General features: G+C 52.7%; 45 protein-coding genes and 2 pseudogenes (2 of these 47 running past the window's edge). 16 read left to right on the forward strand and 31 right to left on the reverse strand.

What is annotated here, in order from left to right:
• Together PQG83_RS07740 and PQG83_RS07745 are read left to right on the forward strand one after the other, a co-directional pair.
• Window positions 1–1,219, forward strand: the 3' portion of a protein-coding gene (locus PQG83_RS07740) for a copper resistance system multicopper oxidase (protein ID WP_312748326.1). Its footprint begins 662 nt before the window's first position; the window shows 1,219 of its 1,881 coding nt (coding positions 663–1,881); the start codon falls outside the window, past its left edge; it ends in the stop codon at window positions 1,217–1,219.
• Window positions 1,216–2,124 carry a copper resistance protein B gene (locus PQG83_RS07745; protein WP_312748327.1) on the forward strand — a complete coding sequence of 303 codons (909 nt, stop codon included), beginning with the start codon at window positions 1,216–1,218 and terminating at the stop codon, window positions 2,122–2,124. Before PQG83_RS07740 ends, PQG83_RS07745 begins: the two co-directional genes overlap by 4 nt.
• Window positions 2,125–2,437: 313 nt before the next feature.
• Here PQG83_RS07745 and PQG83_RS20910 read toward each other — a convergent pair.
• The 6 genes and pseudogenes from PQG83_RS20910 to PQG83_RS07770 form a co-directional block, all read right to left on the reverse strand.
• A pseudogene (locus PQG83_RS20910) lies at window positions 2,438–2,656 on the reverse strand (hypothetical protein); the annotation flags it as partial.
• A gap of 226 nt (window positions 2,657–2,882) precedes the next feature.
• Window positions 2,883–3,248, reverse strand: coding sequence for a YbaY family lipoprotein (locus PQG83_RS07750; protein ID WP_312748328.1), 366 nt, complete (start codon window positions 3,246–3,248; stop codon window positions 2,883–2,885).
• Between the two features lie 20 nt (window positions 3,249–3,268).
• Window positions 3,269–3,514, reverse strand: coding sequence for a hypothetical protein (locus tag PQG83_RS07755; RefSeq protein ID WP_312748329.1), 246 nt, complete (start codon window positions 3,512–3,514; stop codon window positions 3,269–3,271).
• 133 nt (window positions 3,515–3,647) lie between these two features.
• Window positions 3,648–3,869: a hypothetical protein gene (locus tag PQG83_RS07760; protein WP_312748330.1), complete on the reverse strand. Its 222-nt coding sequence runs from the start codon at window positions 3,867–3,869 to the stop codon at window positions 3,648–3,650.
• A gap of 46 nt (window positions 3,870–3,915) precedes the next feature.
• Window positions 3,916–4,935, reverse strand: a complete 1,020-nt coding sequence (gene legP, locus PQG83_RS07765) for a Dot/Icm T4SS effector Zinc-dependent metalloprotease LegP (RefSeq protein ID WP_312748331.1) — start codon at window positions 4,933–4,935, stop codon at window positions 3,916–3,918.
• Window positions 4,936–5,547: 612 nt separating this feature from the next.
• Window positions 5,548–5,910, reverse strand: coding sequence for a hypothetical protein (locus PQG83_RS07770; RefSeq protein WP_312748332.1), 363 nt, complete (start codon window positions 5,908–5,910; stop codon window positions 5,548–5,550).
• Window positions 5,911–6,290: 380 nt separating this feature from the next.
• On the opposite strand from PQG83_RS07770, the gene PQG83_RS07775 reads away from it, so the two are divergent.
• The 4 genes from PQG83_RS07775 (at window position 6,291) to PQG83_RS07790 (ending at window position 9,827) form a co-directional block, all read left to right on the forward strand.
• Window positions 6,291–6,641: a four-helix bundle copper-binding protein gene (locus PQG83_RS07775; RefSeq protein WP_312748333.1), complete on the forward strand. Its 351-nt coding sequence runs from the start codon at window positions 6,291–6,293 to the stop codon at window positions 6,639–6,641.
• Between the two features lie 320 nt (window positions 6,642–6,961).
• Window positions 6,962–7,894 (forward strand): TolC family protein, encoded by a 933-nt coding sequence (locus tag PQG83_RS07780; protein ID WP_312748334.1) that lies wholly within the window; start codon window positions 6,962–6,964, stop codon window positions 7,892–7,894.
• Window positions 7,881–8,312 carry a hypothetical protein gene (locus PQG83_RS07785; protein ID WP_502572806.1) on the forward strand — a complete coding sequence of 144 codons (432 nt, stop codon included), beginning with the start codon at window positions 7,881–7,883 and terminating at the stop codon, window positions 8,310–8,312. The genes PQG83_RS07780 and PQG83_RS07785 overlap by 14 nt, the downstream gene beginning before the upstream one ends.
• A gap of 63 nt (window positions 8,313–8,375) precedes the next feature.
• Window positions 8,376–9,827: a copper oxidase gene (locus tag PQG83_RS07790; RefSeq protein WP_312748336.1), complete on the forward strand. Its 1,452-nt coding sequence runs from the start codon at window positions 8,376–8,378 to the stop codon at window positions 9,825–9,827.
• A gap of 51 nt (window positions 9,828–9,878) precedes the next feature.
• Here the strand turns inward: PQG83_RS07790 and PQG83_RS07795 are convergent, their stop codons facing one another.
• Window positions 9,879–18,485 carry a glycoside hydrolase family 94 protein gene (locus tag PQG83_RS07795; protein WP_376753582.1) on the reverse strand — a complete coding sequence of 2,869 codons (8,607 nt, stop codon included), beginning with the start codon at window positions 18,483–18,485 and terminating at the stop codon, window positions 9,879–9,881.
• A gap of 692 nt (window positions 18,486–19,177) precedes the next feature.
• Between PQG83_RS07795 and PQG83_RS07800 the strand changes: the two genes are divergently transcribed.
• Window positions 19,178–21,616: a heavy metal translocating P-type ATPase gene (locus tag PQG83_RS07800; protein WP_376753583.1), complete on the forward strand. Its 2,439-nt coding sequence runs from the start codon at window positions 19,178–19,180 to the stop codon at window positions 21,614–21,616.
• A gap of 574 nt (window positions 21,617–22,190) precedes the next feature.
• Window positions 22,191–22,649 carry a hypothetical protein gene (locus tag PQG83_RS07805; RefSeq protein ID WP_312748339.1) on the forward strand — a complete coding sequence of 153 codons (459 nt, stop codon included), beginning with the start codon at window positions 22,191–22,193 and terminating at the stop codon, window positions 22,647–22,649.
• Between the two features lie 198 nt (window positions 22,650–22,847).
• Here the strand turns inward: PQG83_RS07805 and PQG83_RS07810 are convergent, their stop codons facing one another.
• From PQG83_RS07810 to PQG83_RS07820, 3 genes are all read right to left on the reverse strand, one after another.
• Window positions 22,848–23,285: a potassium channel family protein gene (locus tag PQG83_RS07810; protein ID WP_312748340.1), complete on the reverse strand. Its 438-nt coding sequence runs from the start codon at window positions 23,283–23,285 to the stop codon at window positions 22,848–22,850.
• 23 nt (window positions 23,286–23,308) lie between these two features.
• Window positions 23,309–26,845 (reverse strand): DEAD/DEAH box helicase, encoded by a 3,537-nt coding sequence (locus PQG83_RS07815; protein ID WP_312748341.1) that lies wholly within the window; start codon window positions 26,843–26,845, stop codon window positions 23,309–23,311.
• Window positions 26,846–27,402: 557 nt separating this feature from the next.
• A complete protein-coding gene (locus PQG83_RS07820) occupies window positions 27,403–28,188 on the reverse strand; it encodes a cupredoxin domain-containing protein (RefSeq protein WP_312748342.1) in 786 nt (261 codons plus the stop codon).
• Between the two features lie 510 nt (window positions 28,189–28,698).
• Between PQG83_RS07820 and amt the strand changes: the two genes are divergently transcribed.
• Window positions 28,699–32,652, forward strand: coding sequence for an ammonium transporter (gene amt / locus PQG83_RS07825; protein ID WP_312748343.1), 3,954 nt, complete (start codon window positions 28,699–28,701; stop codon window positions 32,650–32,652).
• Window positions 32,653–32,882: 230 nt separating this feature from the next.
• Here the strand turns inward: amt and PQG83_RS07830 are convergent, their stop codons facing one another.
• Together PQG83_RS07830 and PQG83_RS07835 are read right to left on the reverse strand one after the other, a co-directional pair.
• Window positions 32,883–33,539, reverse strand: a complete 657-nt coding sequence (locus PQG83_RS07830) for a pyridoxamine 5'-phosphate oxidase family protein (protein WP_312748344.1) — start codon at window positions 33,537–33,539, stop codon at window positions 32,883–32,885.
• Window positions 33,540–33,851: 312 nt separating this feature from the next.
• Window positions 33,852–34,415 carry a Slp family lipoprotein gene (locus PQG83_RS07835; protein ID WP_312748345.1) on the reverse strand — a complete coding sequence of 188 codons (564 nt, stop codon included), beginning with the start codon at window positions 34,413–34,415 and terminating at the stop codon, window positions 33,852–33,854.
• A 343-nt stretch (window positions 34,416–34,758) separates the two neighbouring features.
• Between PQG83_RS07835 and PQG83_RS07840 the strand changes: the two genes are divergently transcribed.
• Window positions 34,759–35,028: a DUF211 domain-containing protein gene (locus PQG83_RS07840; RefSeq protein WP_312748346.1), complete on the forward strand. Its 270-nt coding sequence runs from the start codon at window positions 34,759–34,761 to the stop codon at window positions 35,026–35,028.
• Between the two features lie 11 nt (window positions 35,029–35,039).
• Window positions 35,040–35,627 carry a VIT1/CCC1 transporter family protein gene (locus PQG83_RS07845; RefSeq protein WP_312748347.1) on the forward strand — a complete coding sequence of 196 codons (588 nt, stop codon included), beginning with the start codon at window positions 35,040–35,042 and terminating at the stop codon, window positions 35,625–35,627.
• A gap of 266 nt (window positions 35,628–35,893) precedes the next feature.
• On the opposite strand, the gene PQG83_RS07850 is transcribed toward PQG83_RS07845, so the two are convergent.
• The 5 genes from PQG83_RS07850 to tdh form a co-directional block, all read right to left on the reverse strand.
• Window positions 35,894–36,271 (reverse strand): response regulator, encoded by a 378-nt coding sequence (locus tag PQG83_RS07850; RefSeq protein WP_312748348.1) that lies wholly within the window; start codon window positions 36,269–36,271, stop codon window positions 35,894–35,896.
• 253 nt (window positions 36,272–36,524) lie between these two features.
• Window positions 36,525–37,637 carry a Glu/Leu/Phe/Val family dehydrogenase gene (locus tag PQG83_RS07855; protein ID WP_312748349.1) on the reverse strand — a complete coding sequence of 371 codons (1,113 nt, stop codon included), beginning with the start codon at window positions 37,635–37,637 and terminating at the stop codon, window positions 36,525–36,527.
• Window positions 37,638–37,701: 64 nt separating this feature from the next.
• Window positions 37,702–38,034 carry an AMP-binding protein gene (locus PQG83_RS07860; protein WP_312748350.1) on the reverse strand — a complete coding sequence of 111 codons (333 nt, stop codon included), beginning with the start codon at window positions 38,032–38,034 and terminating at the stop codon, window positions 37,702–37,704.
• Window positions 38,035–38,045: 11 nt separating this feature from the next.
• Complete coding sequence (gene kbl, locus PQG83_RS07865) at window positions 38,046–39,236, reverse strand: glycine C-acetyltransferase (protein ID WP_312748351.1); 1,191 nt, start codon at window positions 39,234–39,236, stop codon at window positions 38,046–38,048.
• A gap of 62 nt (window positions 39,237–39,298) precedes the next feature.
• Window positions 39,299–40,333, reverse strand: a complete 1,035-nt coding sequence (gene tdh / locus PQG83_RS07870; protein WP_312748352.1) for an L-threonine 3-dehydrogenase — start codon at window positions 40,331–40,333, stop codon at window positions 39,299–39,301.
• 1,110 nt (window positions 40,334–41,443) lie between these two features.
• Here tdh and PQG83_RS07875 point away from each other — a divergent pair.
• Together PQG83_RS07875 and PQG83_RS07880 are read left to right on the forward strand one after the other, a co-directional pair.
• Window positions 41,444–41,644 (forward strand): annotated as a pseudogene (locus PQG83_RS07875) (ATP-binding protein); the annotation flags it as partial.
• Window positions 41,645–41,844: 200 nt separating this feature from the next.
• A complete protein-coding gene (locus PQG83_RS07880; protein WP_312749167.1) occupies window positions 41,845–42,030 on the forward strand; it encodes a hypothetical protein in 186 nt (61 codons plus the stop codon).
• Between the two features lie 261 nt (window positions 42,031–42,291).
• Here PQG83_RS07880 and PQG83_RS07885 read toward each other — a convergent pair whose 3' ends face one another.
• The 10 genes from PQG83_RS07885 to PQG83_RS07930 all read right to left on the reverse strand — a co-directional run bounded on the left by PQG83_RS07885 (window position 42,292) and on the right by PQG83_RS07930 (window position 52,651).
• Window positions 42,292–42,480 carry a hypothetical protein gene (locus tag PQG83_RS07885; RefSeq protein WP_312642316.1) on the reverse strand — a complete coding sequence of 63 codons (189 nt, stop codon included), beginning with the start codon at window positions 42,478–42,480 and terminating at the stop codon, window positions 42,292–42,294.
• Between the two features lie 165 nt (window positions 42,481–42,645).
• On the reverse strand, window positions 42,646–42,915 hold the full coding sequence (locus tag PQG83_RS07890) for a hypothetical protein (protein ID WP_312748353.1): 270 nt from the start codon (window positions 42,913–42,915) through the stop codon (window positions 42,646–42,648).
• A gap of 369 nt (window positions 42,916–43,284) precedes the next feature.
• Window positions 43,285–43,887 (reverse strand): tetratricopeptide repeat protein, encoded by a 603-nt coding sequence (locus PQG83_RS07895; RefSeq protein WP_312748354.1) that lies wholly within the window; start codon window positions 43,885–43,887, stop codon window positions 43,285–43,287.
• A gap of 89 nt (window positions 43,888–43,976) precedes the next feature.
• The gene (locus tag PQG83_RS07900) at window positions 43,977–45,785 is read right to left on the reverse strand and encodes an ABC-F family ATP-binding cassette domain-containing protein (RefSeq protein ID WP_312748355.1); all 1,809 of its coding nucleotides are present in this window, start codon (window positions 45,783–45,785) and stop codon (window positions 43,977–43,979) included.
• A gap of 270 nt (window positions 45,786–46,055) precedes the next feature.
• The gene (locus PQG83_RS07905) at window positions 46,056–47,294 is read right to left on the reverse strand and encodes a geranylgeranyl reductase family protein (RefSeq protein WP_312748356.1); all 1,239 of its coding nucleotides are present in this window, start codon (window positions 47,292–47,294) and stop codon (window positions 46,056–46,058) included.
• A gap of 343 nt (window positions 47,295–47,637) precedes the next feature.
• Window positions 47,638–47,976 (reverse strand): STAS domain-containing protein, encoded by a 339-nt coding sequence (locus PQG83_RS07910; RefSeq protein WP_312748357.1) that lies wholly within the window; start codon window positions 47,974–47,976, stop codon window positions 47,638–47,640.
• A gap of 372 nt (window positions 47,977–48,348) precedes the next feature.
• On the reverse strand, window positions 48,349–49,413 hold the full coding sequence (locus PQG83_RS07915) for a S1C family serine protease (RefSeq protein WP_312748358.1): 1,065 nt from the start codon (window positions 49,411–49,413) through the stop codon (window positions 48,349–48,351).
• 154 nt (window positions 49,414–49,567) lie between these two features.
• Entirely contained in the window at window positions 49,568–50,170 is a 603-nt protein-coding gene (locus tag PQG83_RS07920) for a mismatch-specific DNA-glycosylase (protein ID WP_312748359.1), read from the reverse strand.
• A 155-nt stretch (window positions 50,171–50,325) separates the two neighbouring features.
• Window positions 50,326–50,976, reverse strand: a complete 651-nt coding sequence (locus tag PQG83_RS07925; protein WP_312748360.1) for a tetratricopeptide repeat protein — start codon at window positions 50,974–50,976, stop codon at window positions 50,326–50,328.
• A 430-nt stretch (window positions 50,977–51,406) separates the two neighbouring features.
• The gene (locus tag PQG83_RS07930) at window positions 51,407–52,651 is read right to left on the reverse strand and encodes a TIGR03862 family flavoprotein (protein ID WP_312748361.1); all 1,245 of its coding nucleotides are present in this window, start codon (window positions 52,649–52,651) and stop codon (window positions 51,407–51,409) included.
• Window positions 52,652–52,921: 270 nt separating this feature from the next.
• On the opposite strand from PQG83_RS07930, the gene PQG83_RS07935 reads away from it, so the two are divergent.
• A complete protein-coding gene (locus PQG83_RS07935) occupies window positions 52,922–53,089 on the forward strand; it encodes a hypothetical protein (RefSeq protein ID WP_312748362.1) in 168 nt (55 codons plus the stop codon).
• Window positions 53,090–53,184: 95 nt separating this feature from the next.
• Window positions 53,185–53,580 carry a hypothetical protein gene (locus tag PQG83_RS07940; protein WP_312748363.1) on the forward strand — a complete coding sequence of 132 codons (396 nt, stop codon included), beginning with the start codon at window positions 53,185–53,187 and terminating at the stop codon, window positions 53,578–53,580.
• Here PQG83_RS07940 and PQG83_RS07945 read toward each other — a convergent pair.
• Window positions 53,538–54,479, reverse strand: a complete 942-nt coding sequence (locus PQG83_RS07945) for a 50S ribosomal protein L11 methyltransferase (RefSeq protein WP_312748364.1) — start codon at window positions 54,477–54,479, stop codon at window positions 53,538–53,540. The two genes, PQG83_RS07940 and PQG83_RS07945, sit on opposite strands and share 43 nt — an antisense overlap.
• Window positions 54,480–54,639: 160 nt before the next feature.
• Here PQG83_RS07945 and PQG83_RS07950 point away from each other — a divergent pair, with 160 nt between their 5' ends.
• Window positions 54,640–56,517, forward strand: coding sequence for a MutS family DNA mismatch repair protein (locus PQG83_RS07950; RefSeq protein WP_312748365.1), 1,878 nt, complete (start codon window positions 54,640–54,642; stop codon window positions 56,515–56,517).
• Window positions 56,518–56,538: 21 nt separating this feature from the next.
• On the opposite strand, the gene PQG83_RS07955 is transcribed toward PQG83_RS07950, so the two are convergent.
• From PQG83_RS07955 to PQG83_RS07965, 3 genes are all read right to left on the reverse strand, one after another.
• Complete coding sequence (locus tag PQG83_RS07955; RefSeq protein ID WP_312748366.1) at window positions 56,539–56,781, reverse strand: hypothetical protein; 243 nt, start codon at window positions 56,779–56,781, stop codon at window positions 56,539–56,541.
• A gap of 296 nt (window positions 56,782–57,077) precedes the next feature.
• Complete coding sequence (locus PQG83_RS07960; protein WP_312748367.1) at window positions 57,078–57,353, reverse strand: hypothetical protein; 276 nt, start codon at window positions 57,351–57,353, stop codon at window positions 57,078–57,080.
• A 134-nt stretch (window positions 57,354–57,487) separates the two neighbouring features.
• Window positions 57,488–57,671 carry the 3' end of a hypothetical protein gene (locus PQG83_RS07965; RefSeq protein ID WP_312748368.1) on the reverse strand. It continues 296 nt past the right edge of the window, so the window shows 184 of its 480 coding nt (coding positions 297–480); its start codon lies beyond the right edge, outside the window; its stop codon occupies window positions 57,488–57,490.

Below are 57,671 nucleotides of genomic sequence, written 5' to 3' on the forward strand. Positions count from 1 at the left end.
TTCCGATGTGTCACGAATGGGATTGGGGCCGGCATTGCAGAACTATCTGATGTGGGACCGGATGCGGATGGACCCCACGGACTTCGCGGACGTTACCGGGTATACCTATACCTATTTAATGAATGGATTGGCACCTGACCAAAATTGGACGGGATTGTTTAAACCCGGCGAACGGGTGCGATTGCGCTTCATCGCCGCCACCGCCATGACCTTTTACGACGTACGCCTCTCTGGACTTACCATGACCGTCGTTCAGGCGGACGGACAAAATGTGCAGCCTGTGGCGGTGGATGAATTTCGTATCGGACCGGCAGAAACCTACGATGTGATCGTCCAACCCACCGAGGAGCGGGCCTACACCATCTTTGCCGAAACGATGGATCGCAGCGGGTACGCGCGCGGCACACTGGCCCCGCGCATAGGAATGACCGCCCCACTCCCCAACCGTCGTCCGCGGCCGCTCCGGACCATGGCTGCCATGGGCATGGGCATGCACATGAACGGCATGGACATGACCGACATGAACAAACATGATCAGCACGGCATCCTTCATTCCGAACACTCGGAAATGGACGAACCCCGAAACCATGCCACGTTAAACAATCATGACAGCCACGAAATGTCAGGGCATGCGGCGGATGCATCGCGCCATTCGATGATTCCCGGCAGCACGCCAGTCAAACATGCTCCCGGTCATCATGGTACCGGCAATCAATCCGTCGCCGAATTTTCACGTCAACAGCTGGATGAGCCCGGCATTGGGCTGGAGAATACCGGCACACGGGTGCTGGTTTACACCGACTTAAAAAGTCTTACGCCCTACCCGGACCAGCGGGAGCCTGGGCGCGAAATTGAGCTTCACCTCACGGGTCACATGGAACGTTACATGTGGTCATTCGACGGCAAAAAATATTCAGAAGCCAAGGAGCCCATTTTCTTTCGTCACGGCGAACGGCTGCGCCTCACCTTCGTCAACGATACGATGATGGAGCACCCCCTTCACTTGCACGGAATGTGGATGCAACTTGAGAACGGAGCAGGGGCATTCCTGCCCCGCAAACACACTGTCATCGTGAAACCGGCCGAGCGGGTCTCCGTCGCCATCACGGCGGACGCTCCCGGACGTTGGGCCTTTCATTGCCATCTCCTCTTCCATATGGAAGCGGGCATGTTCCGCGTCGTCGAGGTTTCCGCCGAGGGCCCTACGGTGCATTCATGAGGAAATGGTTTCGATGTATCCTCTCACTCACAACCATCAGTTTCCTCATTGGAGATTTCAATACATTCGTTCTCTTGGCCCAATCCATCCCCGACGAATCAACGTCCACTCATAAACACAAATCCCACCCCCAAACGATACAGCCGGAAGTCCAGACTGACATCCGATCCGGAAAATTCACAGAAATGTCGGACACGGGGTCACCTGTATCCCAAAAACAGGACTGGCCCAGTCCTGTCATGGATAATGAGAACCACGGTTTTTTCCTCGCCGACGTCCTTGAATACCGGCCGAACTTTGGCGGGGACGGAAGTCATGACGATTACCGGTGGGACATCGAGGGCTGGTACGGCGGTGACTACAATCGAATCTGGTTCAAAAGCGAGGGCCAGCGGGACACGGCATTTAAGGCCGATTACGACATTGATTCACAACTTCTCTTCGGACGTTTCATTCAGCAGTATTACGATTTCCAAGTAGGAGGGCGCGTCGAAACACAATCTTATCGGGGACGGAACGTTACGCGAGGACTGGCGGTGATCGGGCTACAAGGTCTCGTCCCGTATAACTATGAACTTCAGCCCGCCATCTTCATCAGTCAACATGGGGACCTGTCCGCACGATTGACCGCGACCAAAGACCTCTCCCTCACGCAACGGCTGATCCTTCAGCCCCGCTTTGAGACGAATGCCGCGATTCAACGTGTACGAAAGTTCACAACGGGTTCAGGACTGAATAACCTTGAGTTGGGGTTTCGGCTGCGTTATGAAATCCGACGGGAATTTGCCCCCTACATAGGAATCTCCCTGGACAAAAGTTTTGGAGATACCGCCTCACTCGTACGGGAGGAGGGGGGAAATCCAAGTCAGATTCGATTCGTGGTGGGCGTAAGGCTCTGGTTTTAAGAAAATTTATATCGCGAAATCCGCCTGCAACTGATTGTACCTGGTGATTCCCTTCTCCAAAAGTACACAACATCTACAGCCTCGCCATAACTTTATCCAAGGGTTGGAATTCAGTTGGCATCAGGCTATTGGAAAGAGCTAGTCGGTCCGGGCCGGTGCAGGGGTGGGGCTCTGGTGGGCAAGCCCAAATGATCGAGGCTTTTAACGATCACGGGGGGATCTTCGATGGCGGCGATGAGTGTGAAAGAGGCCCCATAGGATGAACAGGTTGTCATGTCGATCTGGAACACGCGTATGAGCAACTGCGCCCAGCTCAGGCGGGCTCGCGTGGAAGAAGAAGGGGTCTCACCGTCCGCCTCAGTGGGCGCCGACAGTTGATCGGGCGCGCTGGGACAATCTGACCCGGGAGGGCCGCGTTGGGCGCGAGCACACCATGGAAGCGAATGAGATGGAGTCGGGGTCGCGAAACAAGCGGTGGCAGACGTGGCATGAACTCCAGCGGCGCCATCACGAGATGAGTGGTTCCATCCCGGTATGGGGTTTTGAGTTACAGGACGACCCTGCCAGCACGGGTGCGGGGCAGCCGTTTGTGGCCAAGGGCGGCGCCCGCGATGTAGCGACAGAGGCGTTCGAGGGGGGAGCGCTGCTGGGGACCTCAACTACATTAAGGAATATCATCAGGGGCAACTAACCTGAAAAAAAATGCCCTCCAAGGCCAAGAAGGCTCGGAGGGCATTTAATTATAGAAACTTCGAAACTTACTTTATTTGATTGACACGTACCGTGATGTTGCTTGGATGTCCACGCGTCAGTACAGGAAAACTTTCCATGGTGACGAGATCGCCAACGTCAACTGAATCATTCCCATTGAGATCGATATGAACACGCACGATGTAATGAGATTCAGGATTAGGAACTTTGCCTTTGAATGCAAAAGCGATGGACTGCCCTTCTCCCTCAAGATGCTCGACGTTTCGAATGACTTGTTTTTGAACAACCTGACTTGAGTCATCCTGACGACTGACATCCTCCAGAAAAACATTGACGGTGGCTCCTGAAAAAGCAGAAGCCTGTTCATCAATTAGAATATTCCCTGTCAATAAAGTCGGTCCATTCTCAGTCATAAAAAATCTCTTTTGAAAAATTAACCTTCATCTTCTGGTGGTGGCTCTGAGTCATCGTCATCCAGACTGACAATTTCACCCTGGGCATCGTCCAATGGAGGACCCGGAGGGCCTTCATCAAACTCATCCGACTCGTCATCTTCCCCCATAAGAGAAGGTGGAGCTGGTCCGGAATCGCTCGCAGAAATCACCATATCATCCTCGTTATCCAAAGACCCGGGAGGTGGCGGCGAGGCACCACCCGTATCAGATGTCACAAACTCCATTGTATCACCTGAGCTTCCCTGTGAATATATATTGAAAGTGATGCCTTGGCTCATTTTTGTTCTCCTAAGTTAGATGAAAACTTTTTGTGTGGCAAGCAACGAGCCTACATTTTAAATACCTGTCTGAACAAAATCAGCGCATGACGACCCGCTCTATTTGATTACTGACAATGTAGACATCCACCTTTCGTCCGTTCCCTTTCGCCGCGTTGAGAGTCAGAAAAACATTTGTGACGCCACTGGCAGCGCCAGTCTTGATTTTTTTCCATCCACTAATGCCACTGATGATGGCGTATGCATTCTCCTTGTCACTAGTACAATATGTTCTGGAAACCGTTTTATTATTATTCCACATGGTAAACTCCCTTTTCTTTAATTTTAAAGTTATTGTTGATTGAAATTTATACAAGCTGCATTCGGTATATAGACCCGCCGTCCATATAAACATGAACCTTGCGGTTATTGGCCAACGCTTCACAAAAACCAGAGAGCATATTGGTGACACCGCTGTTTGATTTCGGATCTATTTTTTTATAACCGACTCCACTCAGGTAAACGTGCGCGTTTTTTGCATGTTGCGTCGTGTACACTCGAGACACCGTTTTGTTGTAATGCCAGGTACGGTAGATGGAGTGAATGGCCGCAATGTCTTTTTTGCTCAGTTTACTTCTTTGGCCCAGAATCACTCCTGACTGTTTGGGAACTATGGTTGCTTGACCGTTCTTCGAAAAAGCTTTCCCACCGTAATGCATGATCGAACCGTAGTCATAGGCTCCAATGTCATCACCATCGGTGATATGCTGGTTAAAATTATGCTCTTTCCCAGCCGTGATATTTGCCCATTTAATCGTGACGAAACTGTCTCTGTCTTCACGACTGTGTGCATGCCAGAGTCCTAAAGCATGGCCGATCTCATGAATGGTGCTTCCAGTTGAACAACCGTTAGCCAGGCCAATATCCTGCTTGCCGCCTTGCATCCCAACCTGGGACCAACAGCCCGTCGCGACACGAAAATTCACATAATTAGGATACTGACTCGCATTGCTCGAGGTTCTTTCGACAAAGCGAATGTTTGTGTTGTCTGTCCAATGTTTGATGGCATTCGTCACACGGGCTTTATTCGGCAACGCAGTATGAATGGTGTAGGGGACCAAAGCGTTAGGCCAACGGTACTGGTCACCAGAAATCACGACACTGTGCGCGATGCCGGTGCTTTCACCTTCCTCGACGGCCTGCGTTTTTGCTGCCATCTCTTCCGCTGTACCTAGAACGATGCACCCTTCAAACATTGCCAGACCATCGACAACAGTGTACTGAACAGGTTTATTCGTAAAAGTATTTCCCGACACATAACCTGTCAGCACCTCCTCTCCCGCCAACAAACCGACATCGGCTTCTTCTAAAACCTCATTTTTAGCCATTTTTCCTCCAACCATTTAAAATGTTTCTAAAAATTAAGAATAGGAGAAAAACTTTTGTTCAGGGTTTAGCCTTGAATTGCCAACACTGCTTCAGCCAACCAACCTCGAGTCTAGATGCCCAGCGGGAATATCGTCGCGGTAAGAAAAAGTGTAGCGTACTGGTTAGAATTCTCAACTGTGGACAAGTCAAACGAGTGTAAAACTCCTTTCCTTTGTGTAGTTATCTTCATGAAAAGGATAACCACTGTGGTTAAGGGTTGATAAAAAGGCCACGACCATGTTCGTGAACATCACGATTAGGTTGACAAATTGGATATCTAGCAAGCCTAATGCCGTAGAGCTTTTTAAAGGAACATTAAGAAGGAACATTAAGAAAATTCCCAATAAAAGACCAAATTCTTGAGAAACATCGCTAAAAGCCGAGTTGCGAATCGGAATTGGGAGAGAAGGGAGTGGTATCTAAACAGATACGATATTTATCTATTTAGATACAAAAACGGGGTAATAAGTTAAAAGGCCTCGATGATGGATCTGGGAATAGGAACTTTAAACGCTATTTTGGGGTAATCGGAAACGTGAAAAAAAAACAGCAGCAGAGGGGCAATCACGCGCTCAACTGTTAACCGAACCCGCCGCATCATGGGCGGAAGACGACGGCATGCTTTCAAGAATTGGATCGATCGATGAACTGAGAATAGAAAAGCTGTAGGTAGAATGCTCAAGATCATGCGGAGGATGAGAGGGGGAGTCCGAAGTTCCAAACGGCATGCCTGGAGAAAAAGTATCATGATGGTGTCGATGATTTTCGTAAGCACAAACGGGAGGGTCGGTTAAGTCTGTGTGGTACGTGCCTCCATGGACATGGCCAGGCATTCCATGTGCATGATCGACTTCCGGATGAATGTGAATGAGGGGTAAAGAAATAACCATGAGAATTAACCAGACTTTTAACACTCTGTTTGAAATTTCATTCACCGAATTAGTGCTTCTTCATCTGGGCGGTGGATCATACGAGTGAACACTTAAACTTAGCATAAATCAGGTGGAGAATAACACGTTTACCTCAGCTACAATCTCCGCTCTTCTGTTGCTCCCCGGACTATATGACCCTGCGCATCAATATGTTGTCTTCATGAACGTAAAGGCCTGAATCATTTTTTCACCCAGCCACGTCCGTCCCTTCTGCCTGGGTGCGCATTTAAATATCAAAATTTATCTGGCCTCATTTCCACTCAAGGGTTTTCGACAGTTTTCTCACATAGTTTCCGCCTTTAAGATGTTTTGAGATTTGCTGGTTCTTTTTCATTTTCAAGCTGCATGGAACTTGTGCAGCCCTCAAGATGGAGGATTTTCCAATGGCTCATCAACATCAATCTTGTATCGATGCTTGCGTGCGCTGTGCCCAGGAGTGCGAGTGGTGCGCAAATCAATGCCTGGGCGAGATGCCTGAATGTGCCCGCCTGTGTGTCGATTGCGCGGATGCCTGCTGGTCCTGTACGGCCTTTATGAGTAGAGATTCAGAATTTAGCCCAGAACTGTGCGACATCTGTGCCACCATTTGTGATGCCTGCGCCGCAGAATGCGAAAAACATGACAACGAACATTGTCGACGGTGTGCGGAAGCCTGTCGTCGATGCGCGGAGGAATGCCGCAAAATGAGCAAAACCGCATCCACCCGTCAGCAACCTGCTGGGGCCACACGCTAAGCGTGCGGTCTTTACGCCTCGGGCAAGGGGGATTCCTTGCCCGAGGCGCGCCGTTGAAATACTTCCCAACTTTTGACTCGCATCCTAAAGACAGCTTCCGGAATTCGTCAAAGTGTTTTTGGATTTTTTATTGCTTGGATTTAGGATTTTATCCTTTTATGTGGCTAAGGCGATTGCATACGATGATCGTCATAAATGTTTTTCGTGGCATTTAACTTTATCCATCAGGAATGAAAAATTTTTCTGCTATCTTGTGGTCTTTGATCCTCTGCATAGTCATGGGTTTATCAGGCTGTTCAATCCCCTTCTACGATAATGAAATGGATGAACTGCCCGAACCGGCCATTTCCCCTCAGGCGGGCATTCCGTCTCCCTTTCCTGATCTGCAGAAGGGAGAGCAACAGGACAAGAAAGTCCCGGAGGTGCACACACACGAGGACGACACTCTCCCAGAGGTCGGACCGCTTTCTCTTGCACATCTGAAGGAACTCGCACGGAAACATAATCCTACATTGATCCAAGCCTGGTCGTTGGTTGAAGTTGAGCGGGCCAAAGCGCTTCAGGCGGGTCTCTATCCAAATCCTATCGGCGGGTATATAGGTGATCAGGTGAATGTGAGAAAAACCATTGGCGAGTTTCAAGGGGGATTCATTCAGCAGGAATTTGTCACGGCGGGAAAATTGGAATTGAGCCGGCAAAAATATCTGGCGCGCGCGTCCGCCTCGGAATATCAGGCCCTGGCCCAGGAATACCGGGTAATAAATGCGATTGTCATTCAATATTATCGCCTTCTGGGATCTCAGGAACGCGTGGCGATTCACAAGGAACTTCTGAAAAGCTGGCAGGATGAATTGGTCACAATGGAAGAACGATTAAATGTCGGCCAAGCCAATAAAGCTGATATCCATCGAGCCAGGGTCCAAGTTCAACGGCAGCAGTTGAGTCTGATGATGGCCAACAACGATCTGCAGTTGGAACGGGAACGACTGCTCGCTCTTGTGGGAACGTCGCTTCCCTCCAAACCGGTCGCAGGTAAATTGGCAGAAGAGTTGCCCCCCCTGACATTTGATGCATCGCTTCGGCGATTGATCCAGGAGAGTCCGGAGTTGGGTTTGGCCCGGGCCAATGTGCGATCGGCAAATCATGGTCCAACGGGAAAAAATGGAACCGATACCGAATATCAAGATTCGGGGTTCAGCCGGGCGAAACTATGTGGAAACCCAGACCGTTTATGGCGTGATGGCCTTTATTGAAGTTCCGATCTTCGACTGGAATCAAGGCACGATTCAGCAGGCTCGGGCCGACCTTCGTCGGCAGGAGTCCCAAGTCACCCTCATCGAACTCCGGCTTCGTCGGAGCCTGGCCGAACAATTTCAGCGCTATCTGACAGCCCTCCAGCACATCATCGGGTATCGGGATGAAATCCTCCCGGAATCAGAGGCGCGGTATCGCACCCAATTACTCAGCTATCAAGCGGACCGCGAAGCCTGGCCGGCGGTCTTGGAAGCGCAACGGGATTTCTTCATGTTCCGACTGGAATACATTGATCAATTAATTGCCTGGCGAACCGCCAGAGTGGCCATTGAAGGACTTTTACTCGTGGACGGCCTCCAGGCTCCGCAGGGTGTGACGCCGCCAGGCCATATCGATGCGAATCCTAAACCCCGATAGAAGGATGCCCGGCAAGTCTAATTTTTGCCAGACATGAAAGTTATGGCAGATGGAGGATAGAGGATGAATGAGGGTATAACACGACGGCAGGTTTTACTCACCGGTGCGGCCGCCGCGGCGGGTTCTCTCTCGACCCGAGCGAGTCGTAGCGAACAAACACAGGCATCGGAATCATCGGACCGTCCACCCCAGGATGCAGAAAAATCCTCGAATAATCCCAATGCCAAATTTTCTCGGTATTCACGCTATCATCCCAGCTTCGGCGGACCTCCGGATTCCGATGAGTATTTAGGAAAACTCGTCCCCGGTTTTCGGCCTTCAGGCCGGGAACCTGTCCCTTTTGTCGCTCCGGATCTGGAAAAATTGTCCTGGAAGATGGTCAATGGCGTGAAAGAATTTGAATTGCGTTGTACACCGGTCAAACAGGAATTTCTTCCCGGAAAGTATATGAACGTCTGGGGGTATAACGACAGTATGCCCGGTCCGACCATGGAGGCCGTTCAAGGGGATCGAGTCCGAATCATTGTTCATAACGAACTACCGGAACCGACGTCAGTACATTGGCACGGACTGGAACTTCCGGTGGAATTTGACGGGGTCCCGGGTGTCACCCAACATTTGATCCCTCCCGGCGGAACGTATGTCTATGAATACGACCTGCATCAGACGGGAACATTTTTTTATCACAGCCATGTGGCCATGCAGGAAGCGTTCGGCATGGTCGGATTTTTTATCATTCATCCTCACGTGGCCTATGATCCCCCCGTGGATCGGGACTTTGGCCTCATCTTTCAGAATTTTTTCATTTCTCCCAATACCAGCACCCCGGATTCGATGAGAGAATTTGGATGGAACTGGCAGACGATCAACGGGCGTAGCGGCCCCTTTACCACTCCCCTGGTGTGCAAACACGGCGAACGCGTCCGTATACGGATTATGGACTTCAGCCCCATGCAACATCATCCGATTCATATCCACGGCCATACGTTCTGGTTGACTGGTACCGAAGGCGGACGTATTCCGTCCAGTGCCTGGATTCCCCGGAACACGACGCTGATCGGCGTGGCTATGGCGCACGATTTTGAATTTGTGGCGTTTAATCCCGGCGATTGGACCTTTCATTGCCACATGGTGCACCACATGATGAACCATATGGTGCGGCAGGTGGGTCCGCGCATACGCGAGGAAGAGAACGTGTCAACATATCTGAATGCTCTGCCCAACCGTCCTCCGGCTGATCCCGCCTTCGCGAATCCGGCGTTCGGCGTGCCCGGCTACCCGCAGAAAATGCAAAGTCAGGAAATGAGCGATGAGGCCATGCAGAAAATCAACGGCAGGCGGGAAACTCGCGGTATGCGAAAAAAATGGCACGAAGGGATTAAAGGATTAATGACGGTTATGCGGGTCCTTCCGGAAGAATTCTATGATCTGGTGATGCATAGTGATGAACACATTCCTCCTGGGGCCATCTTTGAAGCCATCGCCAAAGGCAAATATCGCACCCATCGTTCCTAAATTTTTGTACCTTCGCATGATGTTCTCATCCCTCTGTAGATCAAAATCCTTTTACTTTAAATCCACCTCAACGTAGTGATCCCGGCGGTCGTCCACCAGGTGGATCCTGCCTTGCGGTCGCCCTGTCTCATCTACGCCGACTCCATTGATCTCGACACCGTCCATCATTAAACGGCTCACATGTTCCGGCTTTTCACCAACACGCTTGAGGGTGATGTGATAGACGGTCTCGCGAAAGCGATAGTGGATGTTGTATGACTCCCAATGGGCCGGGATACACGGGGCAATGCACAGATGGTCCACCTCCAGGTGCAGGCCCAGGAGTGTTTCCACGGTGAGCCGGTACATCCAGCCTGCCGCTCCGGTGTACCATGTCCACCCGCCCCGGCTGGTGTGTGGCGGCGCACCGTAAATATCCGCGCACATGACGTAGGGCTCGACCTTATAGCGTTCAATTTCATCCGGGAGACTCCCGTGATTGATGGGATTGAGCAGAGCGAACAATTCCCACGCTCGTTCCCTGTCACCCAACATGGCAAAGGCCATCGTCGTCCAAATGGCGGCGTGAGTGTATTGGCCACCATTTTCGCGAACGCCGGGCACATAGCCTTTAATATAACCGGGTTCAAGGTCTGAGGTGTCGAATGGCGGAGTGAGCAGTTGAATGAGCTGAGCCTCGCGTCGCACCAGACGTGTGTCCACCGCCGCCATCGCCTGGCGGGCTCGATTGCGATCGCCGCCGCCCGAAATGACCGCCCAACTCTGGCTGATCGAATCAATCCGGCATTCGGCATTCTCGGACGAACCCAAGGGTGTGCCATCATCGAAATACGCCCGCCGATACCATTCGCCATCCCAGGCGTGGGCTTCAATATTGTCGCGCAGCAACGAAGCTTGCCCAGTGCACACGTCTGCAAACGGCTCGTCGCCTCGACGACGGGCCAGGCCGGCAAACAGCTGAAGGTTTTCATACAGAAACCAGGCCAGCCACACACTCTCACCCTTGCCATCACGACCGACGAGATTCATCCCGTCGTTCCAATCGCCGCACCCCATGAGGGGTAATTGATGTTCACCGAAACGTAATCCGTGTGTGATTGACCGCACGCAATGTTCATAGAGACTGGCCACTTCAGTCGAACGTTGCGGCTGGTCGTAGTATGCCTCCTCTTCCGGATTCAACTCACGGCCCTCGAGGAAATGGACGGACTCGTCGAGGACTCCCGTATCGCCGGTGGCCAGAACATACCGACAGGCGGCATACGGAAGCCACAGATAATCATCGGAGAAATGCGTGCGTACGCCTTGTCCATTGGGCGGATGCCACCAATGTTGTACGTCCCCCTTACGGAACTGACGCTCGGCACAACGAAGCAACTGCTCACGGGCGAGCCATGGGGTGGCATGAATGAGCGCCATGGTGTCTTGCAATTGATCGCGAAACCCGTAAGCCCCACCGGACTGATAATACCCGCTACGGCCCCAGAGCCTGCAGGACAACGTCTGGTAGACCAACCAACCGTTGGCCAACACGTCCAACGCTTGATCCGGCGTCTCCACATGCACCGCGCCCAACGTCCGGTTCCAGTGGTTCCACACCGCTTCCAACGCCCAACGTGCCCCAGCCGGCCCACCGAATCGTTCGATAAAATAGTGCGCCTCATCGGTGTTGCGGGCTGCGCCGAAGATGAACACGATCTCACGTTCCTGCCCCTCGACCAGTTCGATCGGGGTCTGTATGGCCGCGCATGGATCCAGGCCCGCACCGGTTTTGCCGGATAAACGCTTGAGGCGCATCGCAGCCGGGCTGGCCAGGGAGCCATTGCGGCCAATGAACTCTGTACGGTTTCCGGTCACCGTGCGCTCGCGCTCGCTAACCTGCACAAAAACCGTTCGATTGGCACATTCACGGCCATACGGATTGCGCGCAAACAGGGCCCCGCTGTGCGGATCGGTTTCGGTCACAATGTGCATCATATTGGTGTGGCGCCATTCACCGAGCACCAACTCCCAATACCCGGTCAGCGACAATCGGCGCGGCCCCTTCGAGTGGTTCCGCAGCTTGATCACCACAAACTTTACCGGCGCGTCCATGGCGACATAGGTGAACAGTTCCGAGGCGATGCCGGCTTCGTGATGCTCAAACACGCTGTACCCGAACCCGTGCCGACACACATAGCCGGACCGACCGGATGCGGGCAATGGCGTCGGGGACCAGAACGCACCGGTTTCCTCGTCCCGAATGTAGAGCGCCTCGCCGCTACTGTCGCTCAGCGAATCATTATGCCAGGTGGTCAGGCGGAACTCGTGCGCGTTTTCCACCCAGGTATACGCGCTCCCGCTCTCGCTGAGGACCGTGCCAATGTGCGGGCTGGCGATGACATTCGCCCAGGGCGCCGGCGTGTGTTGACCAGGTTCGAGGGTGACGACATATTCGCGCCCATCGGGCGTGAAGCCACCCAGACCGTTACAGAAAATTCGATCACGGGCCGCCAAGGGTTGGGCCGGTAACACTGCCGGTAGCCGCAATGACTCCAATCGGTCCGGCACACGCACGACCGGGACGAGGCGCTCCACCTGCTCAAGTAAGGTTTCGGCGGTATCGGTCAGCACGACCCGGGCGACCGTCTGGAACAAGACCCGATCCTCCTCCGACAGTTCTTCGGCACGTCGCACGAAGACCCCACCCGGTCTGTCAAGAATTTGCGCTTCGGGACCCGCATTGATCAGCCCCATGATCTGGTCTTGCAGAACCGCGCGATAGCCCGAGAAATCCTCGTTCACGATGACTAAATCAACAGTCAACCCCTTCATGCGCCAATAGGCATGGGCTTGCAGCACTTGCTTGACCAGGTCAATGCGGTTCCGGTCGCCAATACGGAGCAGCACGATCGGAAGATCGCCCGAGACGACAAAGCGCCAAAGCCCTGACTGGCCCAGCTGGTTGCGGGCAATAACACTCGACGCGGCACGGCGCAAGCCATTGGCGAAAATGACCGAGGTGGCCAGGCGGCCATAAACCTGAGCCTCCGCTTCAGTGGCGTTGAGATGACGCAGCACCTCCTGACTTTGGAACCAGGCCATTTCAAAGGCACGCTCAACGAAGTGCCGGTCACAATACTTCTCAAGCAGTACCAATGCGGCCTCGCGGGTTTCTGCGACACCGGAGATGATCTGCACGGTGGCCGATTCATCGGATGATAAGGAGAGGGTGCGGCGGATGGCCACGATAGGATCGAGCACCGAACCATCCGTATTCGACAATGGCGACGAACGATCATCGCTTTCCAATATCTCAGGGTTGGCTGCCGTTCGGCCCCGCCCGATGAATTTTGAGCGATCCGTCTCGTATGACGGCTCGTCGGCCACCGCCCCTGGCGCGGCCAACAGGTGAAACATCCACGGCGTTGCCTCCCCCGGTGTGCGGGCACGCCGCCGGCAGAGGATCGCCTGACGGTCCGGCAGGATTTCAGTTTGTACGAACAGGTTACTGAACGATCGATGGGCCAGGTCGGCATTCAGGGGGGCTAACACGACCTCCGCGTAACTGGTGACCTCGATATGACGGATACGAGTCGACAAGTTGGTGAGCGTGACGCGTCGGATTTCAACATCGTCTTCAGGTGATACGCTGACTTCGGTGTGCACTTCAATCCCCTGGTCCCGCCGCCGGTATTCGGCGCGCCCCTGCACAAAAATTGCTTCATAGTGATCGGCCTGGCGTAATGTCGGTTGATACGCGGTGGACCAATATCGTCCCGAGTCGCGATCGCGCAAGTAGATGAATGTGCCCCAAGAATCGCACGTGACGTCCTCGCGCCAACGGGTGACAGCCAGGTCACGCCAGCGACTATATCCGCCACCGGCATTGGTCGCCATGACGTGATACCTTCCGTTGGATAACAGATGCACTTCAGGTATCGGTGTGTTCGGGTCGATAAATACACGCATGATGGCGCCGCCTTCCGTAGCGGCAGGTCGCGCGGCGGCACTTACTTCAGCCGCGTGCGGATGCAACGTCGCTCCCTTCTTCGGCACACGCTCCTGCAGCAACAATTCCGTCGCCCGTACGTGAGGGGCAGACATGAAACGGCGCTGCATCGGCCGATTGAGCAGAACATGCGCAAAGGCCAACAGGCTCATACCTTGATGATGCGCCATGAATGTGCGCACGATGGCGTGATTCTTCCCTCGAGGCACGCGTGAGGGCGTGTAATCCACCGCTTCGTAGAATCCGTAGATGCCACAGAATCCATTGGTAGCCATAGTCTGTAAGTTATGACAGGCTTCTTGCGGCATCACGGTAAGCGCCAGCGCGCTGGCGTAAGGCGCGATGACCAGGTCGTCTCCCAGCCCACGCTTAAAGCCCAGCCCGGGGACGCCAAACGCCCGGTATTGATAGACGTGGTGCATATCGGTGGCGTTATAGCAGGACTCGGAAATACCCCAGGGCACCGCACGCTGTCGTCCGTATTCAATCTGGCGCGACACGACAGCCTTGCAGGTCTGTTCCAACAAGGTATTCTGGTAACTCGGCATGATCAGTTGCGGCATGAGATACTCGAACATCGAGCCGCTCCACGAAATCAAACTTACGGCGCCGCCATAACTGGTCAACTGGCGACCGAGTGAAAACCAATGCTTTTGCGGGAGCTGTCCCTGCGCGATAAGGAGAAAACTTGCCAGGCGTGCTTCTGATGCCAGCAGATCGTAACAGGACGGATCACGGCGCCGTTCCCCCACATCGTATCCGATGGTCAGCAAACCACAGGACGCATCATAGAGAAATTCAAAATCCATCACCGCCAACTCGCGACAACGATTCACCAAATCGTCGATGATTCTGATCCGCTCCACCGCACCCGTATGCGGGGATACGCCCATACCGGCGGACGATAGCCCTTCCGTGCCCACAGTTCTCTCTCTGGCCAAGACCGCCAATGTCGGAGTGTTGGTAAAATGCCGTGGCTCGGGCACCAACCATCTCAGGTCATCCCGCAGTGCGCAGGATTGCTGATCGAATGCCTGCGCCCACTGATACAGTTCGCCATCGATATCGCTATCCGCCGGGAGCCAGGCCACCAGTTCCTCCGCGGTGCGGTGAATTTCTCCCAGCAGATGATCGGCAGCCGCTAATGTCTGTGGCTCCCCGTTCAGAGTGAGTGTGTCCAGTTTGTCTTGAAGAACCTTGATTTTTTTCGCAAGGTCCGGGGCTGGTATCGAAGGCACATGTTCGGCAAGCACCTGCAGGGTGTCCTGCAGCCCCCGAAATAGGCACGAGGACAGCACCGGCTGATCTTTCAACTCGGCCAATCCCGCTTGCAAGGTGAGCAAGCTGCCAGCCAGGTTTCCGCTGTCCACCGACGAGACGTAGAGGGGACGAAGCGGTTTCAGCGTGCGTGTGTCGTACCAGTTATAGAAATGGCCGCGGTAGCGTTCCAGCTTTTCCATCGTCGCCAAGGTGTGATCCGTACGCCGCAGAAATTCTCCGGCGGAAATGTATCCGAAATCATACGCAGACAAGTTCGCCAGGAGCGCCATGCCGATGTTTGTCGGCGAGGTGCGGGAGGCGATGCCCGAAGCAGGATGTTCCTGAAAATTATCGGGTGGCAGCCAATTGTCCTCAGGACTGACAAACTTCGCGAAGAAACGCCAGGTTCGCCGAGCCGAGCCACGAAGGAAGGCCCGTTGCTCAATGGTCAAGTCCGGTACGGGGCCCATAAGGGGCAGACTGATCCACCAGCCGACGATTGGCGATCCCAGCCAAAGCAACAAAACGGGAACACAGAAAAGCCACTCCTCCGGCCGGCTGATCCCTAATGCGAAGGTCAGCATGACCGCAAGAGCAGGCCCGATCCACATCTCCATAAAAAAATCAACCAGTGTCCGGCGCGCATTGCGACTGACATAGGATCGCATATGCCAGAGTAACAATCCGCGTCTCGTGAACAGCATCCGCACACCCGAGCGCAGAATCGCATTCAGGCTAATCAACGTCTCGTAGGGCAACAAGACTACCGTGAGCACCGCGAGCATAAACGGGTGGCCTGTAGATTTGCTTTTGAGGATGAGGTGCACCAGCCAATCCCGTTCTTCAGGTTTTCGGATGAGATCGATCACGGCTCCGAGCACGATGGGCAAAAACACCACTCCTCCGACCAGCAGGGTCCAGACCCATGCCGATCCCGGACCAAAAAACCATCCACCTATCAGCAAGGCCAGCAGTGACGGGGACACGAGGCTGCGTCGAAGGTTGTCAAATATTTTCCACACCGACAAGGCTGTAAGCGGATTGGGTGGCCGCTGCGCCTTCGATCCATTTGATCCTGGCGGTCCGAGGACATGCGGGAGAAGCCAGCCGGCAAGCTGCCAGTCCCCGCGTATCCACCGATGTCGCCGGCTCGCCTCTATGGCATAACTGGCCGGATGCTCTTCAATGATATCAACATCGGTGACCAGTGCTGAACGTGCATACCCGCTTTCCAGCAAGTCGTGACTGAGAATGAGGTTCTCAGGAAAGCGTCCATCGACAGCCTGACGAAACGCATCCACATCGTAAATGCCTTTGCCGATGAACGACCCCTCCCCGAAAATATCCTGATACACATCCGAGACCTCACGCGTATAGGGATCGACTCCTGATTCACCTGCGAACAGTTTCGTAAACCGTGACTGCCCGGCACTGATCAGGCTGATTGACGTGCGTGGTTGAAGAATGGCGTAACCCTCCACGATACGCCCCTTGTCCGGATCGTATACCGGCCGATTGAGAGGATGAGCCATGTTGCCGATCAACGTGCGTGCCGTGTCACGGGGTAGTTGCGTATCGGTATCCAAGGTGATGACATACTTGATTGAACTGAGGAGGGATGGATCACCGACAATATCCGAGAATGCCGTTTGCGCCTCTCCCCGCAGCACGGCATTGAACTGCTCCAGCTTGCCACGTTTGCGCTCATATCCCATCCACACCTGTTCGTATGAATTCCACATCCGAGGCCGGTGAAACAGATAGAAGATGCAGGGGCGGTCCTCGCGGTAGGTCTCATTGAGCGCCTGGACACCTGCGCGGGCGCGGGCGAGCAACGCGTCATCATCCGGCAGCGTGCGCTCAGGCGCGTCACGAAAATCCGTCAACAAGGCAAAGAACAGATGGGGATCGCGATTCCCCAGATACCGGATTTCTAGGGCTTCGAGAAGCTCATCAATCTCTTGCGACCGGCTCAGCAAGGTGGGAACCACGACCATCGTGCGGTGAGCGTGTGGAATACCCCTTGAGAAATCCAAGCGTGGTAACGCCCGAGGCGCCAAGGTCAGCGTGACCACCAGATTCACCACCGAGACGGCCAGCGCCGAGACACCCATCATTCCGGTTATGCCCAAAAACCAGAACCGCCAATCACCCGGCCCGAACCCCTCGAAAGAGAACAGCACCGCCGATGTCGCAAGGGCCGTGAGCAACAGGATGGGTCCGAGATACAGGATCAGGCGGAAAGGCCGACTGGCCCGGCTGACACGCAACTTCCACGACACCCGGCAATTCACCCCACGCTCCAGTAGGTCGCGTCCGTGATCGATCAGATAGTATCCGATATGGGAAGCACGGTCGTTAGAACCCATCCGCGCTGCAGCCGTTTGCGCAAGCACAATGGCTTGGCGTGCGACACCCCATTCACTGCACGAACTGCCTCTCGCCACATCTTCGATAACATGCCGATACCGGTCGCGGGTGGCGAAATCCTGGTTGGTGTACATTCCCGTCGGGTCTTCACACAAGGTCTGTTCGACAACACTGAGCGACTCGACGTAATTCTTCCAATCCGTTGCGCCGATGAAACGCAGACTACCGATACTGTTGGCAATGGAGATCTGATTGGTCGCGGCCGTTCGACCTGCCGCCTCCGACAACTGCGTGGCCGTCACTCCTTGTTCAAGGAGTTTGTGTTCGACCCAGGTTTGAATGAACGCCATCGCTGGCCCCTGAGCCTGAAGTCTTGCGTAAAATTCCTCTACAAAGGGTGCGGTCAACGGCACATCGGCATTGGCGAACTCGGCGAGCAACTGAACAAGCTGTTTCGGTTTTTCTTCGGCCGTCACGTGCATGCGGTCTGCCCAACTGATAGCCGCGTCGCGCTCCTCGCGCCGACGGGCAATACGCAACCCCACGCGACGAAGGTTTTCCAATAGCGCCAACTGCAGCATAATCGGGAATGCCCACAATTCGCCCAGTCTTAACGGTTCAATGGTCTGGTAGGCGGCGACAAAATGGGTGGCATTGTCGCTGTCGACACGACCGTCCATATGAGAGATCAACTCCAGCGCCAGGTCATAGATTCTGGGAAAACCGGCTGACGGGCCATCAGCCAGTCGCGGCAACTGCCGGCTGTATCCTCGCGGCAGATGCCGACGTGCCAGAACGATCTGCTGCTCAATGAGATAAAAATTATCAAGCAACCATGCCTCTGCCGGGACGATCCGTTGTCCGGGCGTCACGGCGGCGGTCACCAGATCATACGCCGCCAGCAGCACACGCTCATTGTCCCCCAGCCGTGGTAATAACCTGTCCGGCCCAGGGTGCGGATCGAGTGTATGCTGTCCAGCGAGCGTGACCGCATGACGTTTTAATTGCTCGATGCTGAACAGCTCCGAGCGCAGCAACTCTGTATCCCCTGCGTCACGCAACACATTCCGTGCAGGTAATAACAATCCGAATTTTTTGCCGAAAATGGTAATGATGATGACATTCTCCTCGCTCGAATTGGGTCGTCCGAGCAGTACTGGTCTTAGACCTGGGTTTGGCAAAATGTCATGCTACGTGCTTTCCGCACGTCAGCCAGTGACCTGTCGATGGCTAATTTTTACATTGTCTTGGCTGGGATTGAGATTAACAGGGTTATAACGGACAGTGCGTAAGTACAGCTTTTTGCTGGTAAGGCCAAAGGTTTGGAGCTTGCTCAAAGTTGATTAAGCCCCGCACAGGCCTCAAGCCGTTCGACTGCGGATTGCTAAAGCTTTCGACTCACGCGCCTGTCAGCCTAAGCCATGGTAACACTATACTCATGTATGGATATAGGTACCGTGATGGCACTGGAGCGAGTGGAATAAATGTGGCCTCTTTCTGTGACGCGGAATTCGGGCTCACTTCCCCAGGACAAAGGTATTTACTATACTGAATCGACAGGTTCCTTTTTGAGCGCCGACTGAACCGAAGGGCCTGATCTTATGCCACTGAGAATTTTCAACTCGAACCCGGATGACCTTCTTACTTTCTTCTGTTGATTACAAGGACAATAACGATGGAACAAGAATCTTCTACCCCCAAAAATAAGCCCCGGCGACGGGAACTGAGCATGGCCAAGGTTGAACAGGTCAAAGACCCGGTCTGTGGGATGATGGTGGATCCGCTCACCGCTGCAGGGAAATTTGAGCATGCCGGCACCATGTACTACTTCTGCAATCCCCGCTGTCTGGACCGGTTTAGCCATGATCCGGAAGGCTATCTGACCGGGAAACATGAGCAGTCGATGGAAGCGGAGCCCGCCAAACCCGGGACGAAATACATCTGCCCGATGTGTCCGGGTGTGGAATCGTCCACACCGGCGGCTTGCCCGAAATGTGGCATGGCGCTGGAGCCGGATATCGCAGCCGCCCCGGCCACTAAAACAGAATATGTCTGTCCCATGCATCCTGAAGTAGTACAGGACCAGCCGGGCTCCTGTCCCAAATGCGGGATGGCTCTCGAACCGCGGGAAATCACACTTGAGGAAGAAGCGAATCCCGAACTCAAAGACATGACGCGTCGGTTCTGGATCGGTCTCGTGTTGGCCTTTCCGGTCTTTTTCCTGGCCATGTCCGAAATGATTCCCGGCAATCCCATTCAGGAAATCCTGCCACCTTCGGTGATGTCATGGGTACAGTGGGCATTAGCCACGCCCGTGGTCTTATGGTGTGGATGGCCGTTCTTTCAGCGCGCGTGGGCTTCCCTCGTGAACCGCAGCCTCAACATGTTTACGTTGATTGCGTTGGGAACCGGCACAGCCTATGTCTATAGCACCGTGGCCACGCTTGCGCCTCAATTATTTCCTGCCTCCTTCAGAGGAGAGGGCGGTGAGGTCGCCGTGTATTTTGAGGCTGCCGCCGTGATCACCGTCCTCGTGCTATTGGGCCAGGTCCTGGAATTGCGGGCTCGCAGCCAGACAGGCAGCGCCATTAAAGCCTTGCTGGGCCTGGCCCCAAAAACTGCCCGCCGAATTCGCGAGAATGGCGAGGAAGAAGACGTCCCCGTAGATTCCGTGCATCCAGGAGACAAGCTTCGGATCCGGCCGGGAGAAAAAATTCCAATCGACGGAGTCATCCTTGAGGGTCAAAGTGCCGTGGATGAATCGATGATTACCGGAGAATCGATCCCGGTGGAAAAAGAGGCAGAGGCTCAGGTCACCGGGGGAACCGTCAATGGCACGGGGACGTTGGTGATGCGAGTTGAACGAGTGGGTCGGGATACCGTCCTGGCGCAAATAGTTCGCATGGTCAGCGAAGCCCAACGCAGTCGTGCGCCCATTCAACGGATGGCCGATCTGGTAGCCGCCTATTTTGTCCCGATTGTCGTCGGGGTGGCATTTCTGACCTTCTTGATCTGGGCGATGTTCGGCCCAGAGCCTCGTATGGCTCACGCGCTCGTCAACGCGGTGGCGGTCCTCATTATCGCCTGTCCATGCGCGTTGGGTTTGGCCACTCCTATGTCGATTATGGTGGGGACCGGACGAGGAGCCACAGCCGGCGTTCTAATGAAACATGCGGAAGCCCTGGAGCAATTGGAGAAAGTGGATACTCTCGTCGTTGATAAAACGGGAACTCTCACAGAAGGCAAACCCAAGCTGATGTCAGTCGTGTCCCTTTCCGATATGCCGGAAGAGGACCTGCTGCGATTGGTCGCCAGCCTGGAACGCAACAGCGAACATCCTCTGGCCTCCGCCATTGTGAACGGGGCGAAAGACAAAGGGCTGGAGTTAGGGAAGGCTCAGGACTTTCAGTCGAAAACCGGCAAAGGCGTGACCGGAACCGTCAAGGGACACAGCATGGCACTCGGCACACGGAAGTTTTTGGAGGAAGAGCATAACGTAAAGCCCGAGTCCTTCGGGCCATTGACGGACAAGGCAGAGGACCTGCGCCGGGACGGCCAAACCGTCATGTTTGTGGCCATCGCAAATCAAATCGCCGGACTCATCGGCGTCGCCGACCCGATTAAACCATCAACGTCGGAAGCCATTCGCCTGTTGCATGAAGAAGGGATTCACGTAGTCATGGTGTCCGGCGATCATCAACAGACTGCACAGGCGGTCGGACAGAAGCTCGGCATCGATGAGGTGAAAGCGGAAGTGTTGCCCGAGGAGAAAAGCCGGATCATCCAACAACTTCAGGCACAAGGAAAAATCGTGGCCATGGCCGGAGACGGCATCAATGACGCACCCGCCCTCGCTCAAGCCCAGGTCGGCATTGCCATGGGGACCGGTACGGATGTGGCCATGGAAAGTGCGGGGATCACGTTGGTCAAAGGGGATCTTCGAGGCATTGCCCGTGCCCGCCGGCTCAGCCAGGCGACCATGCGCAACATTCGTCAAAATCTCTTCTTTGCTTTTTTCTACAACGCCATTGGAGTGCCGATTGCGGCCGGTATTCTCTATCCGGCATTCGGCATACTTTTAAGTCCGATGATTGCGGCAGCCGCCATGACGTTCAGCTCGGTTTCGGTCATTACCAATGCCCTCCGATTACGAACCATCAAGCTCTAACAGAATGTTGAAAACGTATGCCCTGAGTCCGGCCGAAGGGGAAACCGTGCCGGCGCCTGAATTCCCGGCCTTTGGAGCCGAAGCGACATCGGCGAATAGGCTTGGCAGGCAAGGCGACGGTTATTTGAGCCAATGAAAAGGAGGAGAGATGGATCCCCGTTACCAACTTGTGGGGATGACGACTGGTATAGTTTCCGCCTTTACCCGACCCGTTCTATATCCTCAATGGCATGCCATGTCGTTCCGGTGGGATATCTCAATTGGCTGACGGTTCTGTATGTCTACTCCCCGTCGCTCATCCTAAGAGAAAACTAAAATCCCTTTGCGTGAGGGTGCCCCCGCCATGCTGGGTGGCCCCTTCAAGAACGGATCCCGGTTTCCTGTTATCAACGGCGGCCGTTTGAGTCGGGCTGTTGCGGGTGAGAACACAGCCTTGGGCGTAAGGGCCGCGTGCAAGCACACCAAGGCGAGGATCTAGGTTACTGCGGCATAACCTGATGCCGCTGATCTGACTTGGACATTCTGGTACAATGCTCTTATGTCCCCATTCGGAGCTTAAACATTCATGAGATCCATGAGCAGATACCTTCTCTCTATTGTGGCGGTTATTGGGCTGGGGGGCGCCCTCACAGCGGGTCAACTACTGGCCCAGCCTGGCGAAATTGACATTTTCAATCAACAGGACACCAGAGTATTCAAGGCGGCGGCCTGTACAAAAGATCGCCGGCCGGTTGAAGCGCTGTACTACATCGTGGCCAGCCAGTCCGATCTGGCTAATGGAAAATCGTCTCCATCATCGCACCTGATGAAAGAAGCAGTGGATGGTAACTGGCGACAGATTGCCTCCCGGTTGACGATGGAGCAAGTGACGGAAGAACGCTTTGCCGATACCTATAACGCTCTCTTGAGCGAAATGATCCCACTTTTGCAGCAGGCAGTTGAGGAGAAGAGTGGCGTGTCCATCTCCGTCTCTGAAGTCAACAGCAGATCGATGGACCAGACCAAGGATCAGGACGTTCCAGCTTGCGGTTAGGGACACAGTGCCTTCCATCTAACTCCACGGAAATTCGGTGCGGCCATGAGGAGCTGGGAAAAAGGGTCATCGTAAACAGCTAACACAGCGTGACCAGGAACGTGTGGTTAAGCCCCACGTCTGATATCACTTTGGTTCACCTAGGAAAGACCATATCAGCAGCATAAATGGGTCCCCAGTGGTGGAACTTCAAGCATTTCACCCTGACTGAGAATTCTTGCGGTGAAGGGTTTCCATTTGGAGGTAGATGCAGGACGCCGTCCAGGTAATCAGAACCAACCCGGTCAGTGATTCTATTCCAGTGAGAAAGCGAAGCGGGCCGGTTGGAATAAGATCGCCAAAACCTAAAGTCGTATAGGTGACAAAAGAGTAATAGACACAATCTTCAAACCCAGGGGCCAACGCCCCCACGAACGTCCCATATTCTTTGGCGGAAATTAGCCCATAGTATCCCGCCGCAAAAATCAAAATTTCTGTTATATGCGCGATCAACGCCAATAAGATGCCCCAGATGACGCCTAATCTTGGTCGTTTGGATCGAGCGGGCATGAAAATGAAAATTCGGTAGACGACTTCATAATGAACCATGACAGACAAGGCGACGAGTAGCATGGTGACAAATAAGGTCAAAAACATGTAGGCCCCTGGTCAACGACGGTTCATTCCAAAAGAAAATCAAAATCTTTTTGTGAGAGAGACGCTCCGCCGCCATGAGGGGTGGCCCCTTCCAGGACGGCGTGATAAAGATCCAATTTCTTCTGCTTCAATTCCATCATTTTCTCTTCGATGGTATGTCGCATGAGTAACCGCATGATAGACACCTTCTGGGTTTGTCCGATGCGATGCGCGCGGTCAGACGCTTGGTTTTCCACAGCGGGATTCCACCAGGGGTCGAGGTGAAAGACATAAGACGCTTTGGTGAGATTCAGCCCTTGCCCGCCGGCTTTAAGACTCAATAAAAAGATAGACGGGCTCGCGCCCTCCTGGAATTTCTGAACCAGTTTTTTTCGGGTGGGCGTCGGTGTGGAGCCATCCAATCGAACATGAGGAATCTCATGCGCATCGAAGGCCTGTTCGACGATATCCAGAAACGACGTAAATTGGGAGAAGACCAGCGCACTATGCCCTTCATCCAGAAGTTCCTTGAGGCGATCAAGGAGACATTCAAGTTTCGGGGAAAGTTCCGTATGCCCGGGACCGAGCAATTGCGGTGACAAGCAGATCTGTCGGAGTTTGAGAATCGCCGTCAGCGCGATGATCCGGGCCTGCGCGGGTGTTTGACTTCGATAGGCGGCCGCAATGGTCGAACGAATTTTGGTGACCGTCTGCTGATATAAATTCTTTTGGCGATCTGTCAATTCCAGATACAGATCCGTTTCAATTTTCGGTGGCAGTTCTTTGAGGATTTGACTTTTGGTCCGGCGCAACACAAACGGTCTGCTCCGCTGCATGATGGTCTCTAACAACGCCGGTGAAGGGGCTTTCATTTTCCCCCTGATCTCTTCATAGTCTCCTAGCAGACCCGGCACGCACAAATCCATCAGGGCGTAATATTCCCCCACATGATTTTCCAAAGGTGTTCCGGTCATCACGCATTTAAAATATCCCTTGAGACGCCTTGCGGCACCGGTGGTTCTGGCGACAATGTTTTTGACCGCCTGGGCTTCATCGAACAGAATGACATTGAATGGGATCTTTTCGAGGATGGCAATGTCCCGTCGGATCAGGCCGTAGGTCGTGAGGACCACATCGGCTCCCGCAAATGAAGACGTGCGTTCCTTCCCGGTATACGACTGTATAGTCAGTGAGGGATAAAATCTGGAAATTTCATGCTCCCAATTAAATAAGAGGCTGGGAGGAAGCACCACGAGGTGTGGGCCTTGAATCGGTTCCGGTGCTGTGATGAGGCCTTCTTTAATCCCGGCGAATAAACAAATGGCTTGCAGCGTCTTCCCCAATCCCATGTCATCGGCCAGGCACGCACCCAGGCGATGTTGATAGAGAAACCCCAGCCATCGATACCCCTCTTGTTGATACGGACGGACCGTCGCATCCACGACTTGAGGAAGGGGAATAGGCTCAATCTGCTCAAAATGCAGCAACCGGTTGATCAAGGCTTCATCCGCCGGAGGGAGAATGACGGTCACTCCCCGTTTTCTCAAGGCCACCCAATCCAGAATTTGCAGTTTCGGGACACGCACGACAGCTTTTTGTTCCCGGTGTTCCATATTGGGCTTATTGGAGAGGAAGGCAAACGCGCGCAAAATGGCCTGGGTGTTCTGGTCCACAATCCGGATGATGCCGTCCTCCTCCATCATTCCACCACGTTCAAGAATTTTTTCGATATCTTTCGCTTCGATTCGCACCCCGTCACACAACAATTCCGGTCGAAGTTCAAACCAATCAATGCTTGACGCCCGTCGCGCATCGATCGAGCAATCCCACTGCGACGTGGTAATGGGTTGGTCTTGATAGAAGAACCCGATGCCGACTTCATGCAATTTTGCATGAAGCTCGGGAAGCAGGGGATAGAGGTTGGAAAGCGGCAGACTCATTTCATCATGCTCCACCATTCCCTCAAAAAGCGAAGGTCCCCACAGCGTATACGGAATGGCATAGAGCAAGGCTTCTTTCGCCCAATCGTTCATCACCACACACCAGTGCCCGTCGTGGACCACCAGCCGCACACTGGGCTCTAGTGCGGGGGAGGAAAATCGCTGAAGGATCTGTTCGGCCTCAGCCTTCAGTTTGAATGGACGGAATTCATCCTGGGCAATGCAGGCCTTTATCAGTTTCCTGGCATCCGTTGGCTTCTGATGACCGATCAATTGGAAAAAGGTGTTATAGAGGAGTGCACGGCGTTTTTTCGCCTTCAATCCGTTCGAGACGGTTTTGGCTCGTTCAAGAAATGGGAATATCCGGAAAATAGGCACACTGGGTCTCCCCTGACTGTCCCCGACCCAACATTCCGCGCGGAGGACCCCTGTCCTCAAATCCAATACCGAGGCATCTAATGGAATGGCCTCCGGGATGAACGTGAGGCGGTACTGGTAGGTCGGTGCCTTTCCGGAATGGCCATGATCAGTGAGTGCAACCTCCTGCCCGGCACACTTGAGCAACACCGACCGCAGGATCCGGTCTTGTTCATGAAGGGGGATATCCAGTTGTAAGGTGATAAATTGTTCGACCGGAATGGAAAACGTGGGTCTTGCCATTCCAGTGGGACGTTCCGACGAAAGCCGACCCTCGCGATGTTGGGGTGTCGCTGGCAGGGCCAACGGTCGGCTAAGCGGGTCCGCGGGTTCAATGACCTGTTCCCGTTGACTGTTCTCATATAGCAGATCGTAGACGGCCCATCCACCTTCATGTTCGAGTGGCCCAAGCTTTTTGGCATTCAAATCCGCCGCAAATCCCAGACAGGCGTATGAGTTCGGTTGCACCTCTCCGTAGCGTAAACAACACGCGGCAATCGAAACATGTGACCCGAGAATGTCCAGTTCGGTCTTGGTGGTATACAGCGCATCCGGTGCCCATTCCAATGGAAATCGTCCGTCCGCATCCTCGTAAAACAAGGCATGATGCTGGCCGTGATGTTTCAGGAAATCCCGTAACCCTTCCTGGACGGACCATGCGGGATCCTGTGTGGCCCGCAGCAGCACGGCTAACTCGGTTGGCATCCCTGCAAAGGATTGGCAAATGTTTCCATGGTTGGTAATGCGAATGGATGACACGCCATGGTGGTTGCAGAGAGTAATCTCAAACCGTGGAGGAGTGGCTGGCGTGGAGGGTTTCGAGGCCAAAGGGCTCCCGGCGCGTTCCATAAGTTGTCGCAGGAGGAGGGCCCGTTGAGTGGAATTGGATGAGGGCATCCGGAAGGTATCGGGAAGCAGGAGATTGACTGTGGTCAGGAGAGCACAAATGACATGCTTACAATGCGACTCCGGCGTCCACACCGGACAGGTACAGGAAAAGGTCAGCTGCCCGTTGTGCACCATGAACCGAACCAGATATTGGGTCGCCCCTCGCACCGTAGCCGACAAGATAGACTGCGTCCGGTCCCAGCTATAAGACTCGAGCCTTCCTTGGGCATAATACTCATATCCGCGAAGAACAAAGGCCTTGGAAGCCAGGAAGTAGACATGATTCGGAGAGAGGACTTTCAGGTGTTCCAGGACACCAAAGGGTTCTACAGACATCGTTCTCCTATCATGGTATCGGACCCTGAGCGCTCAACAAACAGGTACGATCTCTGGTACCAGGGCATATCCGGTCGTGATGAACTAGGCATCACTCGATGAACTTGGTAGCGGTACTGATGAGACATATGGGTGTTCTGCAAAGCCAAAATACGTATCGACCAGACATCGCGGGTTGAACACCTTTACGGGTTTTTCCATTCCAGGTGCCGATCGGCAAAGCTTCAATTATACACCACTCATCTTCTGATGTATGCCGTCTGAACCGAGCCAATATCAAATATCGCCAGACCGGCTCAAAACGCGTGATGAGAAGGCCATGACCCGCTCATTATAAAGGTTTCACGTCTCTGTTAGCCCGGAACCTCAATACGTTGAAGAAAAACCATCGCTCAGCGCAAAATGCCGAAAAATCAACGCTGACCTCTAACGTAATTTTATGCACCCGTGCCATGAGTCATCTGTGACATCATCGGCCCGTAGAAAAAACTTTTTTTTCATCGAACGGGATGAAGGGCCGGCTTTCTTTCATGCAGGCATGTAGGCAGGAGGGTTGGTTAAGGGATCGGTAGAGAGTTTTTAACAATGACGGTGCCCTGCATCGATCCTAAATGAAGGTCGCAATGGTAGGGAAATGTACCGGGATGCTTGAACACATGCTCGAACCGCTGTCCGGGTTTATTCAGGTTTAATCCACTGTTGAACTGCTGTCCACCACCAGAGCAATCGTTTATCCGACAACCACCACTTGTCACACTGTGGGGTTCTTGCGCGCCATCGGCATAAATCCAGATGACCTTGTGGCCCGGCATCACGGTCGCATCGTGAGGCAAATAAAATGTTGTGGCCCGGAACAGCACCACCACTGCGCCAATGGGGGCGTTGGCCCAACCCTTTTCGGAAGGGACAGGAGCCCGGGGAGCCCTGGCTATCACCAAAAACTCATCGTGGGACGGGAGAATTTCACACCGATGGCCTTTCTGAGCGGTGACCACCACTTCGTCTACCTGTTGAAAGACTGCATGGGAAACAACTCCGTTAAATAAGCCGTCATCCACGACGAGTGTGGTGGAAGGTGGGCCATCCCCCTCAGAGGTTTGTACATGCAAACGACAATGTTGCAAATTAAGTTTCCAGGTCAGTTCAACAAAAAAGGGTTCTCCGACTTCAACTTTATCGACCAAGACCGTACGGTCTCCGGATTCCAGATTCAGCCCGAAATCCAGCACCATATCCCCCGTTTCCCAGCCGACCGTGGGAAATGCAGGCAGCGGAAGGCCCAACAACCACACGCCATTCACCAACCCCACAAGCATGCCATACATCCAGAATTTGTTCATCATTGCATTTCCGCCTGGGTTGAATATGCTCTGGCTGAAATCGTTTCGACCACTCCAAACCCTCTGTCCCATCACCAATCTTTGGTAGTTATTGATGGCATCTTCCCTTCGCCCGTCAAATTTTTGAAAGAATGCTCTGACCGACCTACCCTCCTACTCCCAAAGATTTTTCTATCATGCCAAAGTATAGGAGCCTGTCCCTCTGCGAGTAAATGAATAATTTTCACTCAGTTGAAGGGGGGATTTCTGGGAAATTCCTTCATTTCAAACCATGAAATGCCGAAAAAATGATTGGCAACCTTTCGCAACGCCCAGGCATGCCCTTTTTATATCAGTCAAACTCCCCCGGCACACCGGGAGCATCTTTAAATGGGATATCTCACATGTGCGCATTCCTTCGGTCAGGAATTTGAGGGTTGTCCTGCACGGTTTATATGAAACCATACCAACCCTCCTGCACGACTTTTTTCACCATCGTCACCGGATTGTCCTCATAAGGGGTTAGCCAACCATATGTCTGGCAATGCTTCAAACATTGATGTTTTATGGCTGCTGATCTGTGCAGCCCTTGTCATGCTCATGCAAGGGGGATTTACCTGTTTGGAAACAGGTCGTGTGCGAGCCAAAAATAGCATCAACGTCGCCATCAAAAACCTGGTTGACTTTTGTACCTCTTCACTCGCCTTTTGGGTGGCCGGATTTGCCTTCATGCATGGACCAACGGCAGCAGGCCTTATCGGCACAGAGGGGTTTCTTTTTGATGCCCACGAGCAGGGATGGTTGTGGGCGTTTTTTTTCTTTCAGATGGTATTTTGTGGGACCGCCACAACCCTCGTCTCAGGTGCGGTTGCCGAGCGGATGCGATTTACAGGGTATTTGGTCACCAGCCTCATTGTGTCTCTTCTTATCTATCCCATTGTTGGCCATTGGATGTGGGGAGGATTAGCCGAAGGGCAGAACACCGGATGGTTGAACCACCTCGGATTTATAGACTTTGCCGGCTCAACCGTCGTCCATTCGACGGGAGGGTGGGTGGCGTTGGCGGCCGTTATGGTCATCGGCCCCCGCCATGGTCGCTTTTCCGACAAGACCGTGCCTATCCAGGGACAGAATCTGCCATTAGCCACGCTTGGAGTCCTGCTGCTGTGGTTCGGATGGTACGGTTTTAATGGAGGGAGTAGTCTCGAATTTACCCAGAAAGCCTCACAGATTCTGGTGAATACAACCCTTGCCGGAGCCACCGGTGCGCTGGCGGCTCTTGCATTAAGCTGGTATCACTTGAAACGGCCGGATGTCGGTCATGCCCTTAACGGTGTTCTGGCCGGTCTGGTCAGTATTTCCGCTTCCGCCAATATCATGTCGCCTGGAGGCACGGTTCTCATCGGCGTCGGAGCCGGAATTATCTGTGTCGGCGCAACCATCCTTCTTGAACGTTTGCACATTGACGACGCAATCGGCGTCGTACCCGTTCATGCCTGCGTAGGGGTGTGGGGCACCGTTGTCTTTCCTTTCTTGAGTACTCCGGACTCCTGGGGCACAGGGCTCACCATCTGGGAACAAGTGGGCATTCAAATCCTAGGAAGTACCGTTTGTTTCTTTTGGGCATTTGGCGTGGGCTTCGCCACTCTCTGGCTGATCAATCAATGGGTTCCCCTGCGTGTCACAGCCGAGGAGGAACGAATCGGGCTCAACATGGCAGAACATGGCGCCGGCACCGCCATTCTGGATCTCCTTGTCCAAATGGAAGAACAACGAAACAATCATGACTTTACCCGTCAGGTCCTCTCCGAGCCTCATACGGAGGTTGGCCAGATCGCGGAAGAATATAACCGGGTATTAGACACGATCAATACGGAGCAACGACGACGCCAAGAAATGGATGCCGCCCTGGCCTATGGGGCCAGACTTGATACTCTCTTTCAGGAGATCGCAAAGGTCACAAACGAATCCTCGACAATTGAAGACGCGATGCAACTCACTATGGATTTGATCTGTCAGAATACCGGGTGGCCTGTCGGACACTTGTATCTCCTCTCTGAAGAGAAAGACCACTCACTCATTCCTACCGCCATCTGGTATTTGGAACACCCCGAACGCTTTGAGACCTTTCGTTCCATTACCGAACACACCGATTTTCAACCAGGGGAAAGTCTGCCCGGTCGGGTATTGGCCAGTGGAAGGCCCAGTTGGATTCGGGATGTGAGTCAAGATCCCAATTTTCTCAGACTCCAACAGGCAAAAGATATTGGCGTAAAGGCTGGATTTGGATTTCCAATTATCATCGGGGAACAGGTGGTAGGCGTGTTGGAGTTTTTTTCGACGGAAACGATGGAGCCGGATGCCAAATTATTACAAGTTATGGGGTATGTCGGAGCACAGCTTGGCCGCGTGGTGGAACGCAAACGAGGAGAAGCCATCTTGATTCATGCCAAAGCTGAAGCCGAGGCCGCGACAAAAACGAAAGCCGATTTCCTGGCCATGATGAGTCATGAAATCCGGACGCCGTTGAATGGCATCATCGGCATATCGGATATTTTACTCGGCACGCCTCTCAGCGAGGACCAGCAAGACTGTCTGCTCACGATCAAGGATTCGGGTGATGCGCTTCTCACGATCATCAATGACATTCTCGATTTCTCAAAAATTGAAGCGGGCAAACTGACACTTGAGACGATAGATTTTGACTTTCGAGAGACGGTGGATGCCGTGGTTGATCTGTTAGGCCTTAAGGCTCAGGAAAAGGGGATAGAATTGATTAGCGTGATCAATCCGGACATTTCCACCACCGTCCAAGGTGATCCCGTACGACTTGGCCAGATCTTGATGAACCTCATTGGCAATGCCATTAAATTTACCGCTCAGGGTGAAATTGTGGTGCAGGTTGTACCCGAAGAGGAAATTTCCGGAACAGGCCTTTTACGATTCATGATTACCGACACGGGCATTGGGATAACCCCTAAAGGCCAGGCTCGACTGTTTCAGGCCTTTAGCCAGGAAGACAGCTCCACAACCCGGAAATACGGGGGAACAGGGTTAGGCCTCTCCATATCCAAAATGCTGGCTGAACTCATGGGAGGAACGATCGGAGTCCACAGCGAATTGGGCCAAGGGAGCTGCTTCTGGTTCACCATCCGATTAGGCAGCCCACAGTCTCAACAGATACTCGATAAGGTTTTGCCTCGCGAACTTGAGGGTGTGCATATTGATCTCATCGATGATAACGCCACAAATCGAATGCTGCTTCAACAATATACAAGCTATTGGGGCATGCAAAGTATCCAAGCGGAAAATGGCGAAAAGGCCCTGGCCTCACTCCGGGAACGCGCCTTGAAGGGAGAACCCTGTCATCTTGCTCTCATCGATAGGAACATGCCTGGTATGGATGGTCTGGAACTGGCAAAAGCGATTAAAGCTGATCCGCAGTTGGCGTCCATGCGTTTAATCCTGCTCAATCCTTTGGTTAACCGGGTCGAAAATACCCACAGCCTCACGCAAAGGCACTTTGCCGCCTTTGTCAACAAACCGGTTCGCTACAAGCAATTGCATCAATGTGTATTAAATGTCATGAGAAGGTCTGACGTGGCCCTTTCGCCTCCCACGATTCACTTGCCCGCGAGAGACATGAGCAAAGGTTCAGAGCAACGACTCCTCCTGGTCGATGATAATCTCGTCAACCAAAAAGTCGGCGTTCGCATGCTGAACACACTCGGATATCAGGTGGATGTTGCCGCAAATGGACGTGAAGCGGTTGAAGCCATCACACGGACCGCCTATGCCGGTGTGCTCATGGACTGTCAAATGCCGGAGATGGACGGATTTGAGGCTACGAGGGAAATACGAAAACGAGAACGTACCATTCCACAACTGCCTATCATTGCCATGACGGCCACCGCCATAGCCGGTGATCGGGAAAAATGTTTGGAAGCCGGCATGAATGATTTTTTATCCAAACCGGTGAAATTAGAAGATCTGAGGAGTGTCTTGGAGAAATGGCTCTTCCAGGCTTCTTCAACGAGAAACCATGAGGGTGAAACAGAATCTCATCAACTAGACAATCAGGAGGCTTCACCCCGACCCGGAGCATCCGCACCGGACCTTTCGCCACCCCTGGATCCGGCGACCCTCGCAGACCTCCGCCGATTGGGAGGAGATGAGGATCCTGCATTTTTCATTTCCGTTATCGAGCAATATTGTCAAGATTCGGTTCCACACATGAATGGAATCAATCTGGCAATTCAGGAAAACAAGGGTGATTCCCTCAGTAAGGTGGCGCATGCGTTCAAGGGTTGCTCACGAACCATTGGCGCCAAGCCACTTGCCGAATTAGCCTTCCAACTTGAACAAATAGGACAGACCCAAAATCTTGAAAAAGCTCAAGCCATCTTCATGGCACTGCAATCTGAATTCGAGCGGGTGCAAGACGCTCTGCAAGATGAATTAAAGCAGTCCTCTGCGACACTTCCATAATGGAAATATGGGAAAAGCAATCCCTCTGAGTCCTGCCGAAAAATGAGTCCATCCAGACGGGACTTTAAGAACAAGTACTGGTCCCAAGCCTGATCTACCATGATCAAACAACATCCTTCTCGCCTGATTATTTTTCAAGTGGGCTTCCGCGTCTTTTGCTTCACGGTCCAACAGGTTCATATGCCTTCTTGAAGTGAGCCTTACACCCTCTCCATCCAGACAGACTTTTTCTATTCTTCAGATGAAATGGCATCTGATTGGTTGGATTGAACCTGAAAAAAATCTCCGCCTTTATGCCATTCGTCGTCCGTTCCCCAATGCAGTTCCTTCTCAACTTTTTTCATCAGAGGAACATGCTTGGAACAGTGAATATAGGCTTCATCGACTTCTACCATCACCCAACATTCGGGATGTTGTCCCCCTTTCATGTGCGAAGCGTCAACCAGGGCCTGGGGAATTTCCGGCATGGCAACCACTTCTTCATTAGTCATCACACGTGCCTGTCCATTCACATGCAGACCGACGGTACTTTGTAAAAAATCGATGAACAGCAGGCCGATCTTGGGATTTTCAAGAATGTTGCCCACACTCGCCATGACCCCGTTCCCGCGATATTCGGGATAAGCCAACATTTTAGCATTGAGCACTTTGACGAACCCGGCAGTCCCTGCTCGATACGAGCAATCACATTCGCCGTGAGCATTGGCGGTCGAAAGAAAAACCATCTCTTGTCTGGCAATAAACGACTGCATTTTGTCGTTTAATTCGTTCGTCATCTGATTCCGATAAAAAGCCGTGGCTCGTCTGGCTGTTCCAAACATGCCTTGTGCTCGACCCTCACCCTCGGAATTTACATACGGTGTCAATTCTTCCTGTTCGTTGTTCATCTCACGCCTTCGTTTTTTGGCAAATGCCAAGCCTGCCTTGCCGCCGTAAATTATTGAAACCCTCCGGATGGAGATTCAGTCGATATCTTAGACGCACAGACGTGCCTAAGGAAAGAACCACATACCCCATCACACCTCAGGATGTGAAGGAAGTGACACCTTTAATTATTGTATGGGAAAGCGAAAGATGGTGCGGAGAAGTGGGAGAGAAACCCTGAATAACTTGGAGTCCTCGTATGAGGATTCATCCCCAAACGCCCAGCCGAATGCGTGATGAGAAACCAAAGCGATGACGGAAAGAGCGAATCGACATTAAAAGCCGATATCCACCCCTACCCCGCCACCGACCCGGCCTCCGGTGCTGCCACCACCAAAGATGCTGTACCAGGGACCAGATCTGCTTTCCTGAATCACAGCCGGATCTTTCCACACATATAAGTACCTGATCACCACGGCGGGAAACTGATAGTCCATTTCATCAAGCTTGGCGGAAACAGTCTCCGTCACCTCCCCCACGAGAGTGACCTGAGTATTCGCCGGGAACATGGCCGGGTCAAGAAAGGCTTTCTCTATGGCAATAAACCGGCCTTGTGAGTCGGTGCGAGTTGCCACGGGTCGTTGGTATTCATCCAAGGGTAATTGCAACACCTCAAGCCGGGTACCTTCCGCAAGACGCCTGGCCGACAGAACCTCCCCTCCAAGCACGAGTATCTTTCCTTGATAGGCCCCAGGATGTTGAATCACATCCGAAAACGTGAGCGTGGGATCAATCTGACTCTGAAGAATTTCGGGTATCTTCACGGGCGAGGACGCGCATCCCGCCGCACTCCCTAGAGCTAACACCAAAGACCATATGAGATGTTTCAGTTTCATCATCCTATTCTATCATAAGCCGATTGATCAATTTGGGTGCGGGAACTGACCGGCGCCCCATCATGCCCGATGAACCTGATCAAGAAACCTTTCGAATCATGGCAGCCCGGGAATCATGGCAGTCCGGCAGAAGAATCCGGCGCACCTGAGACCTCTTTTTTATTTCTACCCTCAAGAAGGATTCCCGATAAACTTCATAAAGCTGTATGGCCGGAACCACGGTTCGACTTGATCCGGCTTAACTCTCTTTTCCATTTCTAAGAGACAAGAGCGGTTACATTGCCTATGGAATGCGATATCATATTCCGGCTGTCTTGTTCTCATTTATCCAGGAGCGCGACACCCCATGGTTCATATCAAACGCATTGTCCTTGATGTCCTCAAACCCCATAACCCTAATGCCCTTGACTTTACCACGGCTATCGCAGAAAAAGTGCCTGGATGTCGAATCAAATTAACAGTCTCGGCGATGGATGAAAAAACAGAAACAGTCTTACTGATAATTGAGGGAAAAAATGTGCCTTTCAGTGCCATCACTGAAGCCATTAGTTCTCTGGGAGGATCGATCCACAGTATCGACGAAGTCGATGTGGAGAATGGACCGGTCGATACCTAACCCGCTTAACCATGGCGTCCCTGATTGCAGAGCTTACCTGGCTTCTCACACTCACACGTTCCCATCTCATCGCACGCCGGTACTTTGTCGTCAATGGATTCGACGGCGCACTCACAATGCTGGGTTTGTTAGTGGGATTCTATGTGAGCGACGAAGTCCAATTGCCTGTGGTCATCAGTGCCTGTCTCGGGGTAGCCATCGCCCTGGGTATGAGCGGCATCAGCAGCGCCTATATTAGCGAGGCTGCGGAAAAGCGCAGGGAACTCAGGGAGCTTGAAAAAGCCATGGTGACCGATTTGAGGCAATCGGCCCATGGACGAGCCGCTCGGCTCCTGCCGGTCGTCATTGCCCTGGTAAATGGGATCGCTCCCCTGGCCATTTCACTGGTGATTCTGCTGCCCTTGTGGGCGGCTCCACTGTTAAAGCCACACGCTCTTCCTCCGCTGGAATCGGCGTTTGTCCTGGCCTTGATGATCATTTTTCTGCTTGGCGTATACCTGGGACGAATCAGTCACACGTTCTGGCTTTGGGCTGGTCTTCGAACCCTCTTGATAGCCGCGGCCACCACCGCATTCATTTTCGCCTTAAGTCCGGAATAATCGTCATTGAATCCCCCATGTTCTCCAGGCTTTCACTTCATCTGAATCCAACCTTTTGTTCTTTCTATGATCAATGAAGCTGATCCTCTACTTCACCGTGAGTTTGCTACCGGCCGGTGGACCCGATGTTTTCCACTTCACATTCCTGAAAATTTTCCCCTTCTATTTTTGGTCATCCGCGTAGAGCGAAACGACCCTTATGCTGACATATGAAAATAGCCACCGGTCCTAACGGGAATACTGACGTTAGGAAGCCGTTCTTGCCTTCAAGGGTCAGAATCTGAAATGGCCTGACGAACGATAACGAGCAGATCTTGTAAATCGTAGGGTTTTTGGAGAACCGCATAGACCCCTAAGGCACGGACCTGTTGTTCTAATTCCGTAGTCAGCTGACCAGAGTATAGGATCAAGGGATGGGTGGAGATATAAGATTGCTGTGCCAGTCGTTGGACGAATTCCAGCCCCGTCATCACGGGCATTTGATTATCGGAAATCACAAGATCGAAAGATCTCCCTTGCTGGATCAGGGCCAACCCGACCGCCCCGTTTTCCGCTTCTTCAATGCTATACCCCTGAGCCTCAAGGACTTGTTTTAAGGCTTCTCGGGCCATCTGATGGTCATCGACCAGGAGAATACGTTTCATCACTTCCAGCGTCCCTGCCCTCTTATGTCCTGAGGGGGTAAAGGTTATCGTTGTGTATCACATGAAACCCTGCCAAATCTTGGGGATCAATGATTTTTCCGTGTTATGTTAATCATATCAGCTACGTCAAGGATTCGATGCTGATGAGAATCACGCCACATCATGTGCAATACCGGAGACCATCCGGTCAGTGGCCACCAGCCCGGCTCTCCCGCTCATCCGTCGCCACGGGTGCCACCACAGAAGGCTATTGTTATTCACTGGACCGGAAGGTCATCGCTTTCAGGACTCGTTCCCGGGACAGATCCATGGCTGCCCTGCGCGGTTCCATTTTTTTCTTCAGACTGCGCATGAGCACTTGTTCCGTATTGCGTCGGATTTTTTCTGAAATGGCCTGAAACGCTTGAGCCTCATTCCCACCCTGGTATTCCACAGAGGCACAGATCACACCTCCGGCATTGGCGATAAAATCAGGAATATTAAGGATACCCCGTTGCTGCAGTCGGGTCTCGGCCTCAGGCGTGGCCGGAATATTGGCTCCCTGCAAAATCAACTTGGCTTGAATGAAATCGACATTGTTGAGGTGAATGCAATCCGGACGGGCGGCAGGAATAAGAATATCGCAGGGCAAACCAAAAATTTCCTCTTGACCCAGCTTCCTGCCTCCCGCATACCCCAGAACGCTACCCGATTCCGCTTTGGCTTGGAGCAGGTCGGCAACAGAGATACCTCTGGGATCATACATCGTTCCACGACTATCACTGGCGGCGACGAGTGTGGCGCCTTTGTCTTGCAAGAAGGTGGCGGCATGCTTCCCGACGTTGCCAAAACCTTCGATGGCCACAGTTGCGCCTTTAAGCGTGAGGCCACATGAGGCTGCCGCCACCTCGGCGCATTCGGCAAGCCCGAACCCCGTAGCCCCGATCTCATCAAGTGGAATGCCGCCGAGCACCCGCGGAAGACCCACGGCCCGTTTAATTTTGTCATGAATCCAGCCCATGCAGGTCTCGTCTGTTCCCATATCCGGCCCGGGAATATACTCCACAAGATCGCGAATCGCGTGCGCAAAGGCGCGAATCAAGCGGGCCTTTTCGGAAGTGCGAGGATCGGCCAGGATTCCGGCCTTGCCCCCGCCATGAGGTAGCCCGGCGGCGGCATTTTTAAACGTCATCGCTCTCGCCAGACGAAAGACTTCCCGCGTGGACACATCCGCAGCCATACGCACCCCGCCGATCGCAGGACCACAGGCGATATTGTCGATCGCCACGATTCCCCGCAAACCACTGGCTGGATCATAGAGATGCACGATTTTCGCCGGTCCCAGGTCGTCACAGTATTCTTCAAAACTCCAACAGGCTTCTTTCATGCGGGCACTCCTTTTCTACGCATCATCATCATTTCCACATATGGGACATAGTCGGACGTTCAGGTCATGGAATCCATGCCCTCCGTCCTTTTGATCTGGTCCCCATAATGAGGGCCTTGGCCGTTTGGAGAAACACCCATTCAAGATTATTGGTGGACCGGATGCCGATACGGTCTCCACGCCCGACGTTCAGCGCCATCAATCCTTTTGCCGGTTTCGTGGCCTCCTGATGAAACCCGGCATAGGTGAACCGCCGGTCCTGTGGAATGGAAACGAGGGCTTCCGCTTGCGGACAGGTCTTGACGGTGTGTTCGAAAAAACTCCAGATTGTCGACCCAAGCAGAGGCGTTTCTCCTCCCCGATGAACATAGGAACATTGTCGATAGTTGGCAGTCATACCGTCATGGGTTATGGAATGACATTCAGTTCCCGTCCTACGGTCTCAAAGGCCAGAAGAGCCCGTTCTAACTGTTCCCGGGTGTGGGCGGCTGACATTTGCACCCGAATGCGGGCTTGCCCCTTGGGCACTACCGGAAAACTGAATCCGATGACATAGATACCCTCTTCAAGCAACCGCTCGGCCATACGTGTGGCTAATTCCGCGTCTCCTAACATGACAGGAATAATGGGATGGTGCCCCGGAACCAGACGAAAGCCCAAAGCCTCCAGATGGCTTCGGAACCCCTTCGCATGCTTGTTTAGCGTGGTCCGCAAGCTCTCTCCTTCCCTCACGATGTCCAATGCCTTGAGGGCCGCAGCCGTAATAACGGGAGGCAAGGCATTGGAGAACAGATAAGGCCGCGAACGTTGCCGCAGAAGTGCGATGATCTCACGCCGACCGGAGGTGAAGCCCCCGGCGCCTCCACCCAGGGCCTTTCCCAGCGTGCTGGTAAGAATGTCCACACGATCAGCCACACCAAAATGTTCCGGAGTGCCTTTCCCATTTCTACCCAAGACTCCTGTGGCATGGCTGTCATCAACCAGCACAACGGCATCATACCGCTCAGCCAGTTCAGTAATGCGATCGAGCTTCGCCAAATCCCCATCCATGGAGAAGACCCCATCGGTGGCAATCAGACGAACCCGTGAGCCGACAGCCTTCTGCAGGGCTATTTCCAATTCCTGCATGTCGGAATGGGTATACCGGAACCGCTTGGCCTTACAGAGACGAATGCCATCGATCAGGCTCGCATGATTTAATGCATCACTGATAATGGCATCCTCCTCATTCAAAATCGTTTCAAATAGGCCGGTATTGGCATCGAAGCAGGAGGTGTACAGGATGGTGTCATCAGTACCCAAAAACCGACTGATACCTTCTTCCAATTGTTTGTGCTGATCCTGTGTCCCGCAAATAAACCGCACGGAGGCCATGCCAAAACCATAATGGCGAAGCCCTTCTCCCGCCGCCTGAATGACCTGAGGATGGTTGGCCAACCCGAGATAGTTGTTGGCACACAGGTTGATAACCTCACCCTGCGCTACACGGATATTGGCTCCCTGTGGTCCAAGGATTTCCCTTTCGCCTTTGAACAAACCGGCGGAGCGTATTTCTTCCAGTTGGGCTTGGAGGAGTTGTTGGAAGGAATGGTAGGCCATACGTATTTGTGACCTTTGAACATGTGGGGAAACTCATCATGTGATGAATTTCCTTTTTGGCGTTAAGGCACCATCACAACCTTGCCGCATTGGCCTGCATTGACGAGATCAAACCCTTTGGCAAAGTCAGCCATCGGAATGGTATGGGTCACGACGGGTCGAATGTTCAGCCCGGCCTTAAACAACCCGGCCAACCGATACCACGTCCCGAACAACCGGCGGCCCGTCACACCATAGACCCGTATGCCTTTGAAAATAATTTCATTGGGCAAATCAAAGCACACTTGTCCCCTGGGGATGCCAAACAAGGTCACGCGCCCCCCGTTTTTCACGGTCTGAAACGCTAGATGCAAGGCTACCGGATCACCCGACATTTCCAACGCGGCATCCACTCCCTCCCCTCCTAAGAGATCGGACAAGGAGACACTCAAGGCCTCGGAAGATCCCGTGTTGGCATTGAGCACATGGTCGGCACCAAGCTGCTTCGCTAATTGCAGCCGGTAGTCACTGATATCGGTCGCGATGATACGTGCGGCTCCCGCAAGGCGGGAGACGGCAATCGCAAACAATCCGGTTGGGCCACAACCAGTCACAAGAACCGTGTGCCCGGTTAGATCTTCCGCCAAGGCGGCATCGACCGCATTGCCTAATGGTTCATGCAGACAACCCAACTCCGGTGGGATATCACGTGCTGTTTTCCATAAGACCCGTTCGGGAAGAGAGACGAATTCAGAATAGGAACCATCGAAATCAATGCCTAAAATGCGATAATTTTGACAAACATGCGCCTGGCAGGTTCGGCATTGAAAGCACACACCACAAGTCAGATGAGATTCCGCAGCCACCCGATCCCCGACTTTGACCGAGGACACCTCACGCCCCACCTCCACCACTTCCCCGAACATTTCATGCCCGATAATCCTGGGAAGATGAATACGGTGGCTCGCCCATTCATCCCAGTTATAAATATGTGCATCCGTTCCACACAAGGAAGTTGCCTGCACACGCACCAGAACTTCAGAAGGACCTGGTCGGGGATCCGGGCAGTCCATGAGAGTGAACCCTTTTTCCGGTTTTGTTTTCAGAAGGGCCATCATACGAATTTTGAGAATCTTTCTCGTTAAGGAAAGTCGCGGTTTGCTCCAAGGAAATTTTTTTAACTAACGATTGAAATGCATTCTATGTAGAGGACAGAGAGACCTCCTCGTTCTCCACAGTCCGTGCTTTTCTTTTGACTTTGGCCACAGTCTCAAATTCGTTCTTTATGGCACGTCATTACTACCTGCACGGCCTGTTGGGGGTAGAGCAAGCGCTTCTTCCTCTTTTTTTGATCTTTTCCAAAAGAGGCCCTCTATGATCTATCCCTCTCACCATCTGGGAATTTTCCACGCTTTCTTACACTCACCGCTGATCTGACCCTCAGCTGCTCCCTTAATGATCCTCAATGCCAAACATTCGAAATTAAGACCCCCTTCATTTTCATTGTCTCACAAGAGACACAGCAAAGGTCATGCCTCTTCAATGAGAGTCTGTGTTTTTATCAGAAGGAAGAAATATGTTGAAGATGATCCACTCCTTTTGCCTTTAAAATTAAGGATAACCTCCATAATTTTTTTGCTTACTCTCTGCTCATCATTTTCAATTCTGCCAATTTAAGTGATTGAATGGGTTCTTACTCTCAAATCTCTGATGCATTTTGCCCCACCTCATTGGGCTGTAAATTCAACCCCTCCCCACTCTCCCTCATTCCCGGTTGTTCCTTCGTATCCCCAACTCAGTGAAAAATATAATAAGAGCCCATCCTGATCCGAAAGAGATGGAGATCCCCCTGGCTTCATTCACAGAAAAAAGGGCCGCCACTATTTTGAATTTTCCTTCTGCTGCTGCGGGCTCGGTGGCGTAAGTGAAGGAAATCCTCATTTCCGTATTGCCTGTTTTCACAGTCTCTCCCCTGAAAGGAGAATAAACGACGGGAGTTTACGCCACCACAGTTCAGTATGATGGCGCTCCGGCCCCACTGGGCCATCGCCGGTATCATAGATTCCCCGGAATAGGCGTAGGTACCGAACCAGCATCCTCATGACTCAGCAAAGCCGTACCTACCAGGATGTGCGGAAGGGTTTTCAGCAGTCTCGGACGATTTCGTCAGGTTACTCAACCTTCTGAGCAATGCCGTCAAATTTACCGAACATGGTGAGATTGAAGTATTGATCCTGCGTTTGGAAGGCGAGCACGATATCGATATTCGGGTTCAGCTTTCCGATACCTGGGTGGGAAACTCCCCGGAAACTCAAAAGAAGATATTTGAATCCTTTAGCCACGCCGATAGCTCAACTACCAGGAAATACGGGGAAACAGGACTGGGACTGGCTATTTGTAAAGGCATTGTGGAGTTATCCGGCGGTACGATAGGAGTGGAGAGTCAATTAGGACAAGGAAGTGTCTACTGGTTTACGCTCCGTCTCCCAAAATACTGGCAAGGCTTATCGTCTTACTTTGATACTGATCAACACATTCTGGAAGGGCTTCGAGTATGTTGCGTGGATGACAATGATACCAACCGCGGCTGTCACGACAGAAAATTGGGAAGGTTTGACGTGAGCGGCCCATGGGCTCAGGGAAATCTGCCGAAAACGTCGGAGTGCAAAAATTGGCCGAGTTGTCTTTGGCATTGGAGCAACACGATCGTCATGAATCGTTTGAGACGGTTCGTCTCAAATTATTTGCTCTCCAGCAAGAGTTGGCTCGAGTACAATATTGCCCGGAGCATGAAGTGGCCCAACACTCTACGTAAACTTCAGATCGTGCATACTGCCCTCAGATTGACGGGAACAGGAGGTACGGACAATGCGGCCGTCCCATAGAGATAGCCTGGAAGAATTCCTGCTCTTCTTCGCGTTCCTTGCAGCCAGAATCCGGGTCAAGGGGTCCTGTTTGGGAATGAGCCACCTACTAATAGTGACGACCTTGACAGAACAGGCTTGGATTGGGAAAAGCACCCCAAGAAGAAAACCGGTATTTGTACCAAACGGTTAGTAAGAAATTGCAGGGCTCACTAGTATTGCGGTGGTTGCGGGCCTGGCCGGATCCCAACTAAGTCGGGATCTTCCCCATCAAGCACTCGAGGAGGTTCTTCGCTTTCCGATTTGCGTTGCTCACGTCGGGCTTCCTTATCCTGTTGCTTCATTCTTTTGACCATCTCACGATTTCGTTTGGCCTGAGTCACTTTTGTCGGTCGTCCCATTTATCTTCCTCCTTTCGAATAGGGTATCACGCCTCCGGCTCCATCATTTGATGAGCTGGAAAGCTTTCCTAGGCTCTGCCTCTTTGCCAGACTATCTTGTTTGAGGCAGCGGTCCTCACGGGTCTCCAGGTGCCGATTCTCATCCGGCCAAGCAACATACCTGCGTTACGTGGACTCCCTGCGCGCCTTGGACGGCTTTCCTGAGGTCGAGGAACGGGAAACTTTTTGAGGCACCACATCAAGGCGAGTCGCGCTATCCTGATCGAATCCAGGACTCGACATCATCAGAACTTGTCGACGGACTTCATCAATCGGCATGGGAACTTTTTCTTTAGAAGGATCAGCGAGGCCAAGGAGATCCCAACGAATTTTCGGCTCAGGTTTGAATGTTTTTCTATTTCTCACCTTGCCACCCCACTTCATTGTCAGCTTCATAAGAAGCCTCCTTCTGTCTAAAGAACCATGCGAATCATGACAAAGAACACAAAACCGCCCTTTTCGGACGGTACGGAAAGCGAGGAGGAATGAAGGTCCTACATCCTCACGAAAGGATCGTCGAGATCAATCCTCCTAGGAATGAAAAGGCAGGAAAGGCAGGAGAACCACCATCGCTTGTACCGTGAGTCAGGGTAGCACTCCACTGGGAGGGAGTCAAATACAGTTGAGATTGTCGTCGCGGAATTACTACGTAACCTCCCAATCACATCACGTCCTCCAGAGTCCTTGCTTCTCAACGACCGGCATTACTCACGTCATAAGCAAGGGGAGAAAACTCATCTCAATACTGAGACGTGGGACAGGTATCTAAAGGGCAACCTCTTCACCTTTGGGTTTCCATTTCCGTGCAAGATCTGTTGCCTCGGCGATCTGATCCGCGGTCATCTCCTGCGAGAGTAGATCTAATGCCTGGATCGACGGATCTATGCCCTGCTGTGCAGCCAGATATGCCCACATATAGGCTTGCACCAGGTCCTGGCGGACCCCTTCTCCTTTATAGTACATGAGGCCAACATGATTTTGGGCACCACCATTGCCCTGTTCGGCAGCCCGTAGAAACCATCGAAAGGCTTCTTGAAAGTCCTGCGGGACCCCCAAACCCTGGCGGTACATCGCCCCAAGGTTGTTTTGAGCCCTGGCATTCCCAAGATCGGCTGCCCGACGGTACCACAGTCGCGCCTGCTCAAAATCCTGCGGCACTCCCTGCCCGTACCGGTACATATAGCCCAACATGTTCTGTGCCTCGGTATTTCCCTCTTCCGCCAAGGGTCGCCATTCAGACAGAGCGGCTGGAAAATTCTCCTGCAGGTATGCCTCCTCTCCTTCCTCATACCCGGCCCACCCTACTCCCACCCAACAGAGCAAGAAAATTAGGCTGAGTCTCAGGGTGAAAACCGACAGGATCATCATGTCATGACTCCCTTTGCCTCACGACAGGGTCAACTCACCATCGGGTAAAGACAGACAGGCGCGCATATATCCCATATATCCATTGTACTCTATGCCTGTTGCTTGGCCTCAAGTTCCGCCCATCGGGTATACAAACGTTCCACTTCCTGTTCGGCGGCCTTGAGATTTTCATAGGCTTCTTGAAGCTTGTGATGATTCGCTGCAATTTTGGGATTTTCTGTTTCAGTACGGCATAATTCGAGTACCGCCTCGGCATCAAGGACCCGTTTTTCTATCGTGTCATACTCCTGCTGGTCACGAAACGACAGTTTTTTTGCTTTTGGCCGTTCAGCCGTGGCACGGACACTCTTCGATTGAGTGCCGGTCTGGTCTTTGCCTGACCGTTGCCGGCGAAGCCAGGATTCCCATTGTCCGTAATCCGCAAATTGCCCGTATGCTCCCTGCCCGTCCAATCCTACAAAATCCGTACACACTTCCTCCATCATGTACCGATCATGGGTCACCAGGATCAAGGCTCCGGGAAATTCTTTTAAACTTTCTTCCAACACTTCTCTTGTCGGAATATCCAAGTCGTTCGTAGGCTCATCCACAATCAACACGTCGGCGGACTGCAGCATTAACCGGGCAATGACTGCACGGGCTTGTTCGCCACCGGAAAGCAACTCAATAGGGAGATCCAATTGTTCAGGCTGAAACTGAAACCGTTTGGCCCATCCAGCCAGATGCACGGTCTGGCCCCGGTACATGACGGTATGTCCCGAATCCGACAACGTCCGCCGCAGGGTCATCTTTGGATCGAGTTGATCACGATTTTGGTCAAAATATACGACTTGCAATTTATCCGCATACGTTACGCTTCCCTGATCAGGCTCCAATTCCTTGGCAAGTAATTTCAACAGGGTGGACTTCCCCGAACCATTATGACCTAAGACCCCTGTGGCGGTTCCCGGTGAGATGACCCAGTCCAATTTTTGGATAATGGTTCGCGGGCCGAACGTCTTTCGAAGCTGATGGACAACTATTAACTGTTTTGTGCGACGACCCGAGCCGACAAAATCGATCGAGGTTTCCTCTTGTCGCAAACGCACCTGGGTCTCAGCTAATTCAGCCTGCAACGCATGGGCTGAATCTATGCGCGATTTCGCTTTAGTGGATCGAGCCTTGGGCCCTCGACGAAGCCACTCTTCTTCCCTACGAACCTTTCCCGCCAATGCCTGAGCCTGTTGAGTTTGGCTATTCAGAAATTCTTCCCGCTTAACCAGAAACTCTTCATAGCTTCCCGGAACAAGAAAAATCCCATCCGGATATCTCCGATTGATTTCAGCAATCTTATTGGTGGCATGCCCAAGAAACCATCGATCATGGCTCACCATGACCCACGGCCATGGAGCCTGGGACATCACCTGCTCCAACCAACGCATCCCTTCCAGATCGAGATGGTTCGTCGGCTCATCCACCAGCATGACATCCGGCGCCTGAACAAACCCACAGGCAATGGCGAGCCGCTTTTTCCATCCGCCTGAAAGAGGGCCCACGGGCTGATCGCCTTGACCAAACCCCATGCGTCCCAATGTCTCCTGCACCCGAGCCACACAGTCATGCGCGTGGAGGCCGGATGCCAAGGCTGCTCGTTCGATTTCCTCGGCGACCGTAGACTCCGAATCGAAATCAGCCTGTTGGGGAATATAGGCAATGCGAAGATGCTGCCGTCGAGTGACTCTTCCCTCATCCGGCTGTTCAAGCCCGGCAAAAATTCGAAGGAGGGTACTTTTCCCCGATCCATTCGGCCCGATAATTCCGATCCGGTCTTTTTCTGAAATGCCTAGGGTCAGTTCCTGGAAGAGACGCTTGGTCCCATAGGCTTTGGTAAGCTTCTGTCCATAAATCAGCGCTGACATACGTATCACACTCCTTCAAAGTCCGACCTTCATAAACCGGACATAAATATTATCCCTTCCCACCTGGGGAACGCCCCCATTCCTGCCAGACCGGACTCACGCAAGAAATACCCCCCTTTCAACATACCTGTCTCCAGAGGCAGAAACCAAGCTACGGGATCTGTTTGCTAAAAGACGACCTCACGCACGCTTCTATGTAAATTTCATGAATGCCGAATGGCATTAGTCGGTGCCAACCTTGAGCACCATTATCCCAACCACAGACCATTATCACTCTCTGTCCTCTCCACCATTCTCACACCTCCCTGGCCATGAACACATAAATGGACGTTTCAGTCGTTGGAGAATTTTGGCCCAAAGCGTCTGATACGTTTCATGTCCCTGTAAGAGTTCACAATAGCGCCCAAGCACCCGTTGATAGGCGTCGGGAAACGTCCGGCCGGCCCACCAATGGCAGGATCGAGGTAATCCATAAATGATGGCTCCTAATCGAGAAGCCACTCGAAATTCCAATCCGAATTCAGCTTCCGCATTCCTTTCATATTCCTCCAACCGATGCCGTGGATCCCTAATACTGGAAGCCACACTGACTGCCGCCAATTGTCCGGATCGGACAGCATAATAAATTCCTTCTCCCAGTAACGGATCAACCAAATGACCGGCATCGCCAACCAACACGGCTCGAGACCGCACCAAGCTTCCAGTCCATCGATGTCCTGGGCGATACGCCGGATGATGGGCAATTGGGAGGGGGTGTCCTAAGGGAGAAGGAATCGAAAGCCCGGCCAAAGCAGATTCATGACTAATAAATTCCTCAAAACTACGTTTAGGACGATTTCTGCCACGAATAAATTCACCCACACCCAGCGAGAGGCCTTGTTCCTTCGGAAAGACCCAGCCGTATCCTTTTTTTGCTGCGCGTAAACTGATTAATACTGTTTGTGAGCACTGAAACGCATGAGGTGTGTCTCCATGGTATTCACTTTCCAACGCAGGAATATTGACGACCTCCCGCCCGGGGAAACATTGTTGAGCCACCACACTCGTCGCTCCATCGGCTCCGATGACGATCCGGCCGCGATACCGTCCCTTCCCAGTGGTCACTTCGACCCCATTCTCTAATTCCTGAATGGCGACGACGGACTCCTCTTCCCGGATTTCTACTCCAACCTGCCGGGCTTTCTCGACCAACCATTGATCGAAGGTCTTACGCATGACCATGTAGGCCACCGGACGCGGAGATTCGACAATAAAGAAATCCGTTCCCCCATATATAAATTGCACACGATACACCGTCCCCTCAATAATCGTTTTGAAATCGGCCGGAAGAATTTTCTCAATTCTGGCGGAGAGCCCTCCGCCACAGACTTTGTACCTGGGATGAACCTGCTTATCAAACGCCATCACGGACATCCCCAATCGGCTCAACTCATATGCGGTCGAAGCCCCCGCCGGCCCCATGCCCACGACAATCACATCGTACTGAAAGGAATGAAGAGGAGGAGTCACAGGTCAGAGATGAACCGTCGTGAATGAACTTGCGAGACAAACCTGAACAGGTTAGAAAGTAGGAGGCTATCCGGTTACGAAAAACTGTGTTCTCTTTTGAAAATCTGTTCCTACTGTACTGGAATTCTCCCTACGTTGACTACCCCTTCACCGCTCTCAATAAAAGACCCAAATGCCCACAGTGGAGCGTGATAGCCCGGGAATAGAGAATGATTCACCACATTGTCCCTCAAGAGCTGAAAGAGGTCAGGGAAGATAGGTGGCTGACCCGTCAAAGAATCCCAAAGGATCCCTTACCAAAACAGACAACCGGGAAAGGAAGAAGAAGGGAGAGATAGGAAAGCTAGAGCTCAGAAAATGTCGAAAATTCGGAATCCGTTGTATACATGGGAATGATTCTCTCCATATGCATTTCGGATAAAAGGGTCTTCACCGGATCCTGAGGGTTTACAATAATCATCCGCCCTTTGAGTTTCATGAAGGTCTTGGCAAGGAGCACCAAAGCCCCTAACCCCACACTATCCAAAAAGGTCACTCCTTGAAAATCCAGGATAAGCCCTTTTGAATTCGGGTCTGTATATTTTTCTGCGGTCTCCTTAAAGGCATTTTTTGAAAATATATCCAATTTTCCTGAAAGACTTACGACCGGCAAGCCATTCATGTTTCGTTCTTTAATAATCATGGCTGGGCATTGCTCCTCCTCTTTCCATGATCCGCTCGCACGTAGATTGCCCCCTGTTTTTTGGCTTTGGTGGATCTATCGGATCATTTAGAGGGAATCTTGAGGGTTACGGCCTGATTTATGAACGTTCAACAGCGTTACGTACTATCTTGAGCCTCTTCCCGGGTTGAGAAATGCACGCTCAAAAATGAGTGAAAAAGTCAGCAGAAAGGAAAAAGAATGGGTTGAGGAATATCTGCCAGGGAAGACGAACCATACTCCCCTGTGCCTAGCGGCCCGTCATGGAACCCAAGGGAACCTCACAAAGAGAGGCAAGCTCTTTGCCGGAAGCCAAACACACGGAGCTCCTTTATTTTCAAACTGAATGTTCTCTCAGGATCGACCCAACGTAACCGAGAGCAGCTCCTGAGCATCTCCACGCTGAACCCTGAGCTCGACAACCTGGCCGGGTTCCGTTCGCTCAATCAGATAATTTTTCAATTGTGCCGGTGTGGTAATCAGGACATCATTAATGGCCATCAACACATCGCCTTTTTTAAATCCCGCATGGCGTGAGGGACCGGTGGCTTTGGCCACGACCAGCGCCCAACGACTTCCCATCCTCAGTGTTTGGAGCTGAATCCCCAGCACCGAAAACCCCGGCACCCTATCAGCCAAAACGGCCGTCACCACCCGTTGAACCAACGGTCCCGGGAGCGCAAAAGCCAATCGGGCACACCGTCGATCATCATGCGGTGTTTCCGTTTGAATGATGGCATGCATAAGCCCTACCAGTTGTCCATGTTGATTCAACAGCCCCCCGCCAGAATTGCCGCTACACACGGACATATCGACCTGCATTAATCGACTGTTCACCGTCGGCAAAAACGTATTGGGATTTCCAGTCGTACCAAAGTTAATCGCCGGCCCCCAACCCAGTGGATACCCGACCGTAAAGACCTGATCACCATATGTCACATCTTCTTTGGCGAACGTGACATGCGCTTGGGGCCAATCCGATTCGGAACCCTGGAGTTGATACACGGCCACATCCAGGTATGCATTGGCTCCCTGGCGAGCAGCCGGCAATTCAAAAAGGGTGTCCGTCACCACATGAATGGTGTCCGGGATTATGACTTTTCCTCCCTCGGTTCGCTCTACCGCATGCCGTGCCGTCACAATCACTCCCCGGCCAATATGGATGCCCGATCCGCGAATGCTGACCGGTAGCCCATAGTTATTGTCTGAAATCTCAGATTGATCAGCCGGGAGGATCCCGACTGTCGCCACCTTCGCCTGTTCAATGGCCTGGGAAATCGGAATGGCCGAAGCCTCTCCCAACCCAACGAAGTACCCAAGCCCTACAACAAAAACAAGTCCAATGAAAATCGACCTGTCAGCACTCATCCGTACCCTCCGCGTTTCAGAATGGCTTGCATAGCGCGTAACAATACTCATCCTTCGAACCGACTCCCTCTCTCAATGATATTCAACAATAAAACAGGTAAATAAGACTTATCTCTGAACACCTCATCCGCGAGTTCAACGTGCTTTTCTCTGCCGGATGCGAACGACTGGTTTGTGTCGGCAACTGACCCGCCATGCCTGCGGCTCATGCAGGTTGGCCCCAATCCTTCAACCCACCGAACAACGCTTTCATATGCTGATAGGAATAATGGGCATTTCTCCCACTCGGATTCGGCAACACACAAACAGGAGCATCCCCAAGGGTAAGAGATTGCAGGCCAACCTGAATAGGGTGTTCAGACAACCGTTGGACAGCCGTGGGCGCCTCCTTGGACGAGAGAAGCATGCGAGCCATACTGACTCCTAACAAAGCCACAAGTCGAGGTTGATATTTCGTGATTTTGGTCACTAATGCCTGATGTCCTTCCAGAAAATCCCGTTTTTCCAAATCCTGAACACCGGCGGTCGGCCGGGCAATCAGATTGGTCAGTCCATATCCGAATTCGGGCAATTGCCAATCATCCTGATAGGTCATGGGAAAGGGGATCAGCCTGGCGTCAAACAGTAATTTCCAAAACCGGTTGGAAGGCCCGGCAAAATGATGCCCGACCTCTGCAGAACGCAGACCCGGGTTAATTCCAACAAAGAGAATGGATAAGCCGGGGACCAGATAATCGGGAAGACCTGAATGCGGATAACTTGTGTCCATTCGTCCTCGATCGTTGGATACACCCTCACGCGTCTTCATGTCTCAAATATAGGAAGCCGGGAATTGTGCTGTGTAGCCTTTAGCACGACTGCGACTATGGATCGGAGAATACGAGGAGATTGTGGAGAATAAACCGGAAATGCTTGAAGAAGAATTTCATCCAACCGGCCACCGGGCCAACAACGGATCGTGATTTACTTGGAAGCCAGTTTCGTCTGAATTTCTGAAAATGTTTTCTCAGCCTCAGGGAGAAGATCATCCCGGTTTCCCGCCCTGGCAAGCTCGAGTGCCTTTTTCGCTAAATCAAAAGCCTCTTGATCCTCTCCCCGCTCGGCACACGAACGCGCAACGACCATGCGAGCATTAATGGATTGAGGTTCCTGCTGAATCACCTGCCGCAGCATCGCTTCGCCTTTTTCGGAGTCTCCTCCAAATAACCCGGGGACTTCGATGAGGATCGTCCCTTTGGAAGAAAGGGCATCCATATGATTAGGATTGAGCAACAGGGTCTTGTCCAGAGCTTCCATCATCCGTCCATATTCAAACACCGAGAAAAGCACTTCTCCGTTGGCGCGCATGCGCTCGCCGATATTACAGAACAGAGCAAAATGCGCATCGGCTGAACGTTCGTCCAGCCCCACCGCCCTTTCAGCCAACTTTCGCCCCCGCTCAAAATGATCAACCCGAACCGTTTCCTCCTTCGCCCGTCTCCCTTCATGGCATTCATCCATCGCCTGTTTTGTCAGAACCTGAGAAGATTCTTCAGCCCAGACTCCGGGAATCACCCACCAGGAAAGCAGCAAAGTGGCCAATAAGATATAAAGCATTCGATGAGTAACGGTCATCTTGTACAAGTCCTTCGTGCGTTACACCGGTGACTTCCAGCCAATGAAAGTGCAGACAAAAACAATTAAATATTTTAAACCAAGTCAACCGCTTATGCCAACGCCCAGGATTAGAATTTTCCCCTTACGATTACACAGGGGAGAGACATTTAGGGAGTGTTGAATAATAAGGATGTTCAAGGGCAAATTTTCCCAGGATTAGATTACTCATCAAAGGCTCCTGGTCGGTTCAAAAAAGCATGCCCTGAGTCTTTCCGAAGGGTCCGTCCAGCAAGGCCGCAGCCGTTTTTACGCGCGGAGCGTACGCGTAGTACGTGAGCACGGAAAAATGGCGAGAACGCCGCTGGCGGCTTTTTTCAACAGACCCATTTACTGTTGGGACAACGAGAAAGAGTCTATGAGCAGAGCTCATGCTGTGAATGAGCGGTTGTCAGAACGTTCCCAAAGTGGTGCTCCGCGTCTTTTGGAGCCATCGTGCAGCCCCAACACCCGCAGCATGGCCACTGGCAAAACAGGCAGTTAGAAGATAGCCACCGGTTGGGGCTTCCCAATCCAGCATTTCTCCCGCACAAAAGACTCCGGGCACGGTACGGATCATCAGTCGCTGGTCCAAGGCTTCGAAGGCCACTCCGCCGGCCGTACTAATCGCTTCCTCTAACGGACGGGGCGCGACAAGACGCACGGGCAGCGATTTGATGGCCGACCCGAGCAGCACGGGGTCGGCAAAATCTTGCTTTGCCACACATTCCCTTAGAAGGCCGGCCTTTACCCCTGAAATACCAACCCGGCGCTGTAGGTGGCTAGCCATCGAGCGTGAACCACGCGGCCGTGATAGTTCTGAAATGAGCCGCGACACATCACGATCGGGCGCCAGATCCAATCGAAGAAGGGCCGTGCCTGTTTTCACGATCTCGTCGCGTAACCATGCCGAAATCGCATAAATCACTCCCCCTTCAAGGCCGGTCTCCGTCAGAACGAATTCACCCTGTTGCCGGAACTCAACGCCCTCGTGAGTGGTTCCCGCAACGGCAACCGGCTTCACGGGATGGCCGGCATAGCGTCCGCGGAGGTGCGGACTCCAAGCCACATCAAACCCACAATTCGCAGGCTTTAGTGGTTCAATGGGAACACCCCGCCCGGCGAGCAACGGCACCCACGCCCCATCGGAGCCGAACCGGGACCAACTGCCACCACCTAATGCCAACACCACTGCATCAGCAGAAACGTAACGATCCCCTTGCGGCGTGGCAAACCGCAGGGATCCGGTCTCGGCCCAGCCACTCCAGCGATGCCGCACATGAATCGCCAAACCGAGCTGGCGCAACCGGCGCAGCCACGCGCGCAAAAGAGGTGCCGACTTGAGGTCTGTGGGAAACACCCGTCCGGATGTTCCGATAAACGTCTCAACACCCAGTTCATGAGCCCACTCGCGTAACGCATCAGGGCCAAATCCTGCGAGCAACGATTGGAACTGTCCCTGCCGGGAGCCATATCGTGCAAGAAATCTCTTTAATGGTTCGGAATGCGTCAGGTTGAGCCCACCCTTCCCCGCTAGCAGAAATTTTCGACCGACGGACGCCATTGCGTCATACAGATCCACGCATGCGCCCTCCGAAATCGCCGCCTCGGCAGCCATCAGACCAGCCGGCCCCCCGCCAATCACCGCAATTTTCATAGTTCCCTGCTTCAACATCATGTCAGACCGGCACCAGGGTGAAAGTCAAAAGGCTTTCTCAGGTGACAATTGTCGGTTGACGTCCCTGAGCGTGCATTTCGAATTCCAGCCTAATCCATAGTCCCCTCAGAGAAAATTTACCGCACCAATTTTCTTTCATTCATAAAGTGAATTGCCCGAAGAGAACGGTTTTATTTAAGATAGAGTCAGTGCATACATCAGGATCACTTCTTCCCCTAGTAGACTTCACAAGACAGGAGGCCGGAATTCATGGAGCAGGAAGAAATTCGACAATTGTGGGCCGACGGTGAGGATTGGATCATCAAACGCCAACACAATCAATACTTCCATCGTCCAGATGGAAAATACGGAGACTGGAAGCCCGGACTTCCTCCCGGCGTGGTAAAGCCGGACGTCGACACCCTTTTTGATGTTTGAACGATGGACTCTCCGTCATCATCATCGGAACTCCTATATCTCAAAAACATTCTTCACCTGATCAACCATTCCAGAAAGAATCCCCCACGACGCCTATGCGAATTTCCGGACGTATCATTGGTCTGCTCAAGGAATATATGCATGACTTAGTCGAACAGGCCAAACAAGAGGAAGCCGCACATGCCAGCTTCGGATTTGCTTCCCAACCCTATCGGGCTGACGAGGCGATCTCAGATCTCCTGGCTATTTTGGATGACCGTATCGAATCAGAAGGCGTCCAGGTTGGCCTTCCCATCGAGTTTCTTCATCAGATGTGGACACTGTGCAATAAGGCAACCACGCACATTTCGGAAACCGTCTGGTTGAGAAAAAATCTGGATCAGGGCACCGGGTCGAAAGCGGAAGTCCGGCAACTCACCTACCAAGCCCTCATTACATTCCTGGAGGCTCAGCCCGAAGATGACGAGTCGGGAGACGCGACTCCAAACTGAATGGCTAACCAGCCATCCCACTCCCTGACATGGCGTTGACGCCATCCGCACTCTGTACACTGCCGGACAATCTCAAATTCATCTTCCTCCAGCAGCCCGGATACCACCAACTGTGTTTGCGGACCCCGCATCCTCGCAAATTGATCGATCACGTGAAGGATCGTTCTGCGATCCAGGTTGGCAAGAATGACATCAAATGATTGGGCCGGAAGCGTGGCCAACGGGCAAGAGGACAGTGTCAATGCTTCTTGAATGTTGTTCACCACCGCGTATTCCCTGGCACAGTCGAGCGCCGTGGTATCCACATCAATTCCCAGCGCACTGGTCGCTCCCAGGCGCAATGCCGCCATCGCAAGAATCCCGCTCCCCGTCCCCACATCCAGCACCCTCATGCCTGGAAGCCACGTGACCCCTTCCAACCATTCAAGAATCATTTGGGTCGTGGCATGATGACCGGTCCCAAACGCCTGCTTGGGATCAATAATCAATTCCACTCCATCCTCGGGCATCTCCATGGTGGCCCAACTCGGGCGAATGCCAATTCGACGGCCAATGCGAATGGGCTGAACAGACGCGGCCCATGTGGCATTCCAATCCTGAGCCTTCACCGGATGAAACCGAAGAGCCCCTTCCGGAAGAGCCACACCCAATACGCTGATCGCTGACCGGACCTGCTGAAGAATCTCTGCTCCATTCTTACTCCAATACAGCACGGTGGATCCCTCCGCGTCCCATGCTCCAAGAAATTCCTGGCAATCGAGAATCCCCGCTAACTCAGCGGCATCCACGGAAATGGGAATAGTAATTTCAAAGGCAGCCGCATCCATAGGAGCTATTCCATCGGTAAAGGTTTCCAAAAGTACGCGACTCCTGCCACCCAATCCTTGGCGGAAAGGCACAGAAGGCTCTCTTCAAATAGGCGCCAGCCATAAGGAGAAAAGGGGTTCATTAAGGGCTCTGTGCCATGAGAACGCGCCTGTCTGGTTGGTTCAATAGGCACCTCACGATATTCCACGTTATTGACGGGATCACGCAGAGCGGCTAATGTCCGCAGGCCCTATGAAATGTACCACCACTGACAGACGAGAACAGGCGATTCTTCGCCTTATTCACCGCACCGAGCGGATGCAGGCGAAAGGCACCATCGCCAGCCGGCAATTCAGCCGATGGAGAATGGGAACATTCCTAGCGGGAGCCGCTATCACGATCGGAGTGTATCAACAAGCGTGGTTTCATACCGGCAATGGTCTCCTGATTCTCTTCCTCATTGGATTTCTCACTATATCCTGGTTTCACCAGCGATTGAAATCCCGATTGCATCGATTACAGCTCTGGCTGGACATCAAAAAAGACAGCCTGGCGCGACTGCAACTTGATTGGCCACACATAGCCGCCTACGAACACCGGGCCCCTGAGCGACATCCATTCGCCATAGACCTCGACCTCACAGGTCCGCATTCTTTATTGAGCTTGATCGACACCACCTTTTCCTCCATAGGTCAACACCGCGTCGCCACCTGGCTTTTCCAGTCCAATCTTCCTGAACCGGACGGTCTCTCATGGACAACCAGGCAGACCTTGGTGAAAGAACTCACTCCACTCACCCGTTTGAGGGATCGCTGTCTTTTAGCCAACCGGCTCATTAGCTCCGATCGGCTGAATGGAACCCGCATTCTTTCCTTGCTCGAAGCACCCGTCTCCATCAGGCATTTGCCGCTGATTATCTTCGCAGCATGTGCACTGACGAGTCTCACCATCGTCTTAGGACTCTGGACGCTCCTCGCGGGGACCCCGAATTTCTGGCTGCTTCCCCTGACCCTTTATATCGGAACCTATTTTCTCCTCTCGGGATCCATCCACCCGCTTTTCGGCCGGGTGCTCACCCTTCATGAAGAACTGGAAAAACTTGTCAGCCTGATTACCGAACTTGAACAATCAACCTTCCTGCATCAACCAACAATGCGACAGGTCTGCCAGCCTATTTTGACTCAACAGAATCGTCCGACTCAGAGCTTGAAACAGCTCAGCCGGATCTGTCAGGGGCTCAGCGTTAAAGCTCATCCACTCGTGCATTTAGGCCTCAATGCTCTGGTGCCCTGGGACCTGTGGTTTGTCGGAAAACTCAATCGCCTCATCTCGCGCCTTCGCACGACACTTCCCGACTGGCTGGATACCATTGGGACAGTGGATGCCGCCGGTGCCCTTGCGCGTTATGCCTACTTGAATCCCGATTACCTCTGGCCACAACTCGAAACCACAAATACCACCCCGGACACTCAAGGACTGACCGCAGGCAGTCTCGGCCACCCGCTTATTGCCCGTGCGCATCGCGTGACCAATGATTTGGAGTTACGAGGGGAAGGCCATCTCCTTCTGGTGACCGGTTCAAACATGTCTGGAAAAAGCACCTTTCTACGAACGGTCGGCATCAATGTGTGCCTGGCTCAGGCAGGTGGTCCGGTGTGCGCCGTTATTTTTTCCTGGACCTGGTTGCGTCTCTATTGTTGCATACGAGTCACGGATGCCCTGGATGAAGGCTTGTCGTATTTTTACGCCGAAGTCAAACGCCTGAAAGTTATTCTGGAGGCGGTGGAAAGCACCAATCCTCACCCGGTCCTCTTTCTCATTGATGAAATCTATCGGGGCACCAATAACCGGGAACGCCTGGCCGGAAGCGAAGCCTTTGTGCAGGCCCTGCAACAAAGCCGTGGAATGGGAATGATTTCAACCCATGATTTGGAACTCACAGGATTGGCCAGTGGAAACGGGCATATTCAAAATGCCCACTTTCAGGAAACCGTTGAAGCAGGCACGTTGCATTTCGATTATCGACTGCGACCAGGCCCTTGCCCGACCACCAATGCACTCCGGATCATGGCCCAGGAAGGTCTTCCCGTCCCTCCCGATCATTCCACAAATCCACATAAGGGGTGTTGAAAAAGGCCGCCAGCCGCGTTCTCACCCCTTGGCCGTGCTCACGTACTCATCCGTACGCTCCGCTCGTCCAAGCGGCTGCGGCCTTGCTGGACGAGCCTTTTTGAACACTCCACTATTTTTCTTTTGTGGACCTCGGTCACGCATCGGTTCATGAAAAGGCCACATATCTAAAATATTCAACAGCCTCACAAGCAGAATAATAGAAGGCGCCAACTCCCCGTCATGCCTGCCGCCGGCTGCCCAAAAATTCACCCATCTGGTCATTCCCGACATTGCTTATCGGGAATCCATCTGAGACTTTTTCTGATGGATCCCCGCTGACTAAATGCGGAAAAAACAGATGCAGGGTCATCACATTTTTCATTGGGAATCAATCTTGGCGTAATTCTGTCGAATTTGGCTCTCCTCTTAGTACTTGCGGGGCCACCTGATTGCACATTGTCATTCTGAGCCCACGGCGAAGAATCTGTGCCCAGGTCGAAACGCCTCGAGGCCCAGCCAGATCCAAAGGACGGAGCCGTAGCACAAAAAACCTCCGTCAAAAACGATGCAACCGGAATTTAAGGAGTGATGAGGCGAACTTCGCTTTGAGCCTGATCGGTTTTAGAACCGGTGGAAGTCCCGCAATGGGCACAAAGGTATTCATAGAGACTTCCGGTAGGGAGCACTAAAAGAAGACGTTCACGGGCTGGCGTCGCGGTCTGACATTTTGGACAAAACAGCAACGACGCTCGAAGCGATTCGAATTGCTTGGGTGAGCCTGGAGGAGCCGGTGGACGAGCCCCACCCATCCGTGACGTTGGTCGGGGACCCGTAGGAAATGGTGGTCTAGGCATACGCAGATCTTAGCGAAGGGCCCTAGTCCGGTCAAGATTGCTTCATAGCATTAATAAAACCATATTGCATGACTCAACATTTCAAGCCACATCACTCATCTTTCACACCAACCCGCAGAATCTCCCGCTGAATCTTATCTCTGTGGATCCACTCCTCGCCTCTTGGCGATTTCTTGCGCGATAATAGCCTGCCAGCCTTGATTAAATAAGTCCCGGGTGGCCTGTATCGTGGGAATCGGAAGGGGCCCCGCTTCATGGGCTAACCGGAGTTGCTCAAAATTATCCATCATGAGCGTCAACTGCTTGGCCGTAAACTCA

Origin of the sequence: Candidatus Nitrospira neomarina, from assembly GCF_032051675.1 — a bacterium.
Taxonomy (GTDB): domain Bacteria; phylum Nitrospirota; class Nitrospiria; order Nitrospirales; family UBA8639; genus Nitrospira_E; species Nitrospira_E neomarina.

Excerpts from the sequence above, each read along its gene's own strand:
- PQG83_RS07745 (WP_312748327.1), top strand. The coding sequence starts at position 1,216 with ATGAGGAAATGGTTTCGATGTATCCTCTCACTCACAACCATCAGTTTC.
- PQG83_RS07750 (WP_312748328.1), bottom strand. The coding sequence starts at position 3,248 with ATGACTGAGAATGGACCGACTTTATTGACAGGGAATATTCTAATTGAT.
- PQG83_RS07755 (WP_312748329.1), bottom strand. The coding sequence starts at position 3,514 with ATGGAGTTTGTGACATCTGATACGGGTGGTGCCTCGCCGCCACCTCCC.
- PQG83_RS07760 (WP_312748330.1), bottom strand. The coding sequence starts at position 3,869 with ATGTGGAATAATAATAAAACGGTTTCCAGAACATATTGTACTAGTGAC.
- legP (WP_312748331.1), bottom strand. The coding sequence starts at position 4,935 with ATGGCTAAAAATGAGGTTTTAGAAGAAGCCGATGTCGGTTTGTTGGCG.
- PQG83_RS07775 (WP_312748333.1), top strand. The coding sequence starts at position 6,291 with ATGGCTCATCAACATCAATCTTGTATCGATGCTTGCGTGCGCTGTGCC.
- PQG83_RS07780 (WP_312748334.1), top strand. The coding sequence starts at position 6,962 with ATGGATGAACTGCCCGAACCGGCCATTTCCCCTCAGGCGGGCATTCCG.
- PQG83_RS07785 (WP_502572806.1), top strand. The coding sequence starts at position 7,881 with ATGGCCTTTATTGAAGTTCCGATCTTCGACTGGAATCAAGGCACGATT.
- PQG83_RS07790 (WP_312748336.1), top strand. The coding sequence starts at position 8,376 with ATGAATGAGGGTATAACACGACGGCAGGTTTTACTCACCGGTGCGGCC.
- PQG83_RS07800 (WP_376753583.1), top strand. The coding sequence starts at position 19,178 with ATGGCCAAGGTTGAACAGGTCAAAGACCCGGTCTGTGGGATGATGGTG.
- PQG83_RS07805 (WP_312748339.1), top strand. The coding sequence starts at position 22,191 with ATGAGCAGATACCTTCTCTCTATTGTGGCGGTTATTGGGCTGGGGGGC.
- PQG83_RS07810 (WP_312748340.1), bottom strand. The coding sequence starts at position 23,285 with ATGTTTTTGACCTTATTTGTCACCATGCTACTCGTCGCCTTGTCTGTC.
- PQG83_RS07815 (WP_312748341.1), bottom strand. The coding sequence starts at position 26,845 with ATGTCTGTAGAACCCTTTGGTGTCCTGGAACACCTGAAAGTCCTCTCT.
- PQG83_RS07820 (WP_312748342.1), bottom strand. The coding sequence starts at position 28,188 with ATGATGAACAAATTCTGGATGTATGGCATGCTTGTGGGGTTGGTGAAT.
- amt (WP_312748343.1), top strand. The coding sequence starts at position 28,699 with ATGTCTGGCAATGCTTCAAACATTGATGTTTTATGGCTGCTGATCTGT.
- PQG83_RS07830 (WP_312748344.1), bottom strand. The coding sequence starts at position 33,539 with ATGAACAACGAACAGGAAGAATTGACACCGTATGTAAATTCCGAGGGT.
- PQG83_RS07835 (WP_312748345.1), bottom strand. The coding sequence starts at position 34,415 with ATGATGAAACTGAAACATCTCATATGGTCTTTGGTGTTAGCTCTAGGG.
- PQG83_RS07840 (WP_312748346.1), top strand. The coding sequence starts at position 34,759 with ATGGTTCATATCAAACGCATTGTCCTTGATGTCCTCAAACCCCATAAC.
- PQG83_RS07845 (WP_312748347.1), top strand. The coding sequence starts at position 35,040 with ATGGCGTCCCTGATTGCAGAGCTTACCTGGCTTCTCACACTCACACGT.
- PQG83_RS07850 (WP_312748348.1), bottom strand. The coding sequence starts at position 36,271 with ATGAAACGTATTCTCCTGGTCGATGACCATCAGATGGCCCGAGAAGCC.
- PQG83_RS07855 (WP_312748349.1), bottom strand. The coding sequence starts at position 37,637 with ATGAAAGAAGCCTGTTGGAGTTTTGAAGAATACTGTGACGACCTGGGA.
- PQG83_RS07860 (WP_312748350.1), bottom strand. The coding sequence starts at position 38,034 with ATGACTGCCAACTATCGACAATGTTCCTATGTTCATCGGGGAGGAGAA.
- kbl (WP_312748351.1), bottom strand. The coding sequence starts at position 39,236 with ATGGCCTACCATTCCTTCCAACAACTCCTCCAAGCCCAACTGGAAGAA.
- tdh (WP_312748352.1), bottom strand. The coding sequence starts at position 40,333 with ATGATGGCCCTTCTGAAAACAAAACCGGAAAAAGGGTTCACTCTCATG.
- PQG83_RS07880 (WP_312749167.1), top strand. The coding sequence starts at position 41,845 with ATGGGCTCAGGGAAATCTGCCGAAAACGTCGGAGTGCAAAAATTGGCC.
- PQG83_RS07885 (WP_312642316.1), bottom strand. The coding sequence starts at position 42,480 with ATGGGACGACCGACAAAAGTGACTCAGGCCAAACGAAATCGTGAGATG.
- PQG83_RS07890 (WP_312748353.1), bottom strand. The coding sequence starts at position 42,915 with ATGAAGCTGACAATGAAGTGGGGTGGCAAGGTGAGAAATAGAAAAACA.
- PQG83_RS07895 (WP_312748354.1), bottom strand. The coding sequence starts at position 43,887 with ATGATGATCCTGTCGGTTTTCACCCTGAGACTCAGCCTAATTTTCTTG.
- PQG83_RS07900 (WP_312748355.1), bottom strand. The coding sequence starts at position 45,785 with ATGTCAGCGCTGATTTATGGACAGAAGCTTACCAAAGCCTATGGGACC.
- PQG83_RS07910 (WP_312748357.1), bottom strand. The coding sequence starts at position 47,976 with ATGATTATTAAAGAACGAAACATGAATGGCTTGCCGGTCGTAAGTCTT.
- PQG83_RS07915 (WP_312748358.1), bottom strand. The coding sequence starts at position 49,413 with ATGAGTATTGTTACGCGCTATGCAAGCCATTCTGAAACGCGGAGGGTA.
- PQG83_RS07920 (WP_312748359.1), bottom strand. The coding sequence starts at position 50,170 with ATGAAGACGCGTGAGGGTGTATCCAACGATCGAGGACGAATGGACACA.
- PQG83_RS07925 (WP_312748360.1), bottom strand. The coding sequence starts at position 50,976 with ATGACCGTTACTCATCGAATGCTTTATATCTTATTGGCCACTTTGCTG.
- PQG83_RS07930 (WP_312748361.1), bottom strand. The coding sequence starts at position 52,651 with ATGAAAATTGCGGTGATTGGCGGGGGGCCGGCTGGTCTGATGGCTGCC.
- PQG83_RS07935 (WP_312748362.1), top strand. The coding sequence starts at position 52,922 with ATGGAGCAGGAAGAAATTCGACAATTGTGGGCCGACGGTGAGGATTGG.
- PQG83_RS07940 (WP_312748363.1), top strand. The coding sequence starts at position 53,185 with ATGCGAATTTCCGGACGTATCATTGGTCTGCTCAAGGAATATATGCAT.
- PQG83_RS07950 (WP_312748365.1), top strand. The coding sequence starts at position 54,640 with ATGAAATGTACCACCACTGACAGACGAGAACAGGCGATTCTTCGCCTT.
- PQG83_RS07955 (WP_312748366.1), bottom strand. The coding sequence starts at position 56,781 with ATGACCAGATGGGTGAATTTTTGGGCAGCCGGCGGCAGGCATGACGGG.
- PQG83_RS07960 (WP_312748367.1), bottom strand. The coding sequence starts at position 57,353 with ATGCCTAGACCACCATTTCCTACGGGTCCCCGACCAACGTCACGGATG.